Source organism: Streptococcus sp. HMSC034E03 (genome assembly GCF_001811505.1).
GTDB lineage: Bacteria > Bacillota > Bacilli > Lactobacillales > Streptococcaceae > Streptococcus.
This window is the reverse complement of the sequence record NZ_KV804952.1, coordinates 1-44,446: the sequence shown is the minus strand read 5'-3', so window position 1 is coordinate 44,446 and position 44,446 is coordinate 1. Positions and strand designations below refer to the sequence as shown.

Genomic DNA, 44,446 nt, shown 5'->3' with positions numbered 1-44,446 from the left:
TCTTCTGCAACTAATTGTTCAATTTCAGATACGGTTTTCATCTTATTCTTCCTCCCAATACATACTCAATGCAAGCTGGCCATATTGTTTAGTATATCGATACCAAATATATAGAAATTCTCCGACAGGTTTGCCAACACTTTCCTGGAATAAGGCCCATAAGAACCAATGGTAAGATGTTACTGCCACAGAAGCCAAGTAATGGCGTTTAGTTTTCATATCTAGAACTCCCTGTGAATAAATTTCAAGAACTCTTTCAGCTTGCTCAAGTGTGTAGTTTGAGCAGCAAATAAAGGTGCCTATATCACCAGCAGGATCTCCCATACCTGAGTATTCCCAGTCAATCAAGCTCATCTCATCTTGTTCATTCAAGAGGAAATTAGGACTGTAGGAATCTCCGTGGCAGAGCACTTTCTCGACCTTGTCTTTCTTTAGAAATTCAATGAGAGTTGCGATCAACTGGTCCAACTCATCAAGCCCATCAAACTCAAAACGATTGCTTGCTTGTAACTTTTGTTTGAAATCATCAATTCCTGCAATTAAATCAAAATTATGATTTGTTTTTTCTCCAGATCGGTGTAGTTTTCTCAAGAGTTCCATGGCTTTTTCGACATGGTCCCAATTGTCATAATCGAGAGACCTTGCATTGGTGATAAACTCTGAAATTTTCCATCCCTTATCTTTATTCATAGCAATAAAGGTGCGATCAATTTGTAGTTTTGCTGCGATTTCCATAGAAGCCGCTTCGCTAGAACGATCAATGTATTTTTCGGTACCCACTCCAGGATGACGGTAAACATATTTTTTCCCAAGACAATCAAAACTAAAGGATGTATTCGTCAGCCCATCTTTTAAAGGTTTGATATTCATGATATCTGAAGCTATACAATGTAAGGTTTCACAAATATTATCGATAATCTCTGAATTAGAATTCATCAAGTAATGTTCATCAAATTGGCGCAATTCATCCAAGGAATCAAATTCCTTAACGATGTCTGCTGAGTAATGACGCGCTTCTAGGTGCAACTCGTAAACATGACGGCTGTAGTAATCCTCCCAAAGCTGTTCTTTGTAGGGCTCGTGTTTAAATTCTTTTTCTAAAATTTTTACGAATTTTTCACTAAAGGCACGGTCAAAATACACATGTCCCACCATAGCCCAAGTGTCTTTACCACCAATCTGTATGTCAACAATCATATTGTTGGAGTCTTCGGTAGCACAATATTCGTCTGTCTCCCCTTCTGCAAATATTGTTGAATAATAGCCTCTATAGACATATTTTTCAAATGGATTTTCGACAAAATAATTATCTGACGAACAAATATAGGTATTTGACAGCTGATCTCTGACTAGCATTAATGAAGAACAGTTATTGTATTTATAGTAATCATTATTTCCCACAATTTTTACATTATATTTATCTGCAAGGTAAAACATTTTTTCCTGCATATACCCTACAATGACCGTAATATCCTCTATACCTGCCTCTTGTAACTGTTCGATTTCTCTTTCAATCAGACGTTGTCCTTTGACTTTTAACAGACCTTTAGGAATTTCATAAGATAACGGAGCAAATCGGCTACTCATCCCAGCTGCCATAATGATTGCATTTTGAACACGATAAGGCTCTAAAACCTCATCTCCTAACTCAGATAAGTGTCCCTCTTGATCAAGGAACTGGGCTTCTTTCATTTCTTTTAGTAAGGAATTAACCTTCCCTAGAGAAATTCCCAACTCTTCTGCCAATTCTCTTTGTGTAAAATCCTCTTGTGGATGCTCCCTCAAGAAAGACAATACTTTAAATTGTTTTTCTGAAATCATACTGATACCTCTTTGTTCAGTTTTTTGTTAGAAATCATTGTAACATGAACACTTCTCTTTGTCAACTGTTGCTAGAATAAAAAAGTAAATCTAAATCGACTTCTTACTATTCATAATTATCAAGCAATCATGACCACCCGTTAGACGGGTGGTTTCTTGTCTCTCACCTAACGGAGCGAGACGGACTAATAGTCACATAATCAAAATACCCCAAAAGTTAGATTTTTTCTGTCTAACTTTTGGGGTACAGATCAATGCTGGTTGTTTTTATTTAAATGGTTACTTGATCTCTATCTTTAACCATGTAGTGTTTCAACGGAGTTAGGCTTGCTAACCAATATAGAAAACCACCAAATATCGCCGTAAAACCACTACCTGTCGTGATTAAGAAGATCGGACTTTGAATGTGTTTAGTTAGAGGATTATAAACAAAGAGTACCGCAACTAACAGAGATACGAATACACAAGACAAACCAACTAAATTAAATCCCTTAGTAAACTCATAAGCCTGATGTCCATCTAAGAAATAAGCTGATCGTAAATCTAATTTCCGTTTTCTTATCAAGAAATAATCAACAACAATCATTCCAATAATAGGTCCTTGAATATAAGCTGCAAGCGAGATAAAAGAACCAAAATATTCTTCTACGCCACCCCAAATTGTTAACGCACTCACATAAATCATGGCAATCCAAACCATTAGTTTATAGCTCACCTTAGGCATACCGCTTTTAACAATCATACAGTTCACATAGGATCCTGTTCCTTGAGTTCCAATATTTGCAAAAGCTACTAGCAATAAACTAAGAAGAGCAAAGGTAGGAGTACTCAAGGTTGAAAGCATCGCAGTTGGATCACTCTCGTAAACTCCTGTTCTTACAAACATAGCTAGAGCCATAACACCACCCGTCGCAGCAAAGAATGGTGCTACCACGCCATAAGATAAAGAAGTAGCCCAATACCCACTACGTTCTGATTTTGCTAAACGTGGTAAAATTAATGCTTGCGTCGACCAAGAAAAGGCAGTCGCTACATTCCCCTCTCCTGAAATCATAAATCGCTCTAGTGGGCTTAAATCGCCTTGTACTGCTGGTTGAACGTTCATGATGTCAGTAATTGGAACTGCTACAAAACAAATTCCAACGATAATCAATCCAACAACTAGCAAAGCAATTACCATAAACCGATTAATACCTTTTATAACCTCCGGTCCGCCAAGGGCAATCAAGGTGCCCAAGAAGACACAAAGTGTCCCAAGGATTGGTGCCCAAATCCCTTTCTCCAGTCCAAGGCCAAAATTATTAGCTAGATGAATCATAGAACTGGCAAAAAGATTTGCAGTAACTGCATACCAACCAAAATTTGCTAAACTGATTGTTGTTGACAAAAATGCCACTCCGCGCTTCCCTAAAACCGCTCGAAGCCAAATCCATAAATCAATTCCGTATCTCACTGCAAATAAGACAGGAAGACATTCAATAAAGACCCAGATAATATTAAAGCTAAAAATATTGATTAACATCTGGCTGAAGGTCAAATATTGAGCAACATAAGCCCCTTGTGTGTAACACCAGGTTGCAATCGCAAAACCACTTGTTGACAAGAATAGATCCCAGAAGGAATATTGCCGATCCTTACTAGTCATTGGAACAATCCCAGTTATGGTTTCTTGTTGAATAAAGTCATTCATTTTTGACATTATTGGATTCCTCCTGTCATGGCTAGGATAATTAAAAGTAGGTTAATGATAACTGCAAGGGCTACAAGGATAAAGTCCTTTCTCAAGAATGGTTTTGGAAACTCATACTCTGGAGACTCCATCTCTTCTAGTCTATGCTTGGTTTCTTCTGCAACTAATTGTTCAATTTCAGATACAGATTTCATCTTATTTTTCTCCTAGATATAACTCTAATGAAAGGTGTCCGTATTGTCTGGTAAATTGATACCAAGTATAAAGAAATTCTCCCACAGGTTTTCCAACACTCTCTTGGAACAAGGCCCACAAGAACCAATAATAAGATGTCACTGCCACATAGGCTAAATAGTGACGTTTTGTTTTTGTATCTGGAACTTCTTGCAAGTAAATCTCAAGTACTTTCTCAGCTTGTTCAACAGTATAATTCGAACAACCAATAAAAGTACCTAAATCCCCTGCAGGGTCTCCCATACCAGAATACTCCCAATCAATAAGACTCATCTCCTCTTGTTCGTTTAGGAGAAAATTTGGGCTATAGGAATCTCCATGACATAAAACTCTTTCAGTGTCATCCTGTTTTAAAAATTCTCTAATAGTTGAAATGTTTTTGTCAAGTTCATCTAGTCCATCAAACTCAAAACGATTGCTAGCCTTCAATTTTTCTCTAAAATCATCAATTCCTACAAATAAATCAAAATTATGAGTTGTTTTTTCTCCAGATTGATGTAGTTTTCTCAAGAGTTCCATGGCTTTTTCTACATGATCCCAATTATCATAATCAAGTGGTCTAGCGTTAGGAATAAATTCTGAAATCTTCCACCCTTCGTTTTTATCCATCGCAACAAATGTTCTGTCTATTTGCAGTTTTGCTGCAATTTCCATAGAAGCTGCTTCGCTTGATCTGTTGATGTATTTTTCAGTTCCTCTTCCAGGATGACGATAAACATATTTTTTATCAAGACAATCAAAGCTAAAGGATGTATTGGTCAAACCATCTTTGAGTGGTTTAATATGAACAATATCCGAAGCATCACAATTCAAGGTCTTGCAGATGTTATCAATAATCTCAGAATTAGAATTCATCAAGTAGCGGTCATCAAATTGACGCAACTCATCTAAGGAATCAAATTCTTTAACAATATCCGCTGAATAATGACGAGCTTCTAGATGCAATTCATGAACATTGCGGGTATAGTAATCTTCCCAGAGCTGTTCTTTATAGGGCTCGTGTTTAAACTCAGTCTCTAAAATTTTTACGAATTTTTCACTAAAGGCACGGTCAAAATACACATGTCCCACCATAGCCCAAGTGTCTTTACCACCAATCTGTATGTCAACAATCATATTGTTGGAGTCTTCGGTAGCACAATATTCGTCTGTCTCGCCTTCCACAAATATTGTTGAATAGTAACCTCTATAAATATACTTCTCAAATGGATTTTCGGCAAAATAATTGTCCGATGAACAAATATAAGTATTTGATAGTTGATCTCTAACCAACATTAACGAAGAACAGTTATTGTATTTATAGTAATCATTATTGACAACGATTTTTACACCATATTTTTCAGCAAGGTAAAACATTTTTTCTTGTAAATAACCTACAATAACTGTAATATCTTCTATACCTGCTTCCTGTAGTTGTTCAATTTCCCTTTCAATCAGGCGTTCCCCTTTTACTTTTAACAATCCTTTTGGTACTTCATAAGACAATGGTGCAAATCGACTACTCATCCCTGCAGCCATAATCACTGCATTTTGTACTCGATAAGGTTCTAAAGCTTCTTTTCCTAACTCAGATAGGTGACCTTCTTGATCAATCCAATTAGCTTCTTTCATTTCTTTAAGCAAGGAATTAATTGTTCCTAAAGAAACTTCCAATTGTTCCGCTAACTGTCTTTGTGTAAACTCCTCTTGTGGATGCTCTTGCAAAAAAGACAGTAGTTTAAATTGTTTTTCTGAAATCATATTGATAACCTCTTTTTGTTCAATGATTGTTTAAAAAAGATTATAGTATGAACAATCGCTTTTGTCAAGTATTATCCAAATAAACTCTAATAGTAAAGAAGTAGTCTTGAATAACATGACCACGCATTTCCATAAGTTTTTAAAGATTTACAAACAGCACTTCCTTAATCACACTGAAGTGAACCAACTTAAAAACAAAATTCGTATAAAAGTCTAATCGTAAATAAAAAAGCGAACCATACTCGTTTCTGATACTCAGAATTCTATCTTGTCCGCTTTTTTATTTAATTTATCAAGCATAAGGATTTATAATAATGGATTCTTAAATCCAATATTTTTTCCACCTCCGCTTTTTATTTCAAGAAAAGGATACTCAAGAGTGCTAAGATTGCCGGTCCACCTTGCTTTAGAATGATTTTTTTATCTGCTGTTAAGGCACCGTAAGTCGCTGCTCCTATGACAAATAAAACAAAGATTGTTACGATTTCTAAGCTATGCGAGAAATAAATTCCATAGAGAAGAAACACGCCAATCAAGGCATTATAAATCCCTTGGTTTTTAAAAAGTGAAGTGACAGATGGTCGTACTAGCTCTTCTTTGTCCATATTAAAGACTCGGCTGGTTGCATCTGATTGGGTTGCGATACTTTCCAAATAAAAGATATAAAAATGCTCTAGAGCAACAAGTGTTGCTAAAATGGTAGTAATAATTGACATCGTTTTCTCCTTAAAATTCTATTTTTTCTAGACCTGACACTAGGTTGGTCAGTAAAGTCGTCAGCTCTTTCTGCTCAGCAGGCGATAAGATGCTCTCCATCTGTTCCTTCACTTTCAAGTGATGTTTAGGCGGATTGACCAAGAGTTGATTCTTGGCTTCTTGGGTTAATTCAACTAAGACTTCTCGTTGATTAAGCGGATTACGTTTGCGACTGACATAGCCCTCTGACTCTAATATCTTAAAATGACGGGTCAAGGCCGCTTGGTCGATTTGCAACTTCTCCTGAACGGCAATTTGGTTACATGGTGACTGTTGCAGTAAAAATTGCAGGATTTGATAGCGGGTCAAACTAATTCCCAATTGTTTTTCAAAAAGTTGAGTAATGGTCTGATCTGTTAAATGAAGCTGGTACAATAATTCATGCATTTTTAGTATTTTTCTCCTTTCATTAATATATGATTTATCAACTATTGACTTATCAAATATAATACAAATAAATTGACTTTGCAAGCCTTTTGCTTACTCCGTTAAATTAGTCTCCTAGTCACAATCCCTCAAGGCTATGTTTTTCTATTTTATGCCTGGAGTTTATTTACGCTATCTAAGAGTTTGAAAACAAAAAAGAAGCAGAAACTAGATTAGTTTCAACTCCTCTTTCTATTAGTTCATCGATACGTGAACGTGGTCATAGTGGTTTTCTGTTACGCTACCACGATCTGGCATTGGATTCCAAGTGTAGGCTGGTCCGTATTTGCTATCGTATGGTGCATAGAAACGTTGTTTCCAGATGATGTAGTTGATTCCACGGGTCGCCATGTTCTGGATCGCATAATCTGCAATTTGGTCTCCAAGAGCTGAGCTTACTGGAACCATAAAGTCAATCGCAAGACCTTTTCCGTGGTCGCCGCTATCTCCTGGACGGTAGCCACTAAATGATGTGATACCAAACAAGTTAGCAATTTCTTCTTTAAAGGCGGCAGTTTGTGGTTGTAGACCTGCATTTTCTGATTTTGAAGCTGCAATGCTTGCATAATCAGGTGCTGCTGGTGCTGCATAAGTATTTGAAGAGTGCTGACTTGGTTCTGCTTGATAGGTAACGTCTTCTGTATCAGATGAGCTTGTAGCCGTCTCTACAGCTGTTTCCTCCACTACTGGAGTTGAGTTCTCTACTACTGGGCTCGCAACTTCTGCTACAGTTTCAGTAGTAGCCTCTGCTACCGGCTCTTCCGCTGGTGCTGAAACTTCTGCTGTAGTTTCTGTAACAGGTTCTGCTACTGGTACTGAGACTTCTGTTACTGCTTCTTCAGTCGCTTGTGGTGCTACTGCTTCAACTTGAGCCTCTGTTTCTTCAACTGGTTGAGTTAAATCTTCAACCTGTACAGTTTGGTCATCTACAGTGACTTGGTTAGTTGTCAAATCTGCTGTTGCAGTTGTTCCTTCGCCACCTTGAACTGTATCAGGGGTTTGGATTTCAACTTCTGTCACTTCTTCCTCATCATTAGCAGTTGTTGTAAGGACTGTCTCAGGGAAAATCAAATCAATATTGCTAATCTTGTTCAAGTTAGCAAGAACGGTCACATCCACTCCCAAAGCTTCGGCAATGGTACTTAGAGTATCTCCATACTGAATCGTATAGCTTGTTTTATTCTCATTCTTGGTAACATCGTTTTGAATTTGCTCAACACTGCGCGCTGTCCATACTAGTTCTTCTGCTTGGGTTGCCAATACAGGGGCAAGGGACAAGGCTACTGTTGATGCTAAAATAATTCTTTTCTTCATACTATCAAACTCCTTTTCAAATGTAGTACCTGTCTATCATAACACAAAGAAAATAGAAAAAAAGCCTTTTTGGGGCTATTTAACAGAACTGTACATTCGTTGTAACAAATATCATTACTTGAAATAGTTTGTTAGTTTCTTGTCATCAGGCTGACACATTCTTCTTGAAGAAAATTCTAGAAAGAAAGTGAGCTAATATCTTCTAAATGCTCTATCTGTTGATTACAAGTTGCAGGTGAGGCAAGAAAATTGATACTCTGAATACCACTATTTTGAGCAAATTCTATATCCAAAGTCCGATCGCCGATATAATAAGTCTGCTGAGGATTTAATCCATACTTATCTAAAAGATAAATCGCAGCTTCTGGACTAGGCTTCCGAGCAAAGCCACTTTGATTGGTTAAAATTTCTGTGAAATAGTGGGCCAAACCCAAATTCTCCAAAATTGTAAAAGCATTGTCCCCTTTATGGGTATAAACAAACTGCTCAATCCCTTGCTGGTCTGCCCAAGCTAAGATTTCACGCGCCCCTGGCATCAGAACCACTTGAGCATTCTTCTCAGCCAAGCTCTGAGCACGAACCTGATTGAGCATATCTGCATCCAAGCCTCTTTCTTCTCCCACCTTTTCCAACAGATCTTGAACGGAAGTTTGTAGAATAAAGGCACGAACCTCAGCCTTATCATAAGGAATGTCAAACTGGGCAAAAGTCTCTTCGATTCCTGCTAAAATAGCCTCATAAGAGTCCAACAAGGTCCCATCTAAATCCCAGATAAATCCAATTTTTTTCATATGTCATCCTTTCAAAGAGATATATTGCTTATAACGATAGCGTAGGAAAATCCAACGGAAACCATTATCCAAAAGCGTTCCTGCCCAAATGCCAGGCAAGCCCCAACCAAGAACAATTCCGATCAGATACCCTGTTCCGATACGGATACACCACATTCCGATACTTGTCGCATAAAAGGGGAGGCGTGCATTTCCCAAACCCTGCCAGACAGCTGTATAAATGACTGTTCCCGTCGTCATAGGAGTTCCTAGTAGTGAGAACAGCGTCACCAAAACACTGGCTTTAATGGCCGCAGGATCACTGGTGTAGAGGTGACTTAGGGGCGTTCCGAGAGCATAGATACTAAGTGTTAAGGGCAACATGAGAAAGAGCGATAGCCAAAAAGTTTGCTTACTTAAGTTGTCTACCCTTGCCCAATCATCTTCTCCAACTGCTCGAGCCACCTGCATGACTGTTGCCGTAGCGACACCAAAGGCTGGCATATAGTTGAACTGGGTCAAGACTTCACCGATTGCATTTCCTGCGACTGCCTCCGTTCCAAAGGAAACAACCAAAGCAATAATGACCACATCTCCAGCTCGCATCATGAGACGTTCTCCTGCTGCAGGTAAAGCCAAGGTCAGCAGGTCTTTATCCAGTCCAAAATTTGGTCTCGTATATGGAAGTTTTAATTGCGACCACAAAATCACAACCCCGACCAAACGAGACAAAATAGTCCCCCAAGCTACACCAGCTATCCCCATATCAAGGATAAAAATGGCGACACTTGAAAAAAGGATGTTTAAAGCATTGGATAAAAAACTCACATAAAGTGGAAGTCTAGGATTGTGGGTGGCGCGAATCAAGGCTCCTAGACTAGTCATCAAGCCCAAGAGGACGATTGTCCCACCGACCAAAGCTAGGTATAGTCCACCACTCTCAGCTACAGACGCTTCTGTTCCTAAAAGGCCAATCATCTCTCGTCCTGCAAAGATGGATAAGGCCCCTAAAACTAAACTCAGTAGCAGAGTAATCTTCAGTGCTTCTGTCACATGGTAGGCTAGTCTAGACTGATCTTTCTGTCCCAAACTTTTTGATATCACACTAGAAATTGCTGCTCCCAAGGCAATAAAAATAGCTTGATAAATGGTGATAATATTCCCCGCTACAGACACACCCGAAATGGCGATTAAGCCCAGATGTGCCACCAGATAGCTATCTACCATCCCCATGAGCATCTGCAAGAAATTTTCACCCATGGCTGGCAGAGCTATGTTGAGAATGTCTTTATTTTTCTTAAACAATCCTTCCTCCTGATGAAAAGAAACTCAGTTAGTTGCCCAACCGAGTTTACTTCCTCTGTCTTAAAGTCCTAGATAAGATTCTACCGCTGCTTGCATATCTGCAGCTGCCACAGTTGTCTTGTGACGAACTGGAGCTGTTTCGAGGCCATCAACTGCAGGTGGCACTGCTACTCCTGAAATTTCATGTAGTTGAGCCAAGGCTTCAAAATCGCTCAAACCTGATTGCCCAGTTACAGCTTCTACTGCAACCACTGGGAATTTATAAGGACTAGCTGTTGAAGCAATCACGGTCTTAGCCCCATCGCCTGTCGCTGCTTGGTATTTTTTATAAACAGCTGAGGCAACCGCTGTATGTGGATCCTCAATGTAGGCATCTGTTTGATAAACACGCTTGATTTCTGCTGCTGTTTCCGCTTCAGTCGCATACTCTGCTGCAAAAAGGTCAAGAATCTCTGCATCAAAATCTGTCAATTCATACTGACCTTGGTTATTCAAAGCATTCATGAGTTCAGCTGTCTTAACCGCATCATTACCCAAAAGGTGGAAAATCAAGCGCTCCAAGTTTGAAGACACTAAGATATCCATAGATGGGCTAGTGGTCACTTTAAACTCACGCTTCTTGTCATAAACACGAGTCTTGAAGAAGTCTGTCAAAACATTGTTGTCATTTGAAGCACAGATTAATTTACCAACTGGCAAACCAATTTGTTTAGCATAAAAGGCAGCCAAGATATTTCCAAAGTTTCCTGTCGGTACGGTGAAGTTAACCTTATCACCTGCATTAATTTCGCCTGTTTTAACAAGCTGAGCGTAGGCATACACATAATAGACAATCTGTGGTACCAAACGACCGATATTCATAGAGTTAGCTGATGAAAACTGGAGCTTGTTGGCTGCTAATTTTTCACGAAGCTCCACATCGTTGAACATGTGTTTCACGTTTGTCTGAGCATCGTCAAAGTTTCCATCAATAGCGATAACATGGGTGTTTTCGCCAGTTTGCGTGGTCATTTGCAACTCTTGCACTTTGCTGACACCGTCTTTTGGATAAAAGACGATAATTTCAGTTCCAGGAACATCTGCAAAACCTGCCATGGCAGCTTTACCAGTATCTCCAGACGTCGCTGTCAAGATGACAATCTTGTTTTCCAAGCCATGTTTCTTGGCAGCTGTCGTCATAAAGTATGGCAAGATAGACAAGGCCATATCCTTGAAGGCAATGGTTGAACCGTGGAAAAGTTCCAAGTTGTATTGGCCATCTAGTTTCACAAGAGGAGCAATGACTGGCGTATCAAACTTGCTGTCATAGGCGTTGGAGATACAGTAGTCCAACTCTTCTGCTGTAAAGTCATCCAAGAAAGCTGACAAGACAAGCTTAGCTACTTCTTGGTAAGAAGCGTCTTTTAATGTTTCAAAATCCAAATCAACCTTTGGATAGCTAACTGGAGTAAATAAGCCCCCATCTGTTGCCAAACCTTGCAAAATCGCTTGGCTGGCTGTTACGGTATTGTTCGCATCACGCGTTGATTGATAAACTAATGTCATAAATCTCTATCCTTTATCTATAGTCTTATTCATTATAACATGATTTTTCAGAAAATTCTTCCTTTATAGGAAAATTATAGGTCTAATTCTTCTTTCAAAGGCACTAAATAAGTCATTTCACTCTGACCTCTCATCTCAAGTCCTTGCTCTGCTATAGCTAGCAAGTCTTTGGAGAACTGGACAATCCCAGCTGTTTCTTCATCTGTGAGGTGTTTCTTAGAAAATTGTCTTCTCAAAGACTTGTAGTCACGACCAAATCTCTCAAAGAAAGGAGCTGTTTCTAGGTAAGCTTCAAGCTTGTCAAGATTCACCAACAAGCCTAAATGAAAGGCTGCCGAAGCAAAGGTTCGGTCTAGCGGTTGTGTACAAACACTACGAAATTCAACAGTCCCTCGTGTTGTCAAGTCTTGAAACTGGTAGCTTCGATGACTCGAAAAATCTTTTTCCTCTGGAACTATACTAACTTCTTTCCCATTAATCCCAAAAGCCCTAATCCGACTTGTAGACAGATAATCTTTCGCTAGAATTGGAGAAAAATAGTAGGTTTCCCCATCACGTTCTGCTGTAAAAATCGCAGAGCGATCTAAATAATCAAAGAAATCATCCTCATCTTTAAAGAGTTTTGCATTGACTCCAACATTCTCTGGATAAATCCCATGCATAGATTCTTCCCAAAAAATATCTCGTGAAATCTGGGTGTCCCAGTCTGCTCCTGAAAACTGAGAATTGGCAAACAAGTAGGCTTTGGCTGCCTCTATCTGTGTGAAAGTATTGATAACACGTAAGTAGTTTGACTTTGAGACATCTAGCTGAACTTGACTACCACAGATAAAGGCTCCATATTGTGGAAAGTCATGCAAATGCGCACTTTCTTGGTGACTCCCCATACTCAGATAATCCATCAGCATCTGGTATCGTGGATATGCGACAGGCCTATTATCATTGATATCCCAATTCGGGTGAATCCCCCAACCTTGAATAGCATGATCCTTTTCTCTTAGCTTCTCCTGAATTACTTCCATATAGGCTCTAAAGCGCTCTTCCACTTCCTGAATACTTTTTGCCTTCCCAAAAGCAAACTCCACGGTCGTGTAAGAAACCTCAAACAGAATCCGATCTTGACTCTTCGGTTCTACAAGTTGAATCGGACCGCCCTCCTGGTCTACCTTTTCAACTTCCAGACTGAGAGCATCAACCAAAAAATGCATCAAGTCCTTGCTGACTTCAATATCTGTAAGTTGGCCTTTCGTATGAACGATCGGAAACTCCAACTCAATACCGATGTAGAGCTCTGGATTTTCTTTGATATTCTTTAAATAGCGGTCTTTTAATAACTGAATTGAAGGGGACATACATACCTCTCATTCTAACTTCTCATACTAGAAAACAAATTACTCTCTATTATACCAAAAAGTCCTAGAGAAGGACCTTAGAAAATCTGTTTGCAAGCTCGCTCCCTAGATTTAAGACCAAACAACTTCCTAATTATATGAAATTTTATAATAAGATGTCAGATATCATTGTTCAATTTTCACAGTCTCATCAACCGGTTAAGCGATTACATATATTTTTGCATCAAATCCCTTGTACTATATTGAATATAGTGATACAATTCACATATAGACAAAAAAGAGGGCAGTTCAAATTCGACTTCACTTGAATCATGAGTCAAGGCAAGCCCCTTTTCCTCTGCACCTCAACTACTAACCAAGGAGGATAGCTATGAAAGCTGTTGTTGTAAATCCAGAAAGCACTGGTGTTGCTATTGAAGAAAAAGTGCTCCGTCCGCTCGAAACTGGGGAAGCACTTGTTGAAGTTGAGTACTGTGGTGTTTGCCACACAGACCTCCACGTTGCCCATGGTGACTTTGGAAAAGTTCCAGGACGTGTTCTCGGTCACGAAGGGATCGGTATCGTAAAAGAAATCGCCCCTGATGTTAAGAGCCTAAAAGTTGGCGACCGTGTTAGTGTTGCTTGGTTCTTTGAAGGTTGTGGCAAATGTGAATACTGTACAACTGGGCGCGAAACTCTTTGCCGCACAGTGAAAAATGCTGGCTACTCAGTTGATGGTGGTATGGCAGAACAATGTATCGTAACTGCAGATTATGCCGTTAAGGTTCCAGAAGGTCTCGATCCAGCCCAAGCTTCTTCAATTACTTGTGCCGGTGTTACTACCTACAAGGCTATCAAAGAAGCAAAAGTTGAGCCAGGTCAATGGGTTGTACTCTATGGTGCTGGAGGACTTGGTAACTTAGCTGTTCAATATGCTAAAAAAGTATTCAACGCTCACGTTATCGCAGTAGATATTAACAACGATAAACTTGATCTAGCTAAAGAAGTTGGTGCTGATATCGTGATTAATGGTCTTGAAGTCGAAGATGTCCCAGGCCTTATCAAAGAAAAGACAAACGGTGGTGCTCACTCAGCTGTCGTAACAGCTGTATCAAAAGTTGCCTTTAACCAAGCAGTTGACTCTGTTCGTGCAGGCGGTCGTGTAATAGCTGTCGGTCTCCCATCTGAAATGATGGATCTTAGCATCGTCAAAACAGTTCTTGACGGTATCCAAGTCATCGGTTCCCTTGTTGGAACACGTAAAGATTTGGAAGAAGCCTTCCAATTTGGTGCTGAAGGTCTGGTTGTACCAATCGTTCAAAAACGCCCTGTCGAAGATGCCATCGCTGTCTTTGATGAAATGTCTGCTGGAACTATCCAAGGTCGTATGGTTCTAGACTTTACACACTAAGATAAAAATTAAGCACAAAATCGAGGAAGGGATCAAAAATCCCACCTCGATTTTTTTGTAATAAAATTTTGATACGACAACTAATTGGACTTGGGGCATTTTTTAGACGCCCAAGAGCACTAGTGAAGAAAACGTCATTTTTCTTCACAAATTCTACAAACAAACAGCGGATTGTTGAAACATCAGGGACCGGGACTAGAAAGTCGTGAGTTAATTCATTGACTTCTGCCCACCCATTTTTTATATTAAATTTTTTTACCATTTTATAGACGATTTTATAAAAAGTTGATATATCAATATTTGTAAAAATGAGGCTTTGAGATTTTTTTCACTCTTTATTATAATTAGTTGCATTTTTTCTGAAAACGATTTATACTTAAGGAGTCTTAAAGTTTTCTTAAACTACAAGTCAAACATTTTATAAGGAGGAATGACAATAATGAGTATCGGAATCATTATTGCGAGCCACGGTGAATTTGCCGCGGGTATTCATCAGTCAGGATCTATGATCTTTGGTGAACAAGAAAAGGTTCAAGTCGTAACCTTTATGCCAAACGAAGGTCCAGATGATTTATACGCCAAGTTCAACAATGCTGTGGCTGCATTTGACGCAGAAGATGAGGTTCTAGTCTTGGCTGACCTTTGGAGTGGTTCTCCATTTAACCAAGCTAGTCGCGTAATGGGAGAAAATCCTGAGCGTAAATTTGCCATCATCACAGGACTTAACTTGCCGATGTTGATCCAAGCCTATACAGAGCGCCTCATGGACGCTACTGCAGGTGTTGATAAAGTCGCTGCAAATATCATCAAAGAATCTAAGGATGGCATCAAGGCTCTTCCAGAAGAACTAAATCCAGCTGAGGAAGTTGCTACTGCTGCAACTGCGCCTGTAGCCCAAGCTGCTATTCCAGAAGGAACTGTCATTGGAGACGGTAAATTGAAAATCAATCTTGCTCGTCTTGACACACGTCTTCTTCACGGACAAGTCGCAACTGCTTGGACACCAGATTCAAAAGCTAACCGTATCATCGTTGCTTCAGATAACGTAGCTAACGACGATCTTCGTAAAGAATTGATCAAACAAGCAGCTCCTAACGGAGTGAAGGCTAACGTTGTACCAATCAAAAAATTGATTGAGGTTGCAAAAGACCCTCGTTTTGGTGAGACACACGCCCTTATCTTGTTTGAAACACCTCAAGATGCTCTTCGTGCTATCGAAGGCGGTGTGCCAATCAAGACTCTTAACGTTGGATCAATGGCTCACTCAACTGGTAAAACAATGGTCAATAACGTATTGTCAATGGACAAAGACGACGTTGCTACATTTGAAAAAATGCGCGACCTTGGCGTTGAATTTGACGTACGTAAAGTACCAAACGACACTAAAAAAGATTTGTTTGACTTGATTAGCAAAGCTAACGTTCAATAATTAACATTAAATAGAAAAGGAATAAAACCATGTCAGATATTTCATTCATTTCTGCTATCTTGGTTGTAGTTGTTGCCTTCTTCGCAGGTCTTGAAGGTATCCTCGACCAATTCCAATTCCATCAACCAATCGTAGCATGTACCCTTATCGGTCTTGTAACTGGTAACCTCGAAGCAGGGGTTATGCTTGGTGGATCACTTCAAATGATCGCCCTTGGTTGGGCTAACATCGGAGCTGCCGTAGCTCCTGACGCGGCTCTTGCTTCTGTTGCAGCTGCAATCATCATGATTAAGGGTGGTAACTTTACTACTGAAGGTATCGCAGTCGCAACTGCAACTGCAATCCCTCTTGCCGTAGCTGGACTTTTCTTGACTATGATCGTTCGTACAATCTCAGTTGGTTTGGTTCACTCTGCTGACGCTGCTGCTAAAGAAGGAAACATTACAGCTGTTGAACGCGCTCACTACTTTGCCCTCGCTCTTCAAGGTCTACGTATTGCTATCCCAGCTGCACTCTTGCTTGCAATGCCAACTGAAGCCGTTCAAGGCGTATTGGAACTTATGCCAGAATGGCTTAAAGGTGGTATGGCTGTCGGTGGTGCCATGGTCGTTGCCGTTGGTTACGCTTTGGTTATCAACATGATGGCTACTCGTGAAGTATGGCCATTCTTCGCTATCGGTTTTGCTCTTGCAGCAATCTCTCAATTGACTTTGATTGCCCTTGGTGTCATCGGTGTTGCCCTTGCCTTCATCTACCTCAACCTTTCTAAACAAGGCGGAAACGGTGGCGGAGGAGCTGCAACTTCTAACGATCCAATCGGTGATATCCTAGAAGACTACTAGAAAGGGGAACAATCATGGCTGAAAAAATTCAATTATCAAAATCAGATCGCCAAAAAGTTTGGTGGCGTTCACAATTCCTTCAAGGTTCTTGGAACTACGAACGTATGCAAAACTTGGGTTGGGCTTACTCTTTGATCCCAGCTATCAAGAAACTTTACACTAAAAAAGAAGACCAAGCTGCTGCTCTTGAGCGTCACCTTGAGTTTTTCAACACTCACCCATACGTAGCTGCTCCAATCATGGGGGTTACTCTTGCACTTGAAGAAGAACGCGCAAACGGTACTGACATCGATGACGCTGCTATCCAAGGTGTTAAGATTGGTATGATGGGACCTCTTGCTGGTATCGGTGACCCAGTCTTCTGGTTTACAGTACGTCCTATCCTCGGTGCCCTTGGTGCATCACTTGCTGCGACTGGTAATATCGTCGGACCACTTCTCTTCTTCTTTGGATGGAATGCAATCCGTATGTCTTTCCTTTGGTATACACAAGAGTTTGGTTACAAGGCTGGATCTGAAATCACTAAAGATATGTCAGGTGGTATCTTGAAAGACATCACTAAAGGAGCTTCTATCCTTGGTATGTTCATCCTTGCTGTCCTTGTACAACGTTGGGTATCAATTAACTTCACTGTTAACCTTCCAGGTAAACAATTATCAGAAGGTGCCTACATCAACTTCCCAGAAGGCGCTGTTACAGGTGGAGAATTGAAGGGTATTCTTGGTCAAGCACTTAGTGGCATGAGCTTGGATAGCGTTCAACCACAAACCCTTCAAGGTCAGTTGAACTCATTGATCCCAGGATTGATGGGACTTCTCCTTACTTTCCTTTGCATGTGGTTGCTTAAGAAAAAAGTATCTCCAATCACAATCATCCTTGCTCTCTTTGCAGTAGGTATCGCAGCTCGTTTCTTCGGTATCATGTAATCTTGGTGAGAATGTACAAACAAAAAAAGAATCAGGTTTATCACCTGATTCTTTTGGCTCTTTGTCAAATAGTGTTGATGAAGAACCTAATGAAAAAAGAATCCAACAAAAATTGGACTACCTGTCTCCGGTTGAATACCGAAGACGGTAGCCCTAGGGTGTTTTTATTAAATTCTCACTTTTTGGGGTCAGTCCCTAAGCCTGATAGTAATTTTTTGTTCATACTATTCCCCTTTAGTCATTTACTACTTTAAGTTGCATTGCTTTAGCTACTTCTTCTGCCTTTGATCCCTTAGGTGTATGGATTTCTACATCTGGGTTACAGTTATCCACAAAATAGAAGTATTCTGTAATTTCTGTTACACTTGCTGGAATTGTAATAGATTTAATTGATGATGTCCCCCAGAATACTAATGTTCCAATACTCTTTGTTCCTTCTGGGAATACAACTGATTCTAATGAACTGTCAGAGTTGAAAACATCATCTTCTACTGTTTCTATTGACTTACCAAAGTGGACATACTTTAACTTATTGTCAATCGCAAACGCACCTTTTCCAATATATCGTACTGTATCTGGTAAAACGATTGCCTCACAATGTTTCAAGTTCGCAAGACCACGTTCTCCAATTGCGATAACAGGTTTACCTTTAATTTCCTTTGGTACACGAACAACCTTATCGTCAGAAGTACAACTATAGATGACATAACCTTCTTCCTATAAATATACGCATGTTAATATGTTAATATATTAATATCTTTAAGAATTTATAACTATAGTTCCTTAATTTTCCCAGTAAAAAAACGAAAGGCACCACAAGTTATTTATGTGTTTTCTTTAAACGATTCATGTACTTCTGTCGCAACTTCTCACCCGCCTTTAATTGCGGTTGCGATAGATTGAGGACCTAAATATGCATCCCCTGTTATTAGTTCATTTCTATTGTATTCTGATGTTGACCGAAAGTCAAATTTTTACCCTTCATCTAGAACACTAAAGTCTACTTTTGTTCAATTGCTGCAACGACAAGGTCACATGGAATAATATGTTCACTACCTGCCACTTCATGCGTTGATCTTCTTCCACTTTCATCTGATTCACCAAGTTCCATTGTAATAACCTTTACACCAGTTACTTTCCCACTCTCATCACGCAATACTTCTTTAATATTCTCTAAGAAATGGAATGTAACACCTTCATTGTGTGCATCTTTGATTTGTAGTGTAGCTTCTAGTATATTGTTCATATGGTCATCATTCTTTTGTTTTAGGTTTCAGCGCTTTTAATATAATGGATGTTGGCCTTTTTGTATACACTAAAATAGGGTTGGTGGAAAATTTCCATCAACCCTAAAAATTATAGAACCACACAAAACCCTGACCAGAGATAGCCAGGGTTTTGTATTTCAAAAATTATTCTGTAAATTCTATAGTTACTTTTACTTCAGAATCCATTGAAGAAAATATTGTTTTATAATAATTGATTGCAGATTCTTTAATTTCACTCTTAAATTTATCTAAATACTCTGCTTGTTTATCACTAGAAAGTTGGTTAGCGACCAATTTCCCAGTATCAATATCTTCTGTAGTTCCACTTAATAACTCTCCATGACTATCATATAAATCATAAGGATTATCTTTTGAAAGTTCAACACCAATTACTTCCAATTTTGGAACAATAACCTTATATTCTTTTTCGCTTATTTGTTCAACCTTTACACTACTTTTAATTCCAAATTTAGCTTTATAATTTAAAATTACTAATGCTGCTTTTTTAGAGAACGGCACATCAAACCCAAAAACTTGAGTTGTTTTTGTTTCAGAAATAATTTCATTAATTCCCGCATTCAAAAATACAACTTCATTCACTTTTTCAATACTTTCGATATTAATTGACGATTTGACTTCTGATTTATGTTCCTTAGGTAAGAAAAATAGCACTCCAATAGCTATAATAGCTATTAATACCACATTCAATAGTACACTAAACATATTAACTTTCTTCTTTAATATAGACAAGATAAAAAAACCTCACTTTAAATAATCTATCTAAATTTTACACATTCTAAAGAAAATAGTCAATATTTTTTCGTACTATCTTCTAAAATTAATTGTGCCTATTAAAAATGAAATTAGTTTGTTGCATTTGATTATATTTTTTGAACACCAAATCCATTTAAAATTGAGTGCTATTTTGAGCACTAAAAAAGGGCTCTTTGTCAAATAGTGTTGATGAAGAAATTTAGGAAGGGATTAAGCAACTAATTGTTGCTTAATTCCTTTTTGTTTTGGGCCAAACATTTTTGTTATTAAAATAATCCTATTTCTAAAATGGTAATAGTTTCTAAAGCCGTAGGCATTTCTTTTAAGCACTTTTATTTTATTGTTTATTCCTTCAATAGGGCCATTTGTTCTAGTTGGATACTCACAAGTATTTTGAATATATGGCAAGTAAGTCATAAGAGTCTTTAATACTCTTTTTAAACCAGGAGATAGGTCTAATTGCGTAGCTGCTTCAATCGTTTCCTTGAATTCTATATAATCTCTATCCTGTATACATTCACGAAGTGAATGTACAACCTCATAATCATTTTTAAGAGATGGATTTTTTTCTAAGATATAATCTACGATTCCTTTACTTGTTATGAAGCTTTCAAAAAGCTTATAACGATTATATTTATAGTTCTGAAGTTCATTAGAGTTCTTTAAAATTAACTTCCAATAATGTTTTAACTTTCGATATAATTTAGAGTCTTTATAGCGATGCTTATTCATGACACGTACCCGAGTTCGATTTAATTCTCTATTTAAGGCTTGTACGATATGAAAAGGATCAATGATAATTTTAGCGTTAGGAAACATTTCTTTTATTAATTGAATGTACGGTAAGTACATGTCGATGGAGATAGTTTTTACCTTTAATCTAGTCTTAGGCTCAAAACGATGAAAATACTTTTTCAAGCTGTAAGATTTTCTATCTCGTACAACATCGACCAGCTTGTGTGTAGTGCTATCACAAATAATGAAGCTCATATTACTATCGGAAGATTTGACGGATTTAAATTCATCAAAACACAAATGCTCAGGTAAATCGTGTAATGGTTTAATCTTTAGTAAACGTGTTGTATCATCTATGATACGTCTTACCGTATGAACTGAAACATTTGTTTCTTTTGCGATATAGGTTTCAGATACTGTTTCACTTATTTTTGATTTAATTTCGTTTTTTAAGCGTTTAGAGATATGACAGTGTTTTTCTACGATTCGACTAGTGTCTGCGGTAAATGAAGAGACGCATTCTCTACAGAGAAATCTCTGCTTGCGTAGATTTAAGTAGGCCGCTAGGTCTGAAACAGAACAGAGAGTGATACGAGATGTTTTCGTGCCGTTTTTAACGATATTATTATTTCGGCTAACACACCCACAAACGGTACAAAATTCTGGTTTATGCGTATAAGTAGCTGCATAAAATAAAGATTTTCTCTTTTTAAATATCTTCTCTTGAACTTTATTATCCCAAATAATGTTTTTATCTTTGATTTGTAGTGTAGCTTCTAGTATATTGTTCATATGGTCATCATTCTTTTGTTTTAGGTTTCAGCGCTTTTAATATAATGGATGTTGGCCTTTTTGTATACACTAAAATAGGGTTGGTGGAAAATTTCCATCAACCCTAAAAATTATAGAACCGTTCTTTTTATATCTCATTTATTCTGCCAAGGCACCCATTGGATCCCATGGTGCAAGGACGGTTGGTTCTGCTTCATAAGCAGCTCGTTCTTCTGCTGTTAGCAATTCTTTGCGAACAACGATTTGGTAAGTGTATTCGTCCATCCAAGCATCTGAGGCAACAAAGTAACCATCTGTACCGACCTTGTCTCCCCATGAGTTTTCAACTTTCCACTTGATTGATTTACCATTTTCGTCCAAATCAACACCTGTCAAGACCATAGCATGAGTCATCAAGCTTTCGCTGTAGTCCAAGCGTCTAGCCTTGTCTTGAGTGAGTTGAATGTCCATGCTTGATTCAAAATCATAAACATCTGTCGCAAGGATTCCTGCTTTACGGTTGCTGAGCTGGCCGACATCTGAACCAAACCAAACAGTTTCTCCTGTCTGCATTTGAGCAATGGCCAATTCTTTCAAGCGTTCCATAGGTACGTTAATGTAGCGAACTGCACGGCTACCAACGACATTGCCCAACATCTCAACTGTGTAAGATTTACCGTAAGGTTTATCAGCAGTTGGAGCATTGATCACAGAAACATAATCTTCTAGTGGAAGATCGACATATTTCTTGTAAAACTCTTGTGGAGTGATGTTTTTTTCGCTTTGGTAGTTATTATCCTTGTCACGATAAGCAAAGTCAAACTGACGTGGTGGGAGACCTAGTGACATTGCAAGGAAGTTAAAGATTTCTTGCAAGAGGTCTTCTTTCTTAGCTTGAACACTTGCTTGATCCGCACCTGAAGCTAATAGGTCGCGCAAGATTTGAGCATCTTGACGGAGCAATTTGTTAAGGATGGCATTGAGCTCACGACTGTTGCTAGATGAAACAGACTCTGGATAAACAGACTTAGGAACGACACCGTATTTCTCAAAGAGAGCCACAACCATATCCCATTGTCCACCATCTTGTTGAGGAGTTTGGAGCAGGAAGCTAACCTTGCGGCTTGTCAAGTCTTGGTCAGCAGTCGCAATCACTTGTTCCAAGAACCAGTTAGATTTTTCATACTTGTCCCAGAAGAAGGTGTGGGCTTGTGACAATTCAAAGTTTTCAAGTTTGTATTGAGAGATGAGTTTGTGACGAAAAGTGTTGAGGGCCGCAAACATCCAGCAACGACCAGAAGCCTTCTGGTTAGTAACCTTATCCTTTGTCAGATCAAGTGAGAAAACTGGTGTGTTGTCTACATGGCTTTGGCGACGCTCTAGGGCTGCAAAAATTCCATTGTGGCTAGCTGCATTTTCGATAGCTTGGTATTTGACATTTGCTTCATAGTTGGCAAATAATTTATCTGTAAATGATTCTTGAATCGCGTTCATAAAATCCTCCTTTTATTCTACAGTCTATTATAACTCTTTTCACAAAGGAAGCAACCAAAAACTGAAAAAGGCAGGGATATTCTCCCTTCCTTTTCCGATTATCCACTTTATTGAACACTCTCAAGCAAAGCTTCTAGCTCTTCCTGGCTTAAACGACGCCATTCTCCACGTTTCAAATCCTCATCCAAGGTCAAAGTTCCCATGGTCAGACGTTGCAAGTCCACCACTTCCTTGCCACAGTAGGCTACCATCCGTTTAACCTGGTGGAATTTCCCCTCGGCAATGGTCACTCGAACCAAACTTTGTTTTTTTTCTCTATCAATAGACACAAGCTCCAGCTTGGCAGGCTGACAGGTAAAGTCTTTCAGTGGAATTCCTTGCGAAAATGTCTCAACATCTGCATCTGTCATGATTCCATTGATCTGCGCTAGATAGGTTTTATCCACATGACGTTTTGGTGAAAGAAGGGCATGAGCCAGCTTGCCATCATTGGTCAGGAGCAAGAGCCCATGCGTATCGATATCCAAACGACCGACTGGGAAAACTTCCTTGGCACGTGCATAGTCATCCAACAAATCCAACACAGTCTTGTGTTTTGGATCTTCAGTTGCTGAAATAATACCCTGAGGCTTGTTCATCATATAGTAAACAAACTCCTCGTAGTCTAGCTTTTCCCCGTCAAAACAAATCTCGTCTGTCTCTTCATTGATTTGCAGCTTGGCTGATTTTTCCTTTTTGCCATTGACCGTCACACGCCCTGCCTTCAGATAGTTTTTAACTTCCGTCCGGCTTCCTACAGCGCAGGCAACTAAAAATTTATCTAATCTCATAGCACTATTATACCATGAACAAGCTTAATCTTAATACAAAAATAAGCCGCCTGATTGGGCGACTTTATTTTATAGGGAGATTATTATGAAAAATTTTTAGGAGTTAAAGTTAAGGTCTTCTTAACTTATGCTTATAGTATAAGCTAGATTCCTAAAAGTTTTCTTAAAATATTCTCCTAAAACTTAAATTTCTTTAAATGAGCACTTTTAAAGTCAATCATTCTCGCCAGAAATCAAAGCTTACGCAAACGTTAAGGCCATAAAGAGGATAAGCATCACAAATAAAGCTAAGCTAACAAGTAAGGTTAGGACTTTAACAAGCGTATTACTTTGCCAGTAACTCGGCTTCCCGATATTGCTGGTTGCATCAGTAGAGAAAATTTGAGTTTGCCTTGGTTGTATGGCCACAAGAATGATTAAGGAAATAGCTAAAACAATGGTTAAAATTATCAACAATTCAGTCATTTAACTACCTCAAAAGCCCTATTAAAGTAAAGAGCAAACCTATCAAAATAATCAAACCCAACAAGAAAGAGAATGTTTTACTAATCTTTTCACCACGTGTAGATTTTTCTTTTTTGATGGGTTCTTGTTTCATCTCTTCCATACGACCTTCAACATCCTGATAAAATAGATCTTTTTTAGTCATTACTTTCTCCTAAAATGGTTTCCATCCGCTCCTGATACATGATTGGATCCACATAATTGGCATGGTAACCTTGTTCTCCAAGAGCTCGTCCCATTTCTTTGACATGAGAAAGAGCTAACTCAATGGTGTGAATCATGTCGTCAACTGCTTCCTTAGCGAAAATATGATTTGGGGCAATATAGCGACGATTATGGGCTGTCTCTTCAAAAGCTAGGACCAGTTGGTTATGTTCAAAGGCCTGGCGAACAGCCTGGAGAAGTTCATTACCATAGTTGATATCCAAGTAGATATCTGATAACTGATAAAGCTCCTGAATCTTTTGGGGACTGGCATTTTGATAGAGTACGACATTCGGGTAGCGTAGCATATCCAGCAACTTGGATGACATCTCTGTCACTGCTGCTATTCGGAAAGTGACCCTTGGTAAACTTTCCACCAGTTTTTCGACTTGCTCTAGTTGATCCGAATTGGTCACTACCAGGGCATCAGGTCGAACAAAATTATCACGCTTAAAGCGATAATGATATCCTAGGTGACTAAACTTATGATGGAATTTCTCATCCGTCAATTGCAGAGCGCGTTCATAAGTTGCATAATCTGGAATGATAATGGTCTTAGCTCGAAGCTGGTCATTCTCTAAGATCAGTTGCATATTTCCTGGTATATCATTATGTAATGGTTCTTGCCAAACTAGAATATCCTGACCTGATTTGTCTGGGAAATGGAAGGAAGTCAAAAACGATGTAGATAGAGTATTAAAGAGAATGTGGTCAAGATTCACTTTCAAACCTTGTAAGAAGTCTATGATAAAGGCCACTCGACCAGAAAAATGGCGCAATCCTTGACCTTCCAAGGTCAGCAGAATATCACCTGTGACATGGTTTTCCAAAATAACTTCTTTTTGATCTACATTCCGATAAGAAGTCATGATAGCTTGGCCAGAAGCATCAAAGGTCGTCTTAGCAAAGCAAGCTCCAAAACGATTATAGTGATCCACTTGGAAGATGCGACCTGCTGGTGTTTTCCATTCGACTTTTTTCACCAAACGAGCCTGTAAGCCATCTGCAAAATGAATCACTGCTCGTTCTTGATTAAGGTCATTGATAGTCCCAAATTGATTATTCCCAGCAATCTCCCAAAAGTCTGGTACAGGAACTTGGTTAAAATACAAGGGTTTACCGCTATCATAACCCAAATAATAGGTGAAGGGAGAGACAACTCCATCTGGTAAAAATCCATCTGGTTCAATAACCACAGCCAAATCAGACAGGCCTGCTTCAGTCAGACTATAGTGCAAATCTTGGCTTTCTTGACTGTATACATCAAATAACTGAATCATCCACTACCTCCTTGATTGTTTTTTCCCATTTGTTCAAAATCTCTTGAGTCAAGAATTTCTCAGCAATCTGGTAAGATTTTTCTCTCATGCCTTCCAAATGATTCTCCAAATACAGTTGGCAAATCTTTTCTGCATAAGCTTTCTTGATTTCATCTTCGACATGGTCAGATGAACTTGGAATCAAGTAGCCATTTTCGCCATCTTCGATGAAGGTTTGATTTCCATAAGGAACATCAAAACCAATCAATGGCAAGCCCGAACCAATTGCTTCCATGAGTGTTAACCCAAATCCTTCACTTGTAGAAGCAGTTAGATAAACTTCATACTGTAAATAGATTTGAGAAAGTTCAGCATGACCCTTGAGTTTAATATACTCTTCTGCCTGACCTGCAGTGATAATCTCATGAAGACGTCCTTCTTCGCCACCACTACCGTAGATATCGAAGGTTAATTCTGGCAATTCCTTATGAGCCTCAATCACAGCCTTCACGAGCCAATCAATGTGTTTTTCCTTAGCCAAACGAGAAGCTGTAATGAGCGAAAATGGTTTACGGCTCTCTTGTGGTTTTGTTAATTGATCAACACTTCCAACTGGAATGGTCACAATCTTAGGTGCATGCGAGGTATAGCGAGCAAATTGTTGCTCTAAGACTTCCTTTTGACGATCCGTTGAAACGATAAAGAGATCGACCTTATCTGCATTGGTAAATTGATAGTCATAATAGTTATTCCAAAGGATATAATCGTCATTGGTCGCATTTTCACTGTAATGTTCCGCATGAACAACTACCGCTAGATGCGCCGCTTGCGCTTCCTCAAAAACAACCTGACCAATCCCTGTCTCACGGTCTAAAATCACTAGATCTGATTTGCTTAACCCAAGAGTTTGCATGAAATAACGAATCAAGGCAGGCTTCCCGTATAAAATGCGATCCTTGAAACGGTAGACTTCCTCGGTCCCTTGATTCATGAACATCTCATAAGCCGGAGTCCCATCTTCATTGTAGAAGGTTCTTTGATAGAGGGTCGCTACATTGTCTTTAGGAGCAAAATATTCTGTGCAGTAGCGTGTGTAAGAGAAGTAATCCTTGCGGATCAATTTACCAGCATACACATACTCCACATGTTGAACAAAATCCTTCTCCTCATCTACCAAATAACAAGTGATAAACTTGTCTTCATCTGAGAAGAAGATTCGTTCAATTTTCCCATTTCGTTCACGACGGCTTTCTACACCTTCAAAATAAGCCAAAACGTCATCTACCGTCACACTGGTCGGTGCAATCTTGATGTCTGTGAAGTGAGTGTAAAGCCAGATGACCTGATCATCATCAAAACCGATATTTGCGGTTAAGTGCTGGATATTATCACCCAAAATCATGTCTGTAAAGATAAACTTCGACGGCAGATTTAGGCTGCGAAAAATACCTGCACGGTAAGCTTGGGCATATTCAACACCACTGCTGGCCCAGCCAATTCCTAAATTTATATTGTAAATTGTCATATTGTCCCCTTTTTATGGAAAATAAGCCATAATTTCCCCATCAGGTGAAATGTCTACTCGACTCAATAGAAGATTTCGAACCATATCCTTCTTGACCTGCCTTTTCATCTCTTCAAATCCATGATAGGCTTCTTGATAATACTCGACAATAGGATTCTTTTGAGCAGCTGATTGCCCACCGATTGCTAGACTCAATTGTTGAAGGTAGTCTACCTGCTCTACCCAGTTATCATCTATTGCTTTTAGCAATGCTAAACGCTGAAAATCTGAAAAGAAGTCATGAGTTTCCAGAATCGTTCGTTTCTCTTGTAGACTCTTTTGAACGGTTGTCTCCAGAACTAGCTTGATTGCATCCTTATCCGTCAGATCTAACTCTTGAGGAACTGCATGGTAAAGAAAACTGATATTTTTAACGATAAAATGATACAGTTCTTCTCTACTTTCAAAGGGTTCTTCTGCCAAGCTTTTTCTTACGAACTCATCTAGCACATCTACAACAAAACCATCAAGATCCTCGGTTCCATCAATCAAGCGATTTCTTTGACTATAGACCATCTCTCTTTGGATATTCATACTCTCAGCATACTCTAAGGTTTGCCTTCTTGATGATCTAGCAGCGCTATCGCTTGCCTTCTGCGCTTTTTCTACTAATTTCCGATAGCGTCTTCCTTCTAAAAGTTCTGGGCTTATCTGTTTATTTACTGTATAGTCCTTATACATCTTATGGACCCAAGAAGGTCCATACTTCTTGATCACATCATCTTCCAGTGAGACAAAAAATTTCGACAAGCCAGGGTCTCCCTGTCGACCAGAACGTCCTCTAATCTGTAAGTCAATACGTTTACTATCCATCCGTTCTGTACCAATGACAACTAGACCACCCAGTTCAGCAACTCCTGGACCAAGCTTAATATCAGTCCCACGACCAGCCATAGAAGTCGCAACTGTCACGGCTCCCATACGACCTGACTCTGCAATCATCTGAGCTTCACGCGCTGCATTATGGGCATTTAAAACGTTATGAGCAATTCCTTCACGTAATAATAGAGAGGAGTAGAGTTCCGACATTTCTACTGATCCAACAAAAATCAATAAAGGATTACCCTTTTCATGATAATATTTAATCTCAGCAAGCGATGCATACACTTTCTCAGGTAGGGTAACATAGAGATTGTCTGGATAATCAATTCGCTGATTCGGACGATTTGTAGGGATTCGAATGACTAACATGCCATAAGTTTCTAAAAACTCTTTCTCTGCAACCTTTCCTGTCCCAGTCATCCCAGAGATTTTTTTAAACTTCTTAAATAAGCTTTGGTAGGTAATGGAAGCCATCGCCCGTGTTTCTTCAGACAAGGGAACATGCTCTTTTGCCTCAATGGCTTGGTGTAAACCACCCTGTAATTTGGTCATTTCTAATAAACGACCTGTACTTTGATCTACCAATACGAGTTCTTCCTCTTTCTCACCCTTACGGATGATATAGTCTTTATCCCTTTTAAATAAGGTATGAGCTCGTAAAGCAAAGGTCAGGTGTCTTGCTAGTACGCCATGTTCTTCAGAATAGAGGTTATCAATACCTAAAAAGCTCTCCGCAGTTTGAGCGCCCTTAGTAGTGAGCCAGACTTCTTTTTTCTCTTCTTTAAAGATATAGTCTTGACCCTCAACTAGAGTTGTCATCAAGGTGTCAATAATTCCATAAAAATTGGATTGAACCCTAGGAGAACCTGAAATGACCAAGGGAGTTTGAGCACTATCCAGCAAGACTGAATCTACCTCATCTACGATAACAAAGTTAAATTCGGGCATGTACTTTTTATCTTCACTAGAGGCTAGATTATCAATCAAGTAGTCAAAACCAAGACCACTGTTTGTCGTATAAACAATATCCGCACTATAAATTTCCCGCTTATCTTCAGGCGTTAACTCTTCATCATCGTCTTCAGAAAAGGGAATGCGAATGGTCAAACCTAAGAACTCATAGACTTGTCCCATCTCCTCTGCATCACGCTTGGCAAGATAGTCGTTAGTCGTCACCAGCATAACACCTTTTCCCGATAAGGCATTGAGATAGACTGGCATCGTAGCGGTCAAGGTTTTACCTTCACCTGTATTCATCTCCGCAACATTCCCTTGGTGGATGACAATCCCACCCATGACCTGTACATCATAGGGAAACATCCCTAAGATTCGTTTATCAGCCTCTCTGACAACTGCAAAAGCTTCTACTAGAAGATCATCTAAACTTTCCCCAGCAGTTAATCTCTCTTTAAATTCTTGAGTTTTACCTGCTAATTCATCATCTGTTAGCGAGGCCATCTCATCTTTTTTTAGATTGATTTGATGCAAGATTTTTTTCACCTTGCTCAATTGTCTATTATTTTTCCACATCTTGTTCAGAATCGTCCTCTTCTATTGAAAATGAATGAAAGTCAACTGCTTGAAATCCTGCACTCAACAGCTGTACTCTGTAATGATAGGCTTCTTCTGGATAAGTAAAGGTAAAATCAAAGTCTTTTTCAATCACTTGACCAACCTGCTTATCATAACGATCCATAAAGATGAGCCTAAAGTATAAACCATTTTGAGGTTGCACAGTCATACGACTAGACAAACGGTAACGATATCCCCTTTTTAAAAGAGGTAAGGTTGGGGTTAAGCGATTTCCTTGAAAGTTAAAACTTGAGGTCCACTCATGAATCATAGTACCAGAATTCACCATATCATTTTCCAGATAAACATGGTCTCTTGAATAATAGAGGACAATAGAACCAAACAAAAATGTATTTTGCCTCGTATCACCTAAACTAGCTCCCTTAAATTCTCCCCAATATATTTCTTTATTCCGTTTGATCATCATTAAAACTTTCTCCCAAAATCCTGCTCTAAAATCATCTTATAAAAATTCTTGAACCAAGCAGCACTAGTAGTACTATCGTCATTGTGGCGGCCTGAGGTCCCCTTGACCATAATACGAGCCCCCGTATGATAAAGGGCTGCTACTAAATCATCATAGGCATGCGGATCGTAGTCTTCCTCTTTCATATAAGAGAGCCCAAAGATTGTTTGACTAAAATCTGCTTCTTTAAAAGGAGTCCAAAAACGGTCATCTAAGGCTCTCATAGCATCTAAGCTAGCCTCTCCCTTAGAATGATGACGTAAGATATCAAAAGCAGTTGGGAAAATCCCAGGTGCCTCAAGTCGGCCTCTCTCTGCTATCAAGCCCAGATTGGTCAAGGGTTTTGAAACAATCACAGCTTTAGGTTCAAAGAAAGAGCTGTAATACATAGCACCATAGGTCCCCATAGACATGCCCGAAAGGATTAGTTCCTTATTTGAGAATCCTAACAAATCTAAATGTTCTTGAATGACATTTCGAACACCATTTTCGATACTCTGATCACCCAAGTAAAAAGCTCCTCCATCTATCCGAGGATCTTGAAAAAGAAGGAAAGGTGTCCCAAAGGATCTCATCATTCCAAATCCCTCAAATCCTTCCGCTCGACGATAACCAGAAAAGTAGATATTCAACGGTGGCTTAAAGTCTCCTGGATAGAAAAAGTAATTGATTTCCTCACGCTTTTCATTATGAATGATTCCCCCACCAAGAACATATTTACCAAATTGGTAGCGCGTCAAACGCTGGTGAAGAGCTCCTATTTTCAGACATCCTGCTCCTCTAGCTTCTAAAGAGATACTGATAAATGAAGAAAAGTCATCATCCAGTACAAGGGCAGACTTCATATCTTCAACTGTGAAAACTCGTTCTTTAACAAAGTTAGCAGTGGAGCCATCTTGGATATTTCGAACAATCAGACGAATATCACAAGTCCAATCTTTCTCATATTCGAGCCAAAGTTCGACTGGGTTAAATTCGCTAGCTCGAATATTATACTTCCAACTAATTAAGGGGCGAAAGTCTTGACCATACTTTCCTAGGAGTTCTAGATTTTCATAACCGTTATATCGAACCTTTCCCGTAAAAGCAGGATTGACAATCATATCAATTGGAACTAACTTATCTCCATACTGCCCTCTAAACAGGGCCTTAGATAAGAGTCGCAAAAGTTCTGATGGGTTTGAAAAATCTGTTGCTTGAGCACAGGTTTTTTTCAAAAAATCTTGAACATCTTTTGATTGAGGCTTATCTGTATCAGGGTAGAAAATCGTATAAGGAGTCAGCTTTCTGATCAAAGGAATCAAATCCGATAAATGTTCAGGATTTTCAACCAAAATAGCTGAAAAAGTTCTTAAGCCTTCCATTTTCATGACCTTCTTTATGGCAGTCGTTGATCTCGGCCAAAAGAAATGCCAGTCCATATTTTCAGGAAGCTCATAGATATGGCTCCAGTTTCTGCTACCTATCTGCAAAATCTGTAATTTATTGCTCACCCTTTGCCTCCTCTAACCATTTTTCCCACTTATCTACAAATTGATCACCTGTATTTTGTCGAATCTTATCAATTGAATAAATTAAGGCTTGATTCCAATGTTTCAGGGTATCTAAGAAATAGTGCCCAGCTTTACTAAACTCCGATAAATCCGATAGGATATACCCATTTTGTAAATGGGTAACATATTCTGACTCGTGTCGGTTGATTTGAGGGATTCCTGCGCTAATCCCTGCAATCTGTGTGTAAATATTAGCGACTGGATTCAAATCAACAATTAAACGAGTATACTCTAACTCACGAATTAAGCCCATCTCATCATTTAGATTGATAATCTTAAAGCGATAATCATCTCTGGTATTTTCTTCTAATGTATTTTCTGCATCAGATACCACAGAATCCTTTAACAGATCTCTTAGGTTAAGACGTTCAAGAATGAGCGAATCGAGTTGCTCCTGCAAAGCTTCAATTTGATAACCTTCTGCATTGAATACTGAAAAAACAACCTCTGTCAAGGGATTTTTCGAAACAAAATGCATGATTTCATACAGGACTTCTGGATCTTGTTGCATCTGTATATCTAATTGGACATAAATTTTTGATTCTTTTAATCGTTGGCTAATCCCTAATTTTAAGCGCGTATCAAATGACGGTAAATGATGCATTTTAGAAGCAAATTGGGGATAGGTCTCTTGTAATCGCTCAAGAAAATCTTTCCGATCACTAATCAACATTCTAGACTGTTCTACTACCTGGCAATGAGTTTGTAAATCATCTGCTTGATTTCTTTCAATAAAGAAACTTATAATTTTAGGAGCTTCTTTTGGTAATTTTTCTAACAATTGATCTTGAAACTTGGTATTAGCTGCCAAAACAAATGAATCTCCAACTTGATAGTCTTGATTTAAAAATTTTGTTAAGAATTCCCAAATAACTTCATCTATACTCTCATAAGCTAATTTTTCAAAACGATAGCTTAGCGCTGGGTTTACCTTTACAATTGACTCTTCCCCCTGCAAGTTTTCCCTAAGTTGCCACTGGCCTTTTGCATTGTAATAATAGCGAGTAGCTGGCTTCTGATCCTTAAACTCTACAAGACTAGATAAAAAGCCACGATCATCAAAATAACAAATAAAATCAACTTGGTTATCCTTAAAATACGTGATGTAGCTGATAAAGCCTTCTGAACCATATTCAATTTCAGCATAGAGTTCTCCTTGTTGCTTAACTACAACTACAAAAGGAGTATAGATAAAATCACAATCTTCATCCCATGCTAAATCCTTTAATTGTAAAGGATGCATCTCCTCAGCTTCAATATTTTGAATAGCATCAAAAACGGAGAAAACATCAGACTCCAATAAATCTTGTCTGTGTAACAAATAGCGTAGATGAGGATGATAAGTCAACCATAGCATCTTAGATTCTAATTCTTGGCGTTTAAAGATACGAATTTGGTGTAAGATATCATCAAATTCTAAGCGATAAGGAGTCCTATACCAAGGCACAATATTTGCTTGCCATGATGGATTGTTGCGCTCCAAAAAAGGAATGAAATAATACATATATTCTCCTCACAATTATGAATCAATTTCTAAGAGTGGTCTATAATTCTCATTTAAGGTCAAAGCATCAATTTCTTCCTTGATATTAAACACCATTCCATTAAAAATCAAAAATAAACCTGGAAGCATCGTTAGTTGCATATAGCGTGGATCATATAATACAATCAACATTGGTAATCCTGCCATAAGAACAGTATAGGTCGAACCAATTACTGCAAAACGTAAGATCAGCCAATTGATATAACGACTTGTTTCTTCTCCAGGATAGATATTATAGATATACTCTCCAGATTTTTTCATCTTCTCAGCGATTTCTTCTCCATTCATATTAACAAAAGAGAAAGCAAGTCCCAATATAAATAAAACAACAATATAAGTGAAGATCCAAATTGGCTGACCAATTGCAAAGCGGCTAATCCACTCTCCAATCCACGATTCTTTCGGTAAAACCATCTGAAGAAGCAACAAGCTATATTGTGGGATGGATACCAAGGACATCGCATACATAAAAGGCATTCCTCCAGCTGGGTTTAGCAAAATATCCAAATAAGAATAACGCTTAAAACGATTATGAATCATAATCTTATTAACAGGAATTCTATAACGTGCTCGCTGAACTCTGACTACAATTGCTAAAAATACGATGGAAAGTATTAGAAGAGCCATAATCAATACAGGACTAACCTGTAATTCTTTTATACTATTTAGGATGTTTTGTGGCATACTAATAACCATGCTGGACATTAAGATAACTATAGAACCCCCTATCCCAAACAAAGAATTCAGATCCGATAACCAAACCAAGAAAAAGGTACCCGCGATCAAGAGTAGAACATTCATTGTCAATACCAGTCCATAATTAACCCCTGACTGAATAGGGAGATTAAGAGTAATAGCTAATGCTTGGATTAAAGCAATAACAAACGTTAGAATCATTTTCCCACGATCTTGAATTTCAATTGGTAAATTTTGAAAACCTAGTTTCTTAGACATACTAAACATCTGCCATAAAATCATCGCCGACATCCATGGAGATAGTCCAACTGAAAATAAGGAAAGACTCCGAAGGTTGCCACCTGTCATAGCAGTAGAAAATGCTAAGAAAGCAGCAGTTCCACCCAAAAAACTCGTGTCATTAACGTTTACAAAGGGAAGGGTCAATCTACTTCCTAGAACATAAATGAACAAGAAAGAAATCGTCCACAGGACCCGTTTCACGACAACTGATGTCAATTTTATCTTCAATTTTTTCTCCTACTTATTCGATTGATGGGATATTTTGATAAACATAGCTGAATCTATAAATTAATCCTTTGCCAATAATGGCATTCCCTCATCCTAATGGATGAGGGCGATCCATAACTATCATGTTCTAGATATCCAAAACCTGCATCACTGCATCAATCAATAATTTTTTTGTAAAGTAGCCTTGTTTCAAGGCATAACTAACTTTGTATATATTTTCAACCATCTGTTGATAAGTTTCTGCTGTAGTTTCTTCTACAAGACGACTGGCTTCTTCCAAACTATCTACTACATAACCTAAGCCTTTTTCCTTTATGAAACTGGCATTTGAGAGATAGGATGGTACTACTACTGGAATTCCTGCTGCAAGATAAGTGCTGACTTTATGAGAGATATTCAATCGATAATAGTCTGCCTCATCAGCTGGATTTTCACTTGTTCCCCATACTAAGCCAAATCCACCATCTGACAAAGCAAAAAGCAACTCTGGATCTGTTTTCCAGCCTTTAAAAGAAACACTTGGATTATGATTTTCCTGATTAGACTCGGAAAAAATATCGAGAGGTGTTGTATGAGTCCAGTTGGATATGTGTTCAAAGCGCTCCACACTACCTGCAAAAGATAGTTTTTTCTGAAAAACTGGTTGTCTCAAAGGATATTCATGAACATGATCCCACATACCTTGAATAATAATTTTTTGAACCGTTAATCCTTCCTGAATCAGGCGTTCTTTCATGTTTTCTGAAGGAACAACTACTAGATCCGATTGGTTGTACATCTCAATGTACTCAGGCATCAAATAATAATTTGATGGAAACATGAGCGGTGGTACGTCATGGATAAAGGTAATAATTTTCGTGTTTAAAATCTTACATTTCCTGATAAAGGCCTGGTCATACTCCCTACCATTCCATGTAGGAGATTGATAAACAACGATATCCCCATAACCCAGCTTAGCTAAAACGCCATCTAAACGGCTATTCAACTCGCCTTGACTATCACTATAGATATTGTAAAAGTAAAAGCTAAGCTCGTGAAAGTCTAACTTTTTTGCAATTTTAACGGTTTCATTCTGGGCGATCAAGGCTGTACTCTGACCAGACATACCGTAAATATTTGTAATATTAATTTTCATTTTGAATCTCTAATTTAGTATTTTTTAAAACAAACCACTCACAAACTTAAAGTTCCTTCAAAAAATCGACCATAGCCTGAGGATTATCATGAGGAAATACTTGATCTACATGATAAGGATTGGCCACATTATCAAACGCTAAAATTGTTTTCTTAGCTTCTTGCACCCATTCTAAAACATCAGGAAATTTAAACTCATGATTGATATCCAGATAAACATCACATTCTTCAATCATTTTCCTGCACATCCACCTCATAACAGTTGGATGCAACTTAATATTCTCATAACTGGCTAGACTTCTGAGAATTTCTCCCATATCCGTAAAAGTTAAAATATGAATATCATACTCAGGTAAATGTTTAATCAGATAATCAATTTGTTCTAATTGCTGACTGCCTGTAATGATCAATGCTTGATATTTAGCTTTTTTCACGACAAGTTCTTCTTGACTATTTATTTGAGACCACTCTAGTTGATTATATTTCCACCAAACTTCACGTAGGCGACCTACCGAATAAGTATTCCAAGGTTTATCGGCAGACAAATAATGAACAATCGCTGGTAATGGAGTCAAAGGCAATTCAAAAATAAAATATTGCCCCCGACTATCAGCCAACTGATCATATCCAATCTGAAAATTATAGGTATCATCTAATAATACATAATTTTCTCCCATCACTAGATTGAGAACTGTTTGATCAGCTTCAAGTAAGTGTTCATGTTCTCTTTCAGTAATGTTAATGAGTTCCTGCTGGATTCCCTTATCCTTCCAATACGCATTATTGATCAGTAACACTCCTGCATTAAATCTGTCTTCTAAACCATATATGATTTTTGCAGCAGCTAGAGGTTTATTGGTTAAATCAATAGAAAATAGATCTGTCAAATCACGTGTAACTACTAAGTCACAATCTAAATATAAAACAATATCTTCTGAAACAAAACTCGGAATAAAATAACGAGCAAAGGTCATAAAGTTTATGTGCTGCCCAACAGGTGGTAGGCTCCAATTTCGCATATTACCTTCAAACAACTTGATATCAACTATCTCACTATTTCGGTATGCCATTTTTTCCCTGATGAAGACAAACCATTCTTGGGGAATATCCTGATTAAAAATATAAATCTTGACATCACTATTATGATAGCAAATAGATTTTAATGTTGTTTCAATCTGTCGAATATAACCGTAATCTCCAGCTAACACAAATACTTTTTTATTCATTCACTACTCCTTGACTATAGCTTCACGATGATAGATGCATCATAAGCCGCATCGGCAACTAGCTGAATTTCTTGATCAAAATTATGCTCTGCGGTATGCTTGTGTGAGAATTTCACTTTTGAAGTTGCTCCCATCTTAAACCACTCATATTCGGAATCAATATGACCTAAATCAATCGCTTGTATGCCTTTTTTGCTTAAGTGATACGCTAAAACCTTGGCTGTAGGTCCAAGCATCAAGAATACTAATTTACCAGCCGCATGCTTTTCAATCGCTTCTTGAATATCCTTAACCTTACTGTAGGCATTTCTAGAAGGGCAGATAATCCGCTCAACTGACTGAGCATTGTCAAAAAGGTCATTACCAACTCCTGAACGTGAATTTTCACCTTCGACGATCAAGATATCTCGTTTATCCCAAAGTTTCTTTAATTTTTCAAAGTGGGTTACCGAAGCAGACTTATCTTTGAGGTCCATATAAGGACGAGATATAAAAGTAGAACCATAGAAACTTGCTGTACAAAATCTATGATAAGCTTCTTTATAATGCTCTAAATGTTTTTGCCAAAAATCGACTGCTTCAGGATTGTAGCGTTCCAAACCTTCAAAAACATCAGAAAGACAAACCAGCAATTCTGGAGAGCTTTCTAGTTGGATCATACTTCTAAGCTGTTCTGCCAATGTCTCATCGTAGTCTTGATAAGGAATCCCATGCCCCATCATAATATCCATTTCCCCATCTCCATAACGAATGACAGAAGAATGGTGCTCCAGTATATAATCAAGACTCTGCTGGATATCCAGTACCTTTGGGTAGGATTGCAGCTTTTTTACAGGTAGCTCTCCATTTTGGCAATAGTTTTCAATAGCTAGAACCATCTCCTCAGGATGTTCTTGGTCATAAAGAAACTGACCTTGTTCACCATGGGCTACACTTTCAAAAGCAAATACTGGTTTTCCAGCTTGTCGAAAACTCCCAATGATCCCATCAACTTCGATATCTGCATTGATATCCAGTAAGATATCACATCGTTCAACCAAACTATCAATCAAAGCTGGTTGTCCGGCAATATCCGCTAAGACAGAGACATTTGGGTAAGCCAGTAAAGCTGTAATACTATCAGCCACCATAACGGGAGCCGCCACATAAAACTTGACATCTGGTAGATGTTCAATCAAGTAGCCCATATTTCTCAAGTCGCTTGAGAAGGTATAGACTAGAGCCGAATGTTGAACCCCTGTATATTGACTCACCTGATCTTTTGTCAGACAAGGCGTCATCTGACTCATATCCGACCACTCTTGAGCGTTATAATACCACCAAACATCTCGATAGATGGAGCGTTCATACAATCCCCATGGTTTTCTCTCTGTCAAATAATGAATAATCGGTGGATAAGTCCCAGGTTCTGGTCGATAATCTGAAAAATGTGTGTGCAAGGTAATACAGTTATATTTAAAGTCTAAAGCTAACCAACGGTCTTTAAATAAGATATTCAAGATACTTTGATCATCTTGAGCAACCTTGTCATGCAACTCATTAGTCATTTCAATCAGTTTTTTACGAACTTCTTCTTGCTTCCAAAGGCGATTATTGATAAGTAAGACACCTGCGTTGAAGCTATGCTCATTAAAATATACTTGAGCCCCCAGATCCTTGACTGCTGCCAAAGGATAGTCTCCTAATTCAACATCAAATAGAGGACTTAAGTCTCTTGTAACAACCAAGTCACAGTCCAGATATAAGACCTTATCTTCCTCAACAAAATCCGAAATAAAATAACGTAAAAATGTTGCATAGTGAATGTTGGTCTTATATTGGCTGATATGAGAACTATTGACACGGGCATTGACGATTTCACAGTCTAGCTTCTTTAATTTACGATTGAGATTATAGAACCATTCTGTCGGAAAATCGCTGTTAATCAGATAAAAACGTAGCCCTCGATTATGACAGCAGATTGATTTGATTGTCGTTAATACCTTATCTGCGTATTGGTAGTTGGCTCCTAGTACAATTGCCTTCATGTCCATTTTTTCTTTCTTTAACTCTTTAATTGCTTCTATCATTAACTGTGGAGATTGAGAGGAAACGACTATTTGTTCCAATTGATTTTTGTTGGTCGTATCAAAGGTCAGTACTGGTCTACCTGCACTGGTATAGCGACTGACGATAACGTCCATTGGACTCCCTTTATGAATATCCAGATAGGCGTCTGTCTTCTCAATCATTTCATCAATCACTGCCCCAACCATGCTGGGATATAAGTAAACATTAGGATATTTGTCCAAAGCCATTAAAATGGAACCCATATCTGTATAAGCTCCAATATGGAATCCAACATCAGGTAGAGCTTGGGCTAGTTCTTCAATATACAGAAAATCCTGCGAATCTGTAAATGTAAATAGATTGACATTGTGAAGGTCATAAACTCTCTTGATGGCAAAACGTCCAGCATAATGGTCAGCAATCTGTTCATAACTAACATCCCGAAATGCCCACCATAAATCCCGATAACGATAGCCCATCAGAGTGGACCATGGTTTTCGATAGGTCGTATAATGGATGACCAAAGGTTCTTTATCCAATTCAAAATGTGAATCCCAATGGCTATAGAATGCAATGACATCATGACCAACTTGAAGATTAAAATGCTTATCCAACTCTAGCCAATGATTTTCAAACATCAAATTTAATATAGTCTGATCACCATTAAATCTATCATTGGTTGCAAAATCAGGTGAAGATACGTAATCAATTGTCTTATTTATTAATTTAGTAGTGATATCATATTGTCTCCATTTAGAATTATCAATCAATAACATTCCTGCGTTGAAACCAACACCATCTACATCTCGAACAGCAGCAAGATACTTATCACCCAAATCAATATTAAAGAGTAAATCAAGACTACCATTAATAATCAAATCACTATCCAGATAGAGTACTCTCTCCTCTTCAATATAATGAGGAATGAAATAGCGAGCATACGTAATCGCTGAAATATGTTCCTGGGTTTTCCACTCAGAATCAATCTCTTCATCTATACGAATGTCTTCTACAACACTTCCCAATTTCTCCACTTGTATCTTGAGATCATTGAACCAGTCACTAGGAATATTTTGATGGAGAATATAAATTTTAACATTTTGATTATAATATAGAATAGATTTTATTGTTGTAAGTATCGGGATAAGGTAATTCTTATCTCCTGCAAGAACAACTGCCCTTCTTTCTTCCAAAATATCAAGCCCCATTATCTAATCTCCATTTTCATCATTCGCTAGTTGATGACGAATGCTATTAATCATACTCTCTTTATCCTCTAAACTAAAAACTCGAACGTTTTTATCTCTTCTATGGACAACTGTTTCAAAAGAAAATACCGGTTTTCCTATCTCTAAAGCACGACCTACAATATTATCAACCTCTCCCCAATGATTGATATCTAAGTAAATATCTGCTCTATTTAATAAATCTTCGAGAATATCATCATGATGCACATTAGTATAAATATTCACATTCTCGTAATGATTAAAGCTTTCTAGATAGTCTGAGATATTTGTTTTAGCAGCTATATGAAATGCAACTTCAGGAAGTTCTTGTACAAGATAGTCTAAATGTTCTAAAGTATCTGATGCTGTTAAAGTAAAGGCGTGAAACTGATGCTGTTTTCTAGGAATGATTTTTAAATCCTCTTGAGAAGTAACGATAGAATTAGCTGGTATATCTTTATAAATCAAAGCATTTGCCCCAATAATAACATTATCTCCAATGGTCACACCTTTTAAAATGACAACATTAGTTCCAATCCAACAATTTTTTCCTATAGTTATCTTATCTGTTTTAAACTGAATTTTTTCAATATGGTAATTAGAGTATTTATGATTGTGATCAAAAATTCTCACACCATCACCAAACATCGTATCCTTACCAATTTCAATCTCTTTACCACAACGAATCGTACAATGATCGTTAAAGAAAACTCTATTTCCTAGTATCAGCTTAGCATTATTAGACACTTCTAGACTTACAAATGAGCGAAATGTAACATCTGTTCCTAGTTCAATGCTACTAGTAGGAGAAATCTCTATATGATGAAAATCTCCTAATAACTTTACAGAATCTTTAAAATCCATGTTTATCTTCCACTTCTCTTATTTTATTAATCATTTCTTGAACTTGTTCTACTTTATAGATTATCTGTCCAACTTCACAATATTTTGTATTTTCAAAGGCAAGAATAGGCTTCCCTAATTTAGCAAACTGCTCCAGTATTTCTACATTTTTTTCGCCGTGATTAATATCTAAAAGATTTTGACTTATCTCAATTAATTCTTGCTCAAGCTCTGATAAATCATTAAATTCAGACAAAATAGTCACATTGGGATTAACTATCCTCTTAGTCAATTGATCACTAACTTTGACGCTGGCTACAATTATAAATTGAATTTCCGGTAAAGCTTGAACTAGGGAATCTAATTTCTCAATACGATCCGAAAAAGTATAAATTAAACAAGTAACAGGTAGTTTTTGAGGATAGATATGAGCCTTTTTAAGCGTATGTAAATAGTAATTTTGGCCTAATTCTGTCCACTCAAGATTATGATAATACCACCAAACATTGCGATAAGCTTGAATCCCCAAATTATCCCACGGTTTTCTATTCGAAGGATAATGAATAATTCCAGGATAGTCTTGAGATTTTGGTAGTTTATAATCTGTAAACTGCTTATGACTCACAATATAATTATTATCAAAATCTAACTCTAGCCACTTATTTTCAAAAAGCTTATTCAGCATAAGTTGATCAACCATGTCCACCTTATCATGCAGATCATCAGTTAAATCAATTAATCGTTGATTCATACTTTCTTGCTTCCAAACACGATTGTTGATTAGCAATACACCTGTATTAAACATTTCTTGATCATAGTACACTTTTCGGCCATAATCACGCACCGCAGCTAATGGATAACCTTGTAAGTCAGTCGCAAATAAATCATCTAGATTTTTCGTAACAACCAAGTCACAGTCCAAATAAAGTGCCTTATCTTCTTTTACAAAATCAGGTATAAAATAACACAGAGAGGCTACATAACTAATATCTGTTTTAAAACGTGATATTTGATCAGATGTTACTCGACAATTGATAATTTCCGAATCAAAGTCCCTTAATCGACCATTCAATTGTATGAACCACTCTTTTGGAAAATCCCTATTGATAATATAAAAACGAACTGAACGATTATGGTAGCAAATAGATTTTATGGTTGTCACAACCTGATCGAGATTCGAAAAATCAGCTGCCAGTACGACGGCTTTTTTGTCTTCTTTACTCTGAGGAAGAAGTCTATCCAATAACATCTTTTTCTCTTTTATGTAGTTTAATTCGTGAGAATTAGCTAAACCTCTATTGTAAGCTTCAGAACTGATATAATCCAAACTCATTTTGTATGCTCGCCTATGCTCCGAAAGTGGATATCCTAACGTTGCTAATAAAGATAATCTCTCTTCAATTATATAAATGGCATCTCTAATCCATTCATCTGTCCAAGTATTGGACAAACTTCCCTCACGCACTCTCTATATATAGGCTGATTTATTAACATAAACAACTTTTTCAGAATCTAATAAGGCCTTCAAATTAAATAATGCATCTTCTCCAATTCTATTAATTGGAAAACGCAAATTCGCTATTATTTCTTTTTTATAAATTTTCCCCCAGGGTACAATCAAAGCAGACTTTAACAATTCTTTAGAGTCGTATAAACAAGGTATTATAGACTTATTATCATATACTTTTTCATAATAGTCAGTAGAGATGTGGAAATAAAAAACTGAATTAGACTCATTAAAACTAGTATAATTTCCAACTACAATATCTGCTTGATATTCTATCACTTTCTCATATAAAAACTTAATATAGTTTGGTTCTACCCAATCATCGGAATCAACAAAGGTAACATACGTTCCTGTCATTCGATCCAGACCAGCATTTCGCGTATCAGATACACCACTGTTTTCTTTTTCTATATAGATGATACGATCATCCTGTTTTTCATATTCCTGACAGATTTGTCCCGAGTTATCTGTAGAACCATCATTTATAATGATAATTTCCAAATTTTGATATGTTTGTTCCAAAATACTATCTAAACATTTCTGTAAGTATTTTTCAGCATTATAAACTGGAACAATGACACTAATTAATTCCTTTCCCATACAATCCCACTCCTAATTTTTTTTTCATATCTCTCATACTTTTTTTATGATAAAGACAATGAAAAAGACAACTTCTGCCACCCAATTTATATTGGATATTATAGAAGTTACTTTATACATAGATAGTTATTACATACATTTAATTTTCAACCGCAATATAAACTGAAACTAACTGCCATCGTTTTTCATATCGTGGAAACAACACATATCAACTTAAAGAAGTAGTTATAGAACTTCCTTATGACGATAATCTCTAAGTAATTGAAACAGATTTCTATCATAAATCCTTTATATCTCGATTATCACTTTATATCACTTTTTAACCATAAACATTATTGCTATTGCTTTATTTCAACTAACATTTAATAACCTAATTCTCTTGAGATTTTTCTTATATCATAAAAATCAATAAATATTCTAAACAATACAATCATTTTAAAATGAAAAACTCTACTATATATTATACCATTTTTATGCACTTTCATAAAGTGAGATAACCCTAAGAACCTTATTTTTTCTAACTCTGGCAAAGAATATTGAATTTCAATTGCTTTACGAATAGACAAAAGTTCAATTAGTGGCTCTATAATTTCTGTAGTGGGTAAATCCCCTATGGATCTTATGGAGCCTATTTTTGTGTAGAAAAAAAGTCCCATAAGATCTATAATGAAAAGCAACAAAACAACTCATTAGAAAGATCCATATGGAACAATTACATTTTATCACAAAACTCCTTGATATTAAAGACCCAAACATCAAGATTCTAGACAAGCTTTTGAGCTATTCAGAAGACTTGAAACACCACTACAATGTCTATCAGCTCTTACTTTTTCACTTTCAGAATAAGGAACCAGACAATTTTTTCGGACTTATTGAGGACAATCTAAAGCAGGATCATCCTATTTTTCAGACTGTCTTTCAGACTGTCTTTAAGACATTTCTCAAGGACAAAGAGAAAATAGTCAACGCCCTTCAATTACCCTATTCCAACGCAAAATTGGAAGCGACCAATAATCTCATCAAACTTATCAAACGAAATGCCTTTGGTTTTAGAAACTTTGACAACTTTAAGAAACGAATTTTCATCGCTCTGAATATAAAAATGGAGAGGACAACGATTGTCCTCTCCAGATGTTAGCTTTTTATTCAACCCACTACAGTTGACAAACATACTAAGATTAGTAGTGAGAAAATCTCCGACGGGAGAGAGTACTCACTACTTTTTCTTTATGTTAAAGTAGAGGTGTCTTGTAAAGTCGTAGGGCTCTTGGGCGCTAGACGTCGCTTGACAAACTGGCAAGAGCCTATTTTAAAACTAAAAAACCTGAAAGTTATATCTTTCAGGTTTTTTGATCGAATTAATCAACTAATAGAATCGTTAGAAGATTTATTCTTCATCATCACGTTTACGACGTTTAGCTACTAAACCTAATCCTGTTAGACCTGCTACAACTCCAAGGAGAGCATTTGTAGCTGAAGCCGTTGTTCCAGTATTTGGAAGTTGCTTACGAGTCTTAGTTGTATTAGTTTGAGCAGATTGACTAGTTGAAGTCGAATGAATCATGGACGCGCTTGTGCTTGCTGACTCAGATGCTGATGTTGATGCGCTTGTGCTTGCTGACTCAGATGCTGATGTCGATGCACTTGTTGACGCTGATTCAGACGCTGATGTTGATGCGCTTGTGCTTGCTGATTCAGATGCTGAGGTCGATGCGCTTGTGCTTGCTGACTCTGACGCTGAGGTCGATGCACTTGT

General features: G+C 37.8%; 38 protein-coding genes and 2 pseudogenes. 6 read left to right on the top strand and 34 right to left on the bottom strand.

From position 1 onward, the window contains the following. Positions 1–42 precede the first annotated feature (42 nt). From HMPREF2805_RS01325 to HMPREF2805_RS01275, 11 genes are all read right to left on the bottom strand, one after another. Positions 43–1,821 (bottom strand): phosphotransferase, encoded by a 1,779-nt coding sequence (locus tag HMPREF2805_RS01325; RefSeq protein WP_075231068.1) that lies wholly within the window; start codon positions 1,819–1,821, stop codon positions 43–45. A 271-nt stretch (positions 1,822–2,092) separates the two neighbouring features. Beyond that, positions 2,093–3,520 (bottom strand): cytosine permease, encoded by a 1,428-nt coding sequence (locus tag HMPREF2805_RS01320; protein WP_075231067.1) that lies wholly within the window; start codon positions 3,518–3,520, stop codon positions 2,093–2,095. Beyond that, entirely contained in the window at positions 3,520–3,705 is a 186-nt protein-coding gene (locus HMPREF2805_RS01315) for a hypothetical protein (protein WP_075231066.1), read from the bottom strand. Before HMPREF2805_RS01315 ends, HMPREF2805_RS01320 begins: the two co-directional genes overlap by 1 nt. A 1-nt stretch (position 3,706) precedes the next feature. After that, complete coding sequence (locus HMPREF2805_RS01310) at positions 3,707–5,485, bottom strand: phosphotransferase (protein WP_075231065.1); 1,779 nt, start codon at positions 5,483–5,485, stop codon at positions 3,707–3,709. 353 nt (positions 5,486–5,838) lie between these two features. Then, positions 5,839–6,201 (bottom strand): DUF1304 domain-containing protein, encoded by a 363-nt coding sequence (locus HMPREF2805_RS01305; protein WP_075231064.1) that lies wholly within the window; start codon positions 6,199–6,201, stop codon positions 5,839–5,841. Between the two features lie 10 nt (positions 6,202–6,211). Next, a complete protein-coding gene (locus tag HMPREF2805_RS01300; protein WP_398577611.1) occupies positions 6,212–6,628 on the bottom strand; it encodes a MarR family winged helix-turn-helix transcriptional regulator in 417 nt (138 codons plus the stop codon). Between the two features lie 234 nt (positions 6,629–6,862). Continuing rightward, positions 6,863–7,981, bottom strand: a complete 1,119-nt coding sequence (locus tag HMPREF2805_RS01295; RefSeq protein WP_075231063.1) for a LysM peptidoglycan-binding domain-containing protein — start codon at positions 7,979–7,981, stop codon at positions 6,863–6,865. A 176-nt stretch (positions 7,982–8,157) separates the two neighbouring features. Next, entirely contained in the window at positions 8,158–8,772 is a 615-nt protein-coding gene (locus HMPREF2805_RS01290) for an HAD-IA family hydrolase (RefSeq protein ID WP_075231062.1), read from the bottom strand. Positions 8,773–8,775: 3 nt separating this feature from the next. Then, positions 8,776–10,056, bottom strand: coding sequence for an MATE family efflux transporter (locus tag HMPREF2805_RS01285; protein WP_075231061.1), 1,281 nt, complete (start codon positions 10,054–10,056; stop codon positions 8,776–8,778). A gap of 60 nt (positions 10,057–10,116) precedes the next feature. Continuing rightward, entirely contained in the window at positions 10,117–11,601 is a 1,485-nt protein-coding gene (gene thrC / locus HMPREF2805_RS01280; RefSeq protein ID WP_075231060.1) for a threonine synthase, read from the bottom strand. A 74-nt stretch (positions 11,602–11,675) separates the two neighbouring features. After that, a complete protein-coding gene (locus HMPREF2805_RS01275) occupies positions 11,676–12,953 on the bottom strand; it encodes a glutamate-cysteine ligase family protein (protein WP_075231059.1) in 1,278 nt (425 codons plus the stop codon). A gap of 370 nt (positions 12,954–13,323) precedes the next feature. On the opposite strand from HMPREF2805_RS01275, the gene adhP reads away from it, so the two are divergent. Next, positions 13,324–14,343 (top strand): alcohol dehydrogenase AdhP, encoded by a 1,020-nt coding sequence (gene adhP / locus HMPREF2805_RS01270; protein ID WP_075231058.1) that lies wholly within the window; start codon positions 13,324–13,326, stop codon positions 14,341–14,343. On the opposite strand, the gene HMPREF2805_RS11210 is transcribed toward adhP, so the two are convergent. Beyond that, the gene (locus tag HMPREF2805_RS11210) at positions 14,333–14,605 is read right to left on the bottom strand and encodes a hypothetical protein (RefSeq protein ID WP_075231057.1); all 273 of its coding nucleotides are present in this window, start codon (positions 14,603–14,605) and stop codon (positions 14,333–14,335) included. The genes adhP and HMPREF2805_RS11210 overlap by 11 nt on opposite strands. A 177-nt stretch (positions 14,606–14,782) precedes the next feature. Between HMPREF2805_RS11210 and HMPREF2805_RS01260 the strand changes: the two genes are divergently transcribed. From HMPREF2805_RS01260 to HMPREF2805_RS01250, 3 genes are read left to right on the top strand one after another with little or no spacing between them, the layout of a single operon-like run. Further along, positions 14,783–15,772, top strand: coding sequence for a PTS sugar transporter subunit IIB (locus tag HMPREF2805_RS01260; protein WP_075230374.1), 990 nt, complete (start codon positions 14,783–14,785; stop codon positions 15,770–15,772). 29 nt (positions 15,773–15,801) lie between these two features. Next, entirely contained in the window at positions 15,802–16,614 is an 813-nt protein-coding gene (locus HMPREF2805_RS01255; RefSeq protein ID WP_075231056.1) for a PTS mannose/fructose/sorbose transporter subunit IIC, read from the top strand. Between the two features lie 14 nt (positions 16,615–16,628). Further along, positions 16,629–17,540, top strand: a complete 912-nt coding sequence (locus tag HMPREF2805_RS01250; protein ID WP_075228146.1) for a PTS system mannose/fructose/sorbose family transporter subunit IID — start codon at positions 16,629–16,631, stop codon at positions 17,538–17,540. A gap of 234 nt (positions 17,541–17,774) precedes the next feature. Here the strand turns inward: HMPREF2805_RS01250 and HMPREF2805_RS01245 are convergent, their stop codons facing one another. From HMPREF2805_RS01245 to HMPREF2805_RS10920, 21 genes and pseudogenes are all read right to left on the bottom strand, one after another. Continuing rightward, positions 17,775–18,170, bottom strand: coding sequence for a leucine-rich repeat domain-containing protein (locus HMPREF2805_RS01245; RefSeq protein WP_083301256.1), 396 nt, complete (start codon positions 18,168–18,170; stop codon positions 17,775–17,777). Positions 18,171–18,540: 370 nt separating this feature from the next. Then, complete coding sequence (locus HMPREF2805_RS01240) at positions 18,541–18,786, bottom strand: hypothetical protein (RefSeq protein WP_004238875.1); 246 nt, start codon at positions 18,784–18,786, stop codon at positions 18,541–18,543. A gap of 166 nt (positions 18,787–18,952) precedes the next feature. Continuing rightward, positions 18,953–19,531 (bottom strand): DUF4230 domain-containing protein, encoded by a 579-nt coding sequence (locus tag HMPREF2805_RS01235; RefSeq protein WP_000493216.1) that lies wholly within the window; start codon positions 19,529–19,531, stop codon positions 18,953–18,955. A gap of 261 nt (positions 19,532–19,792) precedes the next feature. Further along, positions 19,793–21,109, bottom strand: a complete 1,317-nt coding sequence (locus tag HMPREF2805_RS01230; protein ID WP_075231054.1) for an ISL3 family transposase — start codon at positions 21,107–21,109, stop codon at positions 19,793–19,795. Between the two features lie 138 nt (positions 21,110–21,247). Next, positions 21,248–22,582, bottom strand: coding sequence for an aminopeptidase C (pepC, locus tag HMPREF2805_RS01225; protein WP_075231053.1), 1,335 nt, complete (start codon positions 22,580–22,582; stop codon positions 21,248–21,250). A 107-nt stretch (positions 22,583–22,689) separates the two neighbouring features. Further along, positions 22,690–23,412 (bottom strand): pseudouridine synthase, encoded by a 723-nt coding sequence (locus HMPREF2805_RS01220; RefSeq protein ID WP_075231052.1) that lies wholly within the window; start codon positions 23,410–23,412, stop codon positions 22,690–22,692. A gap of 240 nt (positions 23,413–23,652) precedes the next feature. Next, positions 23,653–23,877 (bottom strand): accessory Sec system protein Asp5, encoded by a 225-nt coding sequence (locus HMPREF2805_RS01215; RefSeq protein ID WP_075231051.1) that lies wholly within the window; start codon positions 23,875–23,877, stop codon positions 23,653–23,655. Positions 23,878–23,881: 4 nt separating this feature from the next. Continuing rightward, the gene (asp4, locus tag HMPREF2805_RS01210; RefSeq protein ID WP_075230876.1) at positions 23,882–24,061 is read right to left on the bottom strand and encodes an accessory Sec system protein Asp4; all 180 of its coding nucleotides are present in this window, start codon (positions 24,059–24,061) and stop codon (positions 23,882–23,884) included. Further along, complete coding sequence (gtfB, locus tag HMPREF2805_RS01205; RefSeq protein WP_075231050.1) at positions 24,054–25,400, bottom strand: accessory Sec system glycosylation chaperone GtfB; 1,347 nt, start codon at positions 25,398–25,400, stop codon at positions 24,054–24,056. Before gtfB ends, asp4 begins: the two co-directional genes overlap by 8 nt. Further along, positions 25,384–26,904, bottom strand: coding sequence for an accessory Sec system glycosyltransferase GtfA (gene gtfA / locus HMPREF2805_RS01200; RefSeq protein WP_075231049.1), 1,521 nt, complete (start codon positions 26,902–26,904; stop codon positions 25,384–25,386). The genes gtfB and gtfA overlap by 17 nt, the downstream gene beginning before the upstream one ends. Positions 26,905–26,916: 12 nt before the next feature. Further along, entirely contained in the window at positions 26,917–29,295 is a 2,379-nt protein-coding gene (gene secA2 / locus HMPREF2805_RS01195) for an accessory Sec system translocase SecA2 (protein ID WP_075231048.1), read from the bottom strand. Further along, entirely contained in the window at positions 29,282–29,764 is a 483-nt protein-coding gene (asp3, locus tag HMPREF2805_RS01190; protein ID WP_075231047.1) for an accessory Sec system protein Asp3, read from the bottom strand. The genes secA2 and asp3 overlap by 14 nt, the downstream gene beginning before the upstream one ends. Further along, positions 29,764–31,296 carry an accessory Sec system protein Asp2 gene (gene asp2, locus HMPREF2805_RS01185; protein ID WP_075231046.1) on the bottom strand — a complete coding sequence of 511 codons (1,533 nt, stop codon included), beginning with the start codon at positions 31,294–31,296 and terminating at the stop codon, positions 29,764–29,766. Before asp2 ends, asp3 begins: the two co-directional genes overlap by 1 nt. Further along, positions 31,286–32,860, bottom strand: a complete 1,575-nt coding sequence (gene asp1, locus HMPREF2805_RS01180; protein WP_075231045.1) for an accessory Sec system protein Asp1 — start codon at positions 32,858–32,860, stop codon at positions 31,286–31,288. The genes asp2 and asp1 overlap by 11 nt, the downstream gene beginning before the upstream one ends. A gap of 15 nt (positions 32,861–32,875) precedes the next feature. Next, positions 32,876–34,105, bottom strand: coding sequence for an accessory Sec system protein translocase subunit SecY2 (secY2, locus tag HMPREF2805_RS01175; protein ID WP_083301255.1), 1,230 nt, complete (start codon positions 34,103–34,105; stop codon positions 32,876–32,878). Positions 34,106–34,232: 127 nt separating this feature from the next. Further along, a complete protein-coding gene (locus HMPREF2805_RS01170; protein WP_075231044.1) occupies positions 34,233–35,240 on the bottom strand; it encodes a sugar transferase in 1,008 nt (335 codons plus the stop codon). Between the two features lie 46 nt (positions 35,241–35,286). After that, entirely contained in the window at positions 35,287–36,465 is a 1,179-nt protein-coding gene (locus HMPREF2805_RS01165) for a glycosyltransferase family 8 protein (RefSeq protein WP_075231043.1), read from the bottom strand. 14 nt (positions 36,466–36,479) lie between these two features. Further along, the gene (locus tag HMPREF2805_RS01160) at positions 36,480–39,722 is read right to left on the bottom strand and encodes an SP_1767 family glycosyltransferase (protein WP_075231042.1); all 3,243 of its coding nucleotides are present in this window, start codon (positions 39,720–39,722) and stop codon (positions 36,480–36,482) included. Between the two features lie 3 nt (positions 39,723–39,725). Continuing rightward, complete coding sequence (locus tag HMPREF2805_RS01155; RefSeq protein ID WP_075231041.1) at positions 39,726–40,604, bottom strand: DapH/DapD/GlmU-related protein; 879 nt, start codon at positions 40,602–40,604, stop codon at positions 39,726–39,728. Further along, positions 40,594–42,690, bottom strand: a pseudogene (locus HMPREF2805_RS01150) (glycosyltransferase). The gene HMPREF2805_RS01155 and the pseudogene HMPREF2805_RS01150 overlap by 11 nt, the downstream one beginning before the upstream one ends. Positions 42,691–43,052: 362 nt before the next feature. After that, positions 43,053–43,346, bottom strand: a complete 294-nt coding sequence (locus HMPREF2805_RS10920) for a hypothetical protein (protein ID WP_148131569.1) — start codon at positions 43,344–43,346, stop codon at positions 43,053–43,055. Between the two features lie 95 nt (positions 43,347–43,441). On the opposite strand from HMPREF2805_RS10920, the pseudogene HMPREF2805_RS01145 reads away from it, so the two are divergent. Beyond that, a pseudogene (locus HMPREF2805_RS01145) lies at positions 43,442–43,828 on the top strand (transposase); the annotation flags it as partial. 249 nt (positions 43,829–44,077) lie between these two features. On the opposite strand, the gene HMPREF2805_RS11440 reads toward HMPREF2805_RS01145, so the two are convergent. Then, positions 44,078–44,254, bottom strand: coding sequence for an LPXTG cell wall anchor domain-containing protein (locus HMPREF2805_RS11440; RefSeq protein WP_075231039.1), 177 nt, complete (start codon positions 44,252–44,254; stop codon positions 44,078–44,080). Here HMPREF2805_RS11440 and HMPREF2805_RS11435 point away from each other — a divergent pair. Further along, a partial coding sequence (locus tag HMPREF2805_RS11435; RefSeq protein ID WP_261676134.1) for a hypothetical protein occupies positions 44,253–44,446 on the top strand: 194 nt, incomplete at its 3' end. The genes HMPREF2805_RS11440 and HMPREF2805_RS11435 overlap by 2 nt on opposite strands.

Bases quoted from the DNA above. Each gene is read 5' to 3' on its own strand.
- HMPREF2805_RS01290 (WP_075231062.1), bottom strand. From the start codon at position 8,772: ATGAAAAAAATTGGATTTATCTGGGATTTAGATGGGACCTTGTTGGAC.
- HMPREF2805_RS01320 (WP_075231067.1), bottom strand. From the start codon at position 3,520: ATGTCAAAAATGAATGACTTTATTCAACAAGAAACCATAACTGGGATT.
- HMPREF2805_RS01235 (WP_000493216.1), bottom strand. From the start codon at position 19,531: ATGTTTAGTGTACTATTGAATGTGGTATTAATAGCTATTATAGCTATT.
- HMPREF2805_RS01220 (WP_075231052.1), bottom strand. From the start codon at position 23,412: ATGAGATTAGATAAATTTTTAGTTGCCTGCGCTGTAGGAAGCCGGACG.
- HMPREF2805_RS01325 (WP_075231068.1), bottom strand. From the start codon at position 1,821: ATGATTTCAGAAAAACAATTTAAAGTATTGTCTTTCTTGAGGGAGCAT.
- HMPREF2805_RS10920 (WP_148131569.1), bottom strand. From the start codon at position 43,346: ATGGGACTTTTTTTCTACACAAAAATAGGCTCCATAAGATCCATAGGG.
- HMPREF2805_RS01155 (WP_075231041.1), bottom strand. From the start codon at position 40,604: ATGGATTTTAAAGATTCTGTAAAGTTATTAGGAGATTTTCATCATATA.
- HMPREF2805_RS01275 (WP_075231059.1), bottom strand. From the start codon at position 12,953: ATGTCCCCTTCAATTCAGTTATTAAAAGACCGCTATTTAAAGAATATC.
- HMPREF2805_RS01295 (WP_075231063.1), bottom strand. From the start codon at position 7,981: ATGAAGAAAAGAATTATTTTAGCATCAACAGTAGCCTTGTCCCTTGCC.
- asp3 (WP_075231047.1), bottom strand. From the start codon at position 29,764: ATGATGATCAAACGGAATAAAGAAATATATTGGGGAGAATTTAAGGGA.
- HMPREF2805_RS01250 (WP_075228146.1), top strand. From the start codon at position 16,629: ATGGCTGAAAAAATTCAATTATCAAAATCAGATCGCCAAAAAGTTTGG.
- HMPREF2805_RS01215 (WP_075231051.1), bottom strand. From the start codon at position 23,877: ATGACTGAATTGTTGATAATTTTAACCATTGTTTTAGCTATTTCCTTA.
- HMPREF2805_RS11440 (WP_075231039.1), bottom strand. From the start codon at position 44,254: ATGATTCATTCGACTTCAACTAGTCAATCTGCTCAAACTAATACAACT.
- asp1 (WP_075231045.1), bottom strand. From the start codon at position 32,860: ATGTATTATTTCATTCCTTTTTTGGAGCGCAACAATCCATCATGGCAA.
- HMPREF2805_RS01305 (WP_075231064.1), bottom strand. From the start codon at position 6,201: ATGTCAATTATTACTACCATTTTAGCAACACTTGTTGCTCTAGAGCAT.
- thrC (WP_075231060.1), bottom strand. From the start codon at position 11,601: ATGACATTAGTTTATCAATCAACGCGTGATGCGAACAATACCGTAACA.
- HMPREF2805_RS11210 (WP_075231057.1), bottom strand. From the start codon at position 14,605: ATGGTAAAAAAATTTAATATAAAAAATGGGTGGGCAGAAGTCAATGAA.
- HMPREF2805_RS01310 (WP_075231065.1), bottom strand. From the start codon at position 5,485: ATGATTTCAGAAAAACAATTTAAACTACTGTCTTTTTTGCAAGAGCAT.
- HMPREF2805_RS01230 (WP_075231054.1), bottom strand. From the start codon at position 21,109: ATGAACAATATACTAGAAGCTACACTACAAATCAAAGATAAAAACATT.
- pepC (WP_075231053.1), bottom strand. From the start codon at position 22,582: ATGAACGCGATTCAAGAATCATTTACAGATAAATTATTTGCCAACTAT.
- HMPREF2805_RS01300 (WP_398577611.1), bottom strand. From the start codon at position 6,628: ATGCATGAATTATTGTACCAGCTTCATTTAACAGATCAGACCATTACT.
- HMPREF2805_RS01170 (WP_075231044.1), bottom strand. From the start codon at position 35,240: ATGAAAATTAATATTACAAATATTTACGGTATGTCTGGTCAGAGTACA.
- HMPREF2805_RS01255 (WP_075231056.1), top strand. From the start codon at position 15,802: ATGTCAGATATTTCATTCATTTCTGCTATCTTGGTTGTAGTTGTTGCC.
- asp4 (WP_075230876.1), bottom strand. From the start codon at position 24,061: ATGACTAAAAAAGATCTATTTTATCAGGATGTTGAAGGTCGTATGGAA.
- secA2 (WP_075231048.1), bottom strand. From the start codon at position 29,295: ATGTGGAAAAATAATAGACAATTGAGCAAGGTGAAAAAAATCTTGCAT.
- HMPREF2805_RS01260 (WP_075230374.1), top strand. From the start codon at position 14,783: ATGAGTATCGGAATCATTATTGCGAGCCACGGTGAATTTGCCGCGGGT.
- HMPREF2805_RS01240 (WP_004238875.1), bottom strand. From the start codon at position 18,786: ATGAACAATATACTAGAAGCTACACTACAAATCAAAGATGCACACAAT.
- gtfA (WP_075231049.1), bottom strand. From the start codon at position 26,904: ATGACAATTTACAATATAAATTTAGGAATTGGCTGGGCCAGCAGTGGT.
- gtfB (WP_075231050.1), bottom strand. From the start codon at position 25,400: ATGATTCAGTTATTTGATGTATACAGTCAAGAAAGCCAAGATTTGCAC.
- HMPREF2805_RS01165 (WP_075231043.1), bottom strand. From the start codon at position 36,465: ATGAATAAAAAAGTATTTGTGTTAGCTGGAGATTACGGTTATATTCGA.
- HMPREF2805_RS01315 (WP_075231066.1), bottom strand. From the start codon at position 3,705: ATGAAATCTGTATCTGAAATTGAACAATTAGTTGCAGAAGAAACCAAG.
- adhP (WP_075231058.1), top strand. From the start codon at position 13,324: ATGAAAGCTGTTGTTGTAAATCCAGAAAGCACTGGTGTTGCTATTGAA.
- HMPREF2805_RS01160 (WP_075231042.1), bottom strand. From the start codon at position 39,722: ATGGGGCTTGATATTTTGGAAGAAAGAAGGGCAGTTGTTCTTGCAGGA.